A 57,061-nucleotide genomic window follows, 5' to 3' on the forward strand; every position below is an offset into this window, starting at 1 on the left:
CGGATCCGTCACGAGCCAGTTCGAACAGCACCTGCGCGCGGTACTGAACCTCCCGCTAGGCGCCACCGACGCCCTGGGGCCGGTTGTTGTGATGAAGAACTTCCTCGGCGGAGACAACCAGGAACTGTTCTCGGCCTATCCGCTGGCCATGGCCAGCGAGCCGGCCGCGAAAATCCACTGCTACGGCAAAGCCGTCCGGCCCGGACGAAAGATCGGCCACGTCAACTTGGTGGGCGCAGCCGCTTCCGACGTCGATTTCGTCCGGCAGCGTGCCACCACCGTCGCCAACATCATCAGGGACGGCCGTGCTCCGGCCCGAACAGCACCAGGGAATTCCGAGGAAACCGCATGAGCACGCCTGCAGCAGCAATCCACCCGGCTGAAACCGACGCCGCGGCGCCGATCGTTGGCCTCGTGATGGGCTCCGACTCGGACTGGCCCGTCATGGAAGCCGCAGCCGAGGCCCTGGCCGAGTTCGGCATCCCGTTTGAAGCCGATGTGGTCTCGGCCCACAGGATGCCCACCGAAATGATCCGCTACGGCCAGACGGCCCACGAACGGGGGCTGCGCGTCATCATCGCCGGAGCCGGCGGTGCGGCCCACCTGCCCGGCATGCTGGCATCCGTCACCCCGCTGCCCGTCATCGGTGTCCCCGTCCCGCTGAAGACGCTCGACGGCATGGACTCGCTGCTGTCCATCGTCCAGATGCCCGCCGGTGTTCCGGTGGCCACTGTCTCGATCGCGGGCGCACGGAACGCCGGCCTGCTGGCCGTCCGGATGCTGGCCTCGGGCACGGACGACCTGGCCGTCCGCCTGCGCGAGGACCTGGTGGAGTTCGCCCAGGAACTCAACGACGTCGCCACCCGCAAGGGCGCGGCGCTGCGGCACAAAGTCAGCGAAGTGTTCTCCGACGGCAACGTCGTTCTCCGGGGCAGCCGTTAGGAATCAGATGACCACTAGCCACTCCCGTCCCAAGGCACCGCAACCGGCACTGACGGACCCCGTCCGCCATCCGGCGAATGCCCCGGCTCCGGTGAGGACCAAACGCGCGTTCGTCCTCCTGCTGCTGACCCTGCTCGTCCCCGGCAGTGCCCAGATCGTGGCCGGCGACCGCAAATTGGGAAGGATCGCCCTCCGGGTGACGCTCGCCGCCTGGGCACTGGCGATCGCGGGACTGGTGCTGCTGCTGGTGAACCGCACGCTCCTGATCGGCATCCTCACCAACACGGTGGCTTCGCTCCTGATCATCGCCCTCCTCATCGCCCTCGCAATAGGCTGGGCCGCGCTGTTCGTCAATACGCTCAGGCTCATCCGGCCGGTCCTGCTGGCTCCCGGGATGCGGCCCATCGTCGGCGTCGCCCTGGTCCTGGCCATGGTGCTCAGCAGCGGCACCCTGGGCTACGCGGCCTATGTGCTGAATGTGAGCCGGAACGCCATCGGCAGCATCTTCTCCGCCGGACCCGCCATTGATCCCGTGGACGGCCGCTACAACTTCCTGATGATGGGCGGCGACGCCGGAGACGACCGCACGGGCCGCCGTCCGGACAGCCTCTCCGTCCTCAGTGTCGACGCCAAAACCGGCCAGACCGCCATCATTTCGGTGCCTCGCAACCTGCAGAACGCACAGTTCAGCGAAGGCTCGCCGATGCGGCAGATCTACCCGGACGGCTACGACTGCGGCAACGAGTGCCTGATCAACGCCATCAACACCGAGGTGACCAACGAGCACGCGGACCTCTATCCCGGCGTCGCCGATCCCGGCGCCCAGGCAACCCTCGAGGCTGTCTCGGGCACGCTCGGCATCACCGTCCAGGCCTACGTCCTGGTGGATATGGACGGCTTCGCCAAGCTCATCGATGCCATGGGCGGCATCAGGATCAAGGCCGGCGGCTGGGTGCCGCTGAGCGGGGACATGGTGGACGAGGCCAACGGCATCCACGGCATGCCCCTCGGCTGGATCCCGGCCGGCGAGCAGCACCTGAACGGCTACCACGCACTCTGGTACGGACGCTCCCGCGAATTCGTAGACGATTACGCCCGCATCCAGCGTCAGCAGTGTGTCCAGCAGGCCATGCTGAAGCAGCTGGACCCGGCAACGCTGCTCGCCAAGTTCGAGGACATCGCCAACGCGGGCACCAAGGTGGTGGACTCCAACATTTCCGCGAGCCAGCTCGGCAGCTTTGTGGACCTGGCAATGAAGGCCAAGGGCAAGGAAGTCAGCCGGCTGACCATCGGGCCGCCTGATTTCGACGCATCCTTCTCCACCGTGCCGGACTTCGACCAGATCCACCAGAAGGTGGACCAGTTGCTGGCCGCACAGTCCGGGAAGTCGGCCGGGGCAGCCGGGGATCCCGCTGGCGAGGACAGCATCGTGCAGGCCGGAACGGGGGCGGGCCACCTGATGGCAGCCGCACCGGCGGCGCCCCTGACACAGCCGGCACCCTCGCCGTCGTCGTCGGATTTCACACCGGTAACCACCACTCCCGACGGCGAGCCGATCACCGAAGAGATGCTCAACCAGTTCAAGCGTGAGGGCAACGAGCAAGCGATCCGGGACCTTGTGGCCACGAACGGCCAGTGCCGCCCGCTCTGAGCGCCCACGCCCCTTCCGCCCTAACTGCTGTACTGAGATAACTGCTGCACTGAGATAAAGGACACCAGGCTTTGTACGAAATCGAGAATGTCCTCCGGCCCTATGCCTGGGGCTCCACCACGGCGATTGCCGGCCTGCTGGGCAGGCAGGCCTCCGGCGGTCCGGAAGCGGAACTGTGGGTGGGCGCCCACCCGGACTCGCCGTCCGTGGCAGTTGCGGCCGACGGCGGTCCGCTGGCTTTGGATGCGCTGATCAGCTCCGATCCGGACCACCATCTGGGAAGCGCCAGCGTGGCGGAGTTCGGCCCGCGCCTGCCGTTCCTCCTCAAGGTCCTGGCCGCCGAGAGCCCGCTGTCGCTGCAGGTCCACCCGACGCTGGAGCAGGCACGGGCGGGTTTTGCCCGCGAGGAGGCAGCCGGCGTCGACCGTTCCGCGGCCGAACGGAACTACAAGGATGACAACCACAAGCCGGAGATGATCTTCGCCCTGACGCCGTTCGAGGCGCTGTGCGGCTTCCGTCCGGCCGCGTCCACGCGTGCCCTCTTCGAGCACCTGGCGGCGTCCATGCGCGCGATGTCGCTGGAGGTTCCGCACGTGTTCCTCGACGTCGCGGAGGACCTCACCGGCCCCGTGGAACACGATGCCCTGAAAGCCGCCTTCACCCGGCTCATCGGCGGCGGCCACGCCGTCTCGCACGCCGTGCGCGAACTCGTGGCGGCACTCAAGGCCGGGCTGCCGATGTCCCCGTACCAGACCGAACTGTCCACCGTGGTCAGCCTGCACGGCCACTACCCCGGCGACCCCGGCGTGCTGATCTCGCTGCTCCTGAACCGCATCTCGCTGGCGCCCGGCGAGGCTGTGTACCTGCCGGCCGGCAATGTCCACGCCTACCTGCACGGGCTCGGCATCGAGGTCATGGCGTCGTCGGACAACGTGCTCCGCGGAGGCCTGACGCCTAAGTTCGTGGACGTTCCCGAACTCCTGGCAACCGTGGAGTTCGAGTCCGTGGGCGTGCCGATGCTTGCCGCGGAGAGGTCTGAGCTGGGCCAGGAACTCTACCGGCCCCCGTTCCGTGAATTCCAGCTGCAAAGGATCGAACTGGAACCGGACGGCGGCCCCGTCCCGCTGGCACAGTCCGGCGCGGCAGTGATCATCGTGGTCTCCGGCTCGGTGCTGCTCGACTCCCCCAAGGGCGATCTCCATCTGGACCGCGGCGCGAGTGCCTTCCTCCCGGCCGCCGAGGCACCGGTCAACGTCCACCCCGCAGCGGGCTCCGCGGGGACCGCCGTGGCCTTCGCCGTGACCACTGCCGTAGGGGCTTGATCCGGTGGAATATTTCCTGCAGACCCCGCAGTGGGCCGACGTCCAGCGTTCCCTCGGGCGCACGGTGCACGAACAGTCGGGTCCCGGCTGGAGTTTCCTTGCCGTGGAGGAGAAAAATCCGGCAGGCAAGGTCCTTTACGCCCCGTACGGCCCCATTGCTGAATCACTCGAAGCGTTCGACGCCGCGTTGGCCGCCCTGGTGGCACTGGCCCGCAAGTGCGGTGCGGCGTTCGTCCGGATCGAGCCGGTCAGCGCCGGGGTCGACAACGCGGCATCCGAAACAGTGCTGCGCAGCCGCGGCCTGCGGCCGGCTCCCGTCAACCAGCAGCCTGAACTGAGCTGGATCGTGGACCTGGACCGGGACTTCAAGGAGGTCCTGGACGGTATGAAACCCGTGAACCGGAACCTCTACCGGAACATCCACAAGAAGGACGTGACCTTCCGGACGTCGCAGGATCCCGACGAGATCCGCGTGCTGTTGAATTTCCTGCACATGACGGCCAAGCGGAGCGGATTCAAGCCGCAAAGCGATGAGTACCTTAGCCAGGTGGCCCGTTGCCTGATGCCTGCGGGCGCGGCCACGCTGTTCATCGCCGAGCGCCATGGCGGTCCCATCGCCGCGGCCCTGGCCTACGACTCCGCCGACACCCGCACCTATGCGCACGCAGCCCTGGACGACGCGCACCGGAAGCTCAGCGCGGGTATTCCGCTGCTGGTGACGCTCATGGCGGATGCCAAGGAGAAGGGCCTGAAGTACGTGGACCTGTGGGGCGTGGCACCGGAGGACGAGCCGAACCACAAGTGGGCCGGGTTCACGGCGTTCAAGAAGTCCTTCGGCGGGCGCGAAATCGCCTACCCCGGCACCTGGGACCTGCCCGTGAAGAAACTCCGCTACGGGGCCTACCAGCTCGCCCGAAAGGCCCGGGAGAAGCTCCGCGCCCTCCGCAGCTGACCCACCCCCTGAGCGCGAACGGACACTAGAGGCCCACCCCCTGAGCGCGAACGGACACTTGAGGCCCACCGTTTGGGGATCCAACTGTCCGTTCGCGCATCGCCCGGAATCCGGCCTGTGGATAACGTCTTCGTGCGTTACTGGCCGGTGCAGACTGAAGCATGCCCGTCACGCGCCTGCCCCAGGAATTACTCACCGGTTCCTTCACTGACCTTGCTGCCCGGGACCTTGGTGTCACCCGAAAGCGGCAGAGGCAACCCGACGTCGCCATACCTTCACGGGGCATCCGTGTCCCATTTGGCGGCGCTGGCGGGCCGGCTGCAAGCCTCCGTGCCTATACGGAACTGGACAGCAAATCAGTCCTGACCCACCATTCCGGAGGCCGCATCTGGGAGTGCGCCTTGCCGGCCTGGATGCAGGAGGACTGGCGGATCCATATTGCCAGGGAACGGAACGGCAGCAAGCCGCGGCGACGCAACGTCGTGGGTCACCGTCTGACGTTCAAGGCAGGGGAGGTTGTGATGCACGACGGCGTCCGGGTCACCTCGCCGGCGAGGACGTGGCTTGACCTCGCGTCGCTAATAACCGTCGATGACCTCATCGCAGCTGGCGATTCGCTGGTCTGTGCCCATGGCCCTGACTTTCCCCGGCCGAAGGATGGCCTCTGTACGGTGGCCGAACTGCGTCGGATGGTCGGCGCCCATCCGGGAATGCGCGGGATGAAGACCGCAAGACTGGCTCTCACTGAAATACGAGTGGGCGCCGACTCCCCTCAGGAGACCCGGATGCGGCTGGTCCTGGCCCGCTCCGGCTACGGCGAACCTGTTCTCAACTACGTCATCAGGAACACTTGGGGACAGCCGGCGGTGTGGCCGGATGCGGCCTACCCGGAGCAACGGATCGCGTTTCAGTACGACGGGGGCCACCACGCCGAACCGCTCCAGATCAGCAGCGACGTCCGCCGTCAGGCCCTGACTCAACGGCTTGGCTGGCGTGAAATCAGGGTCTACAAAGAGGATCTCGACGGCGACAAACCGTTCCTGCTCGACAAGGTCCGGGCGGCCGCGATGCCCAGCGCCGAACGGCAAACAACAGCGCGAACGTACACTTGAGGCCCCGCTAGGCGGGGGCCTCAAGTGTACGTTCGCGCTGAATGAAGCGGGCGACGCAGAAGGGCTAGCTCTTGCGGGCGTAGCCTTCCCACTTGCTGGCCTGGTGCTCGCCGTCCACGAAGCGGATGGTGCCGGACTTGGACCGCATGACGATCGACTGGGTCAGGACCTTGTCCTTGGAGTAGCGCACGCCCCTGAGCAGGTCGCCGTCGGTGATGCCCGTGGCCGCGAAGTAGCAGTTGTCGCTCGAGACGAGGTCGTTCGTGGACAGGACGCGATCGAGGTCGTGCCCGGCGTCGATGGCCTTCTGCTTCTCGTCATCGCTGGTGGGCCAGAGGCGGCCCTGGATGACGCCGCCGAGGGACTTGATCGCGCACGCGGCGACGATGCCTTCCGGCGTTCCGCCGATGCCCATGAGCGCGTCCACGCCGGTACCGGAGCGGGCTGCGGCAATGGCGCCGGCGACGTCGCCGTCCATGATGAACTTGGTCCGTGCACCGGCTTCGCGGATTTCCTCCACAAGCGGGCGGTGGCGGTCCCGGTCCAGGATCATGACGTTCAGCTGGTTGACCTTCACGCCCTTCGCCTTGGCGATTAAGTGCAGGTTCTGCTTGACCGGGAGGCGCAGGTCGACCATGTCGGCAGCTTCCGGGCCCGTGACGAGCTTCTCCATGTAGAACACGGCGGAGGGGTCGAACATGGAGCCGCGCTCGGCCACGGCGAGGACGGCGAGGGCGTTGTTGATGCCCAGGGCGGTCAGTCGGGTTCCGTCAATGGGGTCGACGGCGACGTCGCACTCGGGGCCGGTGCCGTCACCGACGTGCTCGCCATTGAAAAGCATGGGAGCTTCGTCCTTCTCGCCTTCACCGATAACCACAACGCCGTTGAAGTGGACGGTCTGCAGGAAGGAGCGCATGGCGTCGACTGCTGCGCCGTCAGCCTTGTTCTTGTCGCCGAAGCCAACCCAGTGGCCGCCGGCAATTGCCGCAGCTTCGGTGACGCGCACAAGTTCAAGGGCAAGGTTGCGGTCCGGTTCGTCAATGCCTACGGCAAGCGACGGCGAAATCGTGGAGTACTGCTGGGTCATAGGCGCTGGTGACACGTGAACCTCTTCTTCGAGTGGCGATCATTGAACCCGTGCGGCCGGTACAGTCCGTCACGGTGATTCCTCTGTCACTGATCATAGTCGCGAGAGCATCCGAAGGTCATGGGATGACCGGCCCGTGATACCCGGCGTTTCCTCACCCCTGAATTGCAGGAATGTGAGAACGGCATTCCCATGGGCGACTATAGAAGCGTGAGCGAAACGCAGGACAAGTCCACCCCCGACAACCAAACGGCCAGCACGGGCTTCCCCGCGGCCACCAACGGCACCCCCGATGCACCCGTCGTGAAGCCCGTTATCCGCGCGGCGGCGGCGAAAAGGGCCAATGCCTCAGTCATCGGCATGATCATCGCCCTGGTGGTGAGTGTCGCCGCGTTCCTCCCCATCGTCCTCATGAACCCGTCACCCAAGAGCGACGGCTACCGCCCGAACGTCAATGTCAGCGCCGTGGCCCAGAACGCCGCAGGTGTGGCGGGATTCACACCCGTGGCCCCCGAGACCGGCGACACATTCAGCCCGAATTACGCCCGCTGGGAGTCCGGCACCGGCAGCGGCGTGCCCACGTGGGAGGTCGGATACCTCACACCGAAGGAATCCTTCATCGGACTGGTCCAGACTGCCCAGGCAAATCCGACCTGGCTGCTTCAGCAGACGAACAATGCCCCGGTCACCGGAAGCCGCAACGCCGGCGGCCTGGACTGGGAACTCCGCGACACCGGCAAGGGCGAGCGAAGCATGGTCCTGGTCCACAAGGGCACCACCGTCATCCTGACCGGCACCGCGCAACTCGACGAGTTCGCCGTCCTGGCAGACGCCGTCGTGAAGTCCATGGAGAGTAACGCTGCCGCCACAGTTTCACCCTCGGCCGCACCTTCACCGTAAAGTGGCCCCGTGGCTACTTACTTGACTCCCGCGCTGGCTTGGCGGCGACTGCGCGAAGGAAACGAACGCTTTGTCGCCGGAGAATCCTCCCACCCCAACCAGGACGCATCACGCCGTTCCTCGCTGGTAGAGAACCAGCACCCGTTCGCGGTGATCTTCGGCTGCTCGGATTCGCGCCTCGCCGCTGAGATCATCTTCGACCTCGGCCTGGGCGACGCGTTCGTTGTCCGCACGGCCGGCCAGGTCATCGACGACGCCGTGCTGGGTTCCCTCGAATACAGCATCGGCGTGCTGGGTGTGCCGCTGATCGTGATCCTTGGCCATGACAGCTGTGGCGCCGTGAGTGCCACCAAGGACGCCGTTGAGACAGGCAAAATGCCGGTGGGATTCATCCGCGACCTCGTGGAGCGGATCACGCCGTCCGTACTGACCTCGTTGCGCAACAACGAAACCGAGGTCAACGACATGGTGGTGGAGCACGTCAAGCAGACGTCACACCGCCTCGTGGACAGCTCCCGTGTGATTTCCAGCGCAATTGAGACCGGACGCGCGGCGGTGATCGGCCTCTCCTACAGCCTCAAAGAGGGCCGGGCGGACCTCGTTTCGGGCATCGGCGAACTCTAGGTCGCCGGTGCGCGGGCGGCCGCCCGCCGCCCGACTCAAGCGCTTCACGGTTTCAGCCAACGCCGCCAATCGCCCTAAGCTAGCCCCATGACTTCCACTGAAGAATTCCGCATTGAACATGACACGATGGGCGAAGTCCGCGTCCCCGTGAACGCCCTGTACCGTGCCCAGACGCAGCGTGCAGTTGAAAACTTCCCCATCTCCGGCAAAACCCTGGAACGCGCACACATCGAAGCCCTCGCACGGGTCAAGAAGGCTGCCGCCCAGGCCAACGCAGAACTTGGAGTGCTCGACGGCGAGCTGGCCAAGGCGATCGCGGACGCCGCCGATGAGGTTGCTGCCGGGAAGTACGACGGCGACTTCCCCATCGACGTCTTCCAGACCGGTTCCGGCACGTCCTCCAACATGAACACCAACGAGGTCCTCGCCGAACTTGCCACCCGCGCCCTGAAGGCCGCCGGCAGCGACAAGGTGGTCCACCCGAACGACCACGTCAACGCCTCGCAGTCCTCCAACGACGTGTTCCCCACCTCGGTCCACGTTGCAGCCACCTCGGCCCTGATCAACGACCTCATCCCGGCCCTCGGCTACCTCGCCGAATCGCTGGAGCGCAAGGCCGTGGAGTTCAAGGACGTCGTCAAGTCCGGCCGCACGCACCTCATGGACGCCACCCCGGTGACCCTGGGCCAGGAGTTCGGCGGCTACGCCGCACAGGTCCGCTACGGCATCGAACGCATCAACGCCTCGCTCCCCCGCGTGGCCGAAGTTCCCCTCGGCGGAACCGCTGTGGGCACCGGCATCAACACCCCGGCCGGTTTCCCGGAGCGCGTCATCGAACTGCTGGCAACCGACACCGGCCTGCCCCTGACCGAGGCCCGTGACCACTTCGAGGCCCAGGCCAACCGCGACGGCCTCATCGAAGCCTCCAGCCAGCTGCGCAACATCGCGATCTCCTTCATGAAGATCAACAACGACCTCCGCTGGATGGGTTCCGGCCCCAACACCGGCCTCGGCGAAATCGCCATCCCGGACCTGCAGCCGGGTTCCTCGATCATGCCGGGCAAGGTTAACCCGGTCATCTGCGAGGCGTCCATCATGGTCTGCGCCCAGGTCATCGGCAACGACACCGCCATCGCCTGGTCCGGCACCAACGGCGCCTTCGAACTGAACGTCGGCATCCCCGTGATGGCTGCCAACCTGCTCGAATCCGTCCGCCTGCTGGCCAACACCAGCCGCGTCATGGCCGACAAGATGATCGACGGCATCACCGCCAACGTCGAGCGCGCGCGCTTCCTGGCCGAGGCCTCGCCGTCCATCGTCACCCCGCTGAACAAGTACATCGGTTACGAGAACGCCGCCAAGATCGCCAAGACCGCGGTAGCCGAGGGCCTCACCGTCCGCCAGGCCACCGTGAAGCTTGGCTTCGTCGGCGAGGGCGAAGGCAAGGTCACCGAAGCCGATCTCGACAAGGCGCTGGACGTCACCACCATGACGGCTCCGGCCCACAAGGCATAAGTCCCCACCGCCTCCTGAAGTACGACGGCGGCCGCTCACCTTCATCGCGAAGGTGGGCGGCCGCTGGCGTTTAAGGCAGCCCCTGCCGGGTGGGATCCAACTGTCCGCTCGCGCAAAAATTGCACTAATTCTTGATTGGTGCAAAACTTTACTTTGTGAATAATAGTGCAATAAGCGACGGCGGGCTCCGCGAACGCAAGCGCGCGGCAACGCGTGCGGCGATCACCGCCGTCGCGCGCAAGCTGACCGCCGAACGCGGGCTCAACGGCTACACCGTCGAAGAAGTCTGCGAGCAGACGGACATTTCCCGCCGCACCTTCTTCAATTACTTCCCCACGAAGGAAGACGCCATCCTCGGCCACGTGGACGACGAAATTCCCGGCGACGTCATCGAGGGCTTCATCCGCGGCGGCGAGTCCTCCGCGCCCGGCGAAATCTCCCCCACGCTCTTCCAGGACCTCATCGCACTTTCGTTGAAGCTGTCCGAAAACATGGCCGCCTCCGAAGAGGAGACCCGGCAGCTGATCGGGGTCATCAAGAAGGAACCCCAGCTCATGCTGAGGATCATCGGTGCCACCGAGGAACGTGAGGCGGAGTTCGCCCGGGTCCTGGCCATCCGCGAAGGTGTGGAGCCCGGCCACCCGGTGGTCCAGATGGCCGTCGTCCTGTTAGGCAACATCGCCCGCAAGAGCAGCATGGCCTATTTCTCCGACGGCAACACCCGCACTTACCAGGAACTGTTGCTGATGAACGTCTCAGCCGCCCGCCAGCTCTTTTCCCTTCCCTTTGAAGAACCCGTACCCGCAGAAGGACGCCCATGAGCACCGCCGTCAGTCCCAAGGCAGCCGAGCCGCTGCTGCTGACCCAGAAACGCATCTGGATCATTTTTTCCGCCCTCATCGCCGGCATGCTGCTTTCCAGCCTTGACCAGACCATCGTCTCCACCGCCATGCCCACCATCGTGGGGAAGCTCGGCGGAGTGGAACACCAGGCCTGGATCACCACCGCCTACCTGCTGGCCACCACCATCGTCATGCCCATCTACGGCAAGTTCGGTGACGTGCTGGGCCGCCGCAACCTGTTCCTCGTGGCCATTGCCCTGTTCACCCTCGCTTCCGTCGGCTGCGCCTTCGCGACCGACTTCTGGGGCTTCGTGGTCTTCCGCGCCATTCAGGGCCTGGGCGGCGGCGGACTCATGATCCTCTCGCAGGCCATCATCGCGGACATCGTGCCGGCCAAGGACCGCGGCAAGTACATGGGCCCGCTGGGCGCCATCTTCGGCCTCTCCGCGGTCGCCGGACCGCTGCTGGGCGGCTACTTTGTGGACCACCTCACCTGGGAATGGGCTTTCTACATCAACATCCCCATCGGCGTTGCGGCCTTCACCATTGCCTGGTTCACCCTGACACTGCCGAACAAGAAAGCCGAAAAGCGGATCGACATCCTGGGCGTGCTGCTGCTCTCCGCCGCCACCACCTGCCTGATCTTCTTCACGGACTTCGGCGGCAAGAAGGACGAGGGCTGGGATTCGCCGCTGACCTGGGCCTTCGGCGCCGGGCTGGTACTCGCCGCTGCCGCCTTTGTGATGGTTGAACGCCGCGCCGAGGATCCCATCATCCCGCTGGGCCTGTTCAAGAACCGGATCTTCGTGAACTCGACGGCCATCGGCTTCACCCTTGGCCTGGGCATGTTCGCGGCCATCGCATTCGTCCCCACGTTCCTGCAGATGTCCTCCGGGACCTCCGCCGCGGAATCCGGCCTGCTGATGCTGCCCATGATGGCGGGCCTGATGGGCATGGCCATCTACTCCGGCATCCGGATCTCCAAGACCGGCAAGTACAAAATGTTCCCCATTCTGGGCGCCGCCCTCACCATGGGCGCCATGCTGTGGCTGACCACGCTCACAGCGGACACGCCCATCTGGGTCATCTGCGTCCAGCTGTTCGTCTTCGGCGCCGGGCTGGGCTCCATCATGCAGGTGATCGTCCTGGTGGTGCAGAACTCGGTGCCCGCCGAGCAGATCGGCACGGCCACCAGCACCAACAACTACTTCCGCGAGGTGGGTGCGTCCCTCGGCGTGGCCGTGTTCGGCTCCATCTTCACGTCCCGGCTGGCAGAATCCCTCACCAAGGCGTTCACCGGGGCAGGCGCCTCCGCCGACCAGGCAGCGCAGTCCACCCAGACGCTGGACCCGCAGGCCCTGAGCCAGCTCCCGGAACAGCTCCGGGACGCCATCGTGAACGCCTACGCTGATTCGCTGGCACCGGTGTTCTGGTACCTGCTGCCGTTCCTCGGGATTGCGCTGATCCTCGCGCTGACACTGAAGCAGATCCCGCTCTCCGACACCGCCGGAATGGTGGCCCGGGGCGAGGCTGTGGGTGGCGAGGAAGCAGAACGCCTCGAGGCCGAACGCCAGTCCGCCTCAGTCTAGGAAGCCGCCCTGAGGGGCTCCCGCAGCAGGGAGCCCCTCAGGGTTCGTAGTGGACGGCGTCCTCGGGCAGCAGCGCCCGCCGGATGCACTCGCGGTCACCGGGCCTGATGTCCGGAAGTTCCTCCAACGGAAACCAGCCGACGGCCAGGGACTCGTCGTCGTTCACGCGTGCTTCACCGGACACATGGCGGCAGCGGAACACAATATCCAGGAAGTCGCACACGTCGCCGTTGGGGAAGGTGACCGGACCCACGACGCCGACCGAGACCATGCGCTCCGTTTCGGCCACGACGGCCGTCTCCTCGAAGATCTCCCGCACGAGTCCGGGAGCAGGGTGCTCGCCCGGTTCCAGCATGCCCGAGATCAGCGCCCACCGTCCGTTGTCAGAGCGCTGGCCCAGCAGGACGTGGCCGTCGTCGTTGAAGACCACCCCGCGAACCGCAGGAATCCACAACGGATCATGGCCGATTTTTTCGCGAAGCTTGAGGACGAATTCAGGTGCTGGCATACCTTCAGCCTAGCGGCAGCACCGCTGGCGCAGCCCCTCAGGCCGCAGGCAGCAGCAGCATGGCCGCGGCAGTGCCTGCGAGCATGAACGGGCCGAAAGGGATGTCCGATTTGAGGGTTCCGCGGCGGGCAGCCAGCAGGCCCAGGCTCCAGAGCCCGCCCAGGAGGAAGGCGGCGAAGGTCCCGGCAAAAACATGTCCCCAGCCGAGGTAGCCAAGGTACAGGCCCAGCACGCCTGCGAGTTTTACGTCTCCGAATCCCATCCCGGGCGGATAAACCATCCGCAGGATGAAGTAGAACAGCCACAGCACGGCTCCTCCGGCAAGGATGCGTCCGCCCGGAAGCCCGAAAAGCGGGGCGGCGCCGTCGGGTACTGCCGCGGCGTCCGCACCGGCAGCGAGGACGGCGACAACCGCCGCCAACAGGAGCACGCCGCCTACGGCGTAGGACGGGAAGACAATCCTGTTCGGCAGCAGGTGGTGCCTGACGTCGATGACGGTCAGCCGCACCGCCATCACGCCGTAGTAGGCACAGGCCGCCAGGACCAGCCAGAACCCCAGCGGGGTGGATTCCCAAAGTTCGCCCAGTCGTTGGATCACCCTCGGATGCTACTGGATTTTCGCGTCCCGCCGCTGAGCCCGCGCGTAAACTGTGGATATGTCGACATGGGACGCGAGGCGCCAGGGGGAAGCCGGTCAGCAGTCCAGGCCGCCGGACATGGCCGCAAAGTTCCGGAACCTGTGCCGTTCCTCTCCCTGGAAGTGGCAGAGCCTCCGTTTCGAATATGTGGACCGCCCCGCGCCGGCCCCCGCAACCCCCCACACCGCAGATTCGGGCGCCGAAAACCCGGACCCGGAAAACACCGTGCGTGCTTGGCTGCGGCGGCCCGGCGCCCTCCGCCTTGAATCCGCAGCCGGCGCGGTGCTGCACAGCACCACGGGCATCAACGACTCCAAAGACGGCTTCTACGTCAGCTCCACCAGGAAGTCGTGGCTCCTGCCTCCGCAGCTGGTCACCCCCGTGTATGACGACGGCGGACTGGTCCGGCGCCGCCCGGAGGCCGCCTACGGCGAACCGTGCTTTGGAAACGGCCGCTTTGCCGCGGCCTTGGACCCGGTGGAACTCGCCGGCAATGCCCCCGTACCCATCGAATTCCCGAACACCAACGCCGTGGAGCTCGGCCCGATCACCGCCGTGGACCACCAGGGCCGCCCCGCCCTGGAAGCCGTCGTGACTCCCAATGCCGCATACCGGCCGGCGGACCCGTTGGCGCCGCTGTGCGGACCGGGACGGAACCTGATCCGGATCGATGTCGGCACCGGTGTCTGCGTGTTGAGCCGCTCGCTGGAGAACGAATCGGCGGCCCCTGGCCACTGGCTCAGGATCCTCGGCGTGGACGAGTACATGCTTGATGACCTGTTCCTCGCCGAATCCATGAACCTTACCGACGTCCGCCGCCACATCAGCTGGGATATCTCGCGGGGCGTGTGACTGGCTGCCCGCGGGTCCCCCGGCTAAGCTTCCCTGATGACTGAGCCCGCCACCTTCTGGCCCCCGTTCGCCCTCACCCTGGCCACGCCCCGACTGACCCTCCGGCCCATCCGTGATGAGGACATCCCGGCCGCGGTGCAGGCTGCGCTGAATGGCGTCCACGAACCCGGCCACAGCCCGTTCAGCCGGCCTTGGGCGGAGTCCCCCGCAGAGGAGCTGGGCCCCAACATGGCGCAATGGTACTGGCGCTGCCGGGGGAACATGTCGCCACAGGAGTGGACGCTCCTGCTCGGCATCTGGCACGACGGCGAGTTCATTGGCTGCCAGGACGTCGAGGCCAAGGATTTCGCGGCGCTGAAGACCGTCACCACCGGTTCCTGGCTCACGAAATCGGCACAGGGCAAGGGCTTTGGCAAGGAGATGCGGGCCGCGGTCGTCAGCTATGCCTTCGATCACCTGAAAGCGGACGTCGCGGAATCCGAAGCGGCCGCCTGGAACGAAAAATCCCTCGGCGTGTCCCGGTCCCTCGGCTACGAACTGAACGGCGTCACCCGGGCCTCCTGGGGCGGCAAGGTGGAGGACGTCCAGAAGGTCCGGGTTACCCCGGCCACCTTCAAACGCCCCGAATGGACCCTGAAGGTAGAAGGCCACGAACCCACGGCCCGGTTCCTGGGTATTCAGGGCTAGTGGGGCGACCGACGCACTAGCCCGGTCGCGGTCCTTCGCGTAGGAGCGCATCGCGGCGCATCGGACCCGAAGGTCGCCCAGCGACCGGTGCGGGTCCCTATGCGACGTGTCTAAGCGACGGCGAAGGGCCGTGGCCGGGCGGACCCGGCCACGGCGCAACCACCTGGGAGCCTAGATTTCCGCCCCTTCCAGCAGTTCCGTGACGAGTGCCGCGATCGGCGAGCGCTCCGAGCGGGTGAGGGTGATGTGCCCGAAGAGCGGGTGTCCCTTGAGGGTTTCGACGACGGCGGCAACTCCGTCGTGACGGCCCACCCGGAGGTTGTCGCGCTGGGCGACATCGTGGGTCAGGACGATCTTCGAGTTCTGGCCGATCCGGCTCATCACCGTCAGGAGGACGTTCTTTTCCAGGGACTGCGCCTCATCGACGATCACGAACGCATCGTGGAGCGAGCGGCCGCGGATATGGGTCAGCGGCATGACTTCGAGCATCCCGCGGTCCATGACTTCCTCGACGACCTCCTGGCTGACCAGGGCTCCGAGGGTGTCAAAGACGGCCTGCGCCCAGGGGTTCATTTTCTCCGCTTCGGATCCCGGCAGGTAGCCGAGCTCCTGCCCGCCCACCGCGTAGAGCGGCCGGAAGACGATCACCTTGCGGTGTTCGCGGCGTTCCAGCACGGCTTCGAGGCCAGCGCAGAGTGCCAGCGCCGACTTGCCGGTGCCGGCCCGGCCGCCGATCGACACGATGCCTACGGACGGATCCATCAGCATGTCGATGGCCAGCCGCTGCTCCGCGGAACGTCCGTGGAGTCCGAAGACGTCGCGGTCCCCCTTGACCAGCCGGACCTGCTTGTCCGCACCCACACGTCCCAGGGCTGAGCCCCGGTTTGAGAGCAGCACCAGTCCGGTGTTGACGGGCATCTCTGCCGCGGCCGGAATAAAGACGGGCTCGTGGCCATAGAGAGTGGAGACGTCCTCTTCGCTGGCCTCGACTTCCGCCACGCCGGTCCAGCCGGAGTCCTTCACGAGTTCGTTGCGGTACTCGTCGGCGAGGAGCCCCATGGCGGATGCCTTGACGCGCATCGGCAGGTCCTTGGACACCACCGTGACGTTCCGGCCTTCGTTGGCGAGGTTCTTGGCGACGGCGAGGATGCGGCTGTCGTTGTCCCCGCCACGGAATCCGGCAGGGAGCACCTCCGTGGAGATATGGTTCATTTCCACCATCAGCGTGCCGCCGTCTTCGCCCAGCGGGATGGGCCGGTCAAGTCCGCCGTGCTGGACCCGGAGGTCGTCGAGGAGCCGGAGGGCCTTGCGGGCGAAGTAGCCCAGTTCGGGGTCGTGCCTCTTGCCCTCAAGCTCCGTGATGACCACGATCGGCACAATGACTTCGTGCTCCGCGAACCGCAGCAGGGCGCGGGGGTCCGAGAGCAACACCGAGGTGTCGATGACAAAGCTCCACAAGGTGTCATCCGCCGCAGCACTGCTGCCGGATACAGCAAGACCGGCCGCAGCGTCATAGCTCGCTGCTCCGGTCTGTGAGGTGGCTCGCGCGGTGCGAGAGGTAGCTTTCTCTCCCTGGTCGGAAATGACGTCGGGCAGTTGTTCAGAAATAGCCACATCGACTCCAGCCCCGGGGCGCACGCCCGGATAATTTATAGGTGAGGCGGAGCGGCCACGAGGCCGGTTCCGGCCTCCCATACATCCGGTGCGAAAGTTCGCTCCATGTACTGGCCTCCCCGATTAGCGGGCAGTGTGCCTGCTAATGGATTCAACGTAATTCCCCGCCGCTTTGTTTCCCAAACTATTTCGCGGCGATTCTTGTTGCGATCACGTGAATTCCGCGTGAACCGGCCATGAGCGGGCGCCGTACCGGGCTGCCGGCCGCCAGGCTTCAGGAGCCGGCTTCAGGAGCCGAAGCGCCGCTGCCGGCCGGCGTAGTCGCGCAAGGCCCGGAGGAAGTCCACCTTGCGGAAGGCGGGCCAGAGCGCCTCGCAGAAGTAGAACTCGCTGTAGGCGCTCTGCCACATGAGGAAACCGGACAGCCGCTGCTCCCCCGACGTACGGATCACCAGGTCCGGGTCGGGCTGCCCGCGGGTATACAGGAAGCGCGAAATGTCATCGACCGTGAGGTCGTCCGCCAGCTTGCCGATGTCCTTGCCCCGGGCCACGGCATCGTGGAGGAGCTCCCGGACCGCGTCCACGATCTCACGGCGTCCGCCGTAGCCCACAGCCACGTTGACGTGGAGCTTTTCATGAGCCGGCGTGCGCGCCGTGAGATTGTTGAGCCGTTCGGCCAGGTAATCGGGAAGCAGCTCCGGAGCACCCATGGCGTGCACGGAGATGTCCTCGTCCTCGTCCAGCCGGTCCAGGGTGTTGGCGATGATGCCCATCAGCAGGTCCAGCTCCTCGCCGGAGCGGCTCATGTTGTCGGTGGAGAGCATGTACAGCGTGACCACTTTGACGCCGAGTTCCTGGCACCAGCCGAGGAACTCATGAATTTTGTCCGCGCCCGCCTGGTGCCCCTGGCTGGTGGGCGCGTTGAACTGTTTGGCCCACCGGCGGTTGCCGTCCACCATCACGCCGATGTGTTTGGGGATGCGGTCCTTGTCCAGCGAGCGCAGGAGCTTGCGCTCGTAGAAGCCATAGAGGATCCCGGGCAACTCCATCCGGAGACTCACCTGACTTCCTTGATGTACGACGGCAGTGCATTCCTAGGCTACCCGCCCGCAACAGCAGCGCGGTGCACGAGGGCTTTCCAATCCAGCAGACCCAATAGTTACTCACAAGTAACTTACTGGAACGTAGTTTATTCTTGAGCCATGGAAAGCAAAACTCCCCAACCGGATGCGGGAGCAGGCCGCGGCCGGAAATCGGGGCCGATGGACGAGGCTGCAGTCCGCATCGCGGAGCTCCTGACGATCAAGCCCAAATGGCGCGGCTGGATCCATACCGTCACTGCTCCGCTGGCCTTTGCCGCCGGGCTGGTCCTAATCCTGCTGGCCCCCACCACCGACCTGAAGATTGCTTCCGCCGTCTACGCAGTGACCGGTGTGCTGCTCTTCGGCATCAGCGCCGTGTACCACCGCGGGAACTGGTCACCGGGAGTCAAGATCGTCCTGAAGCGCCTCGACCACACCAACATCATGCTGGTCATCGCCGGCAGTTACACGCCGCTGGCATGGGCGCTGCTGGAACGGCCCAAGGCTGTGCTGCTGCTGTGGGTCATCTGGTCCGGCGCGATCCTGGGGGTGCTCTTCCGGCTGCTCTGGACCGATGCTCCGCGATGGCTCTACGTGCCCATCTACATCGCCCTGGGCTGCGGCTCCCTGTTCTACCTGCCGGACTTTTTCGCAGCCAGTATCGCCTCGGCAGTCCTGATCTGCGTTGGTGGCGCCCTGTACATCGCCGGAGCCGTCTTCTACGCCCTCAAGAAGCCGAACTTCAGCTACCAGCACTTTGGCTTCCATGAGCTGTTCCATGCTTTCACCGTGTTCGCTTTTGCCGCGCACTTCATCGCCATCGCCATCGCGGTGCTCGGCAGGCCTGCCTAGGGCCTGCCCGCGGAGATGAGGTCCGGAAGCTCCCTCATGTGCCGGAACACCGTGGTGCCCGGGCCCGCCAGCCGGGCCGCCGGCGTCACTCCCCCGCCAAAGGCGAAGACGTGCATTCCGGCGGCCCGGGCAGCCTGGACTCCGTAGAGGCTGTCCTCCACCACGGCGCATCCGGCCGGTTCCGCACCGAGCATCCGGGCAGCATGAAGGAACAGATCCGGGGCCGGCTTGCCCCGTTCAACCTCCGAGGCGCTGAAGATCCGTCCTTCAAACGCCGGCAGCAGCCCCGTCTGTCCGAGCGTCCGCTGCATCTTGGCGTGCGTGCCGCTGGAGGCGACGCAGTGCGGGAGCCGCAGCTGTGCCAGGGCGTCCTCGATGCCGTCAACGGCCGCCAGGTCCCGTTCGAAGGCCGTCCGGTACCAGTGCTGGTACTTCTGCTCCCAGTCAGCGTCCAGCCTGATGCCCAGGTGCCGCTCCGTCTCCGCCACGAAGTGTGCCTCGGACCTGCCCACGAAGCGCTCCACGATCTCCTCGAGGCCAAGCTCCCAGCCGAGATCCGCGAGGACGCGCTGGTCCACCCTGATGGCGATGGACTCGGAGTCCACCAGGACACCGTCACAATCGAAAATGACCAGGTCAAAGGGGCGCCGGCTCCCGGGAGCCCCGGACTCCGGGGGCGGCGAAGAAGTCATCGGGTCATCGTCGCCAGTCGCTCCAGCAGTTCGGCCACGGAACCCACCGGTCGTTCGCACACCATCCCGCGGCAGAGGAACGCCTGCGCTGAGCCGTCAGGCGCCGCTGTCCGGCCTTCCAGCAGCGGCACGGCGGGCGCGCCACTACTACCCGCGCCTCCAGCGCCCGCGCCACCAACAGCAGCCGGGATCCCGGCGTCGGACGCCAGCGCTACCACCAGCCCCGGACTGGGCGACAGCAGCAGCGCGTGGTGGAGTTCCGCACGAGCCGGACCGTCAGGCCCGACGACGGCGGCCTCCACTGGTCCGGCCAGCGCAGCCTGCGCCGTGGCCAGCAGCCAGCCTGCCGCCCGGGGCGCCCGGGTTGCCAGCGGGGGCAGCAGCGACAGGATATTGCCGGCCATGATCCGGTGGTCACTGGAACCGGACAGCGCTGCATAGCTCAGCAGGGCGCCTGCGAACGCTGCCGCACCGCTCGGCGTGGCGTTGTCGAAGGGCTCCAGGCCGGCGCGCTGCCCCTGCGCGTTGAACACCTGGGACGATTCACTGGCAGTGTCCACCAGGGTTCCGTCCGCGGCGAACCGCAGGCAGGCAGCCAACAGGATGTCCTGGGCCAGCAGGTACCACCGGGCATCTCCCGTGACGCCGTAGAGGGTCAGGAATCCGTCCACGCAGAAGGCATAGTCTTCGAGCAGGCCGCCGATCCCGCGGGCCTCTTCGGCGTGCGACACCCGCACCAGGGTGCCGTCCGTCCAGTGGATCCGTTCGAGGTAGGCGGCCGTTCGCGTTGCAGCAGCCGTGAAGTCGGGCCGGCCGAGGACTGCCCCCGCTTCAGCGAGCGCGGCGACGGCCAGGCCGTTCCAGCCGGCCACCACTTTGTCGTCCCTGGCGGGCTGGGGGCGGCCCGATCGGGCAGCCAGCAGCCGCGGCCGGGCACGGGCCCACACGAGGTGCTCCGCGCCGTCGAGCCTGCGGCCGGGATGCAGCGGCGAAGCTGCCTTCGTCACGGTGCCCTCGGGTGCGACGTTCATCAGCCGCGCCACAACGGGACCGTCGTCCGGTCCCAGGATCTCCAGCAGTTCCGCCGGGGTCCAGAGGTAGCTGGCGCCTTCGAGGTGTTGGCCGTCCACCACGGTGTCCGCATCCAGCGATGAAGCAAACGCCTCAGCCTGCCCTGAACCCCCTCCAGGGCCGTCTCCAGTACCGGCGAGGCCCAGCGACGCGATCATCCAGTCCGCGGTGCGCGCTGCGGCGTCCGCGGCCTCCTCCGCCGTGTACACCGCGTCGCCTCCGAGCCGGACCCAGTGAACGTAGGCACGCAACAGCTGGGCGTTGTCGTAGAGCATTTTTTCGAAGTGCGGCACGGACCAGTCGCGCGTCACGGAGTAGCGGGCAAAGCCGCCGTCCAGCTGGTCGAACAGGGCGGACCGGGACATCGCTGCCAGCGTCCGGCCCGCCATGTCCCTCGCGGCATCGGCGGTGTCGGACGCCACCGCGGCGTGCCGGACCAGGAATTCCAGCACGGGCGACGGCGGGAATTTCGGGGCGGTGCCGAATCCGCCGTCGTGCGTGTCTTCAGAGCGGGCCAGGACGCGGACCGCCTCGGAGAGCAGCCCGGCGTCCACAGGGTCCGGCGCTCCGGTCAGTTGGACGGCGGCGGCAAGCTGCGTTTCCGCCATTCCCCGGGCCAGCGTCTCGGCGTTCTGTTCGACGGCCTCGCGACGCTCCAGCCAGGCTTCGCGGACCGCCTCGAGGACCTGGCGGAAAGAAGGCCGGCCGGGCATGGGCCGGGGCGGGAAATACGTTCCGGCGTGGAACGCGCGTCCGTCCGGGGTCAGGAAGACGGACATCGGCCAGCCGCCTTCACCGCTGATTGCCTGGGTTGCGGCCATGTAGACGGCGTCCACGTCCGGGCGTTCTTCCCTGTCCACCTTGATGGCCACGAAGTTGGCGTTGAGGAAGTCCGCTGTTTCCTGGTCTTCGAAGGACTCATGGGCCATCACGTGGCACCAGTGGCACGCGGCGTAGCCGATGGACAGGAACACGGGAACGTCTCGTTGGGCGGCAAAGCCGAACGCTTCATCGCCGAAGGGCCGCCAGTGAACAGGATTGCCGGCGTGTTGCCTCAGGTAGGCGGAAGGTTCGCCGGCCAGCGCATTGGCGGCACCGGGCCGGGCGTCGCCGGCCGCGCCGTCAGCGTTGTCCGCGGCCTTCATCACCGTTGTGTTCCGTCCGGAGATCGGCGCCGTCCAGCGGCCCCCCGCGCGTGCCGGCAGCATCGCCCGTGCCGGCGGCGTCGCTTCGCGGTGCGTCCGTTCCAGGAGCCTCAGGCGTGTCCTGCTCTCCGGCGGCCAGTGCAGCCAGGCGCTCCTCCTCCACCTGGGCCCGGTAGCGGACCCGGCGGATGCGCCGCACCATGTCCACGATCAGCAGCGTGGTGGCCAGGACGAAGAACGCGGTCATGATGAAGCCCCACATGCCCGGCGTCACCTGGTCTTCGGAGAGGCCCGGGCGCAGGGACGGCGTGGGGCTGGGCGCCGGAGTTGTCGCGAGGGCGAGGAGCAAGTGATGCACGGTTAGACCTTCTGTGGAGCGTCTTGAGGGCCCTGACTTCTACAGGGCATAGAACATGGCGTGGTTCTATCTTAGTCCGGCGAAGAGATCCTTTTCCGGCAGCTCCACCGGCACCCGCGACTGGATCAGGCTGTAATCCTCCCAGGGCCACGCGCGGCGCTGCATGTCCGGGGATACGGCGAAAAAGAATCCCAGCGGATCAACCTGGGTGCGGTGGGCACGGAGCGCATCGTCCCGGGCTTCGAAATAGTCCCCGCAGTCAACCTGGGTGGTGGTGGGGTGCGTCGGTGCCGGTGGCGTGTGGCCTTCGGCATCAGCCTCGAGCCAGGCCGCCAGCCGCTCGGCATAGGGGGACTGCAGTCCCGCCTCTTCGAGCGCAAAGTGGAGGGCCCGGAACCGGTCCGGGCTGAAGGCACGGTCGTAGTACAGCTTGCTGGCTGACCACGGTTCGCCGATACCCTGGTACCGTTCCGGATCGCCGGCTGCTTCGAAGGCCTCGACAGCCACGCGGTGGGCCATGATGTGGTCCGGATGCGGATAGCCGCCGTTTTCGTCGTAGCTCAGGATCACGTGCGGCTTGAAGTCGCGCACCAGCCTGACCAGCGGGGCCGCCGCGACGTCCAGCGGCTGGAGGGCGAAGCAGCCGGGCGGAAGCGGCGGAAGCGGGTCGCCTTCCGGGAGCCCTGAGTCCACAAAGCCGAGCCAGCGCTGGCGGACTCCCAGCACGCGGGCGGCATTGTCCATTTCGAGGCGGCGGGCGCCTGCCATGTCGCGTTTGGGGTGCGGCTCGTGCTCCATGGCCGGGTTCTGGATGTCGCCCCGGGATCCGTCGGTGCAGGTGGCCACCATGACCTCAACACCGGCCGCTGCGTACATGGCCATGGTGGCTGCGCCCTTGCTCGATTCGTCGTCAGGGTGAGCGTGGACGGCCAGCAGGCGGAGCGGCTTGGACTGGCTTGCGGACGCTGTCATCTGAAACGGCTCACTTTCTTCGAATTTGGGCTTGCGGGTTATGGCTGAGGGACGCGGAAATATCCCGTTCGGATCCACACTAAACTGGAACGGTGACTTCCGAGGATCGGCCGGCCATTTCGACGCCGGCAACTACCACCCTAGCCAATCGTTACGGGGGCCAAAAGCGTGCCCTGTCCCGCAAGGCCAAGCGCAACATCGGAATCGCTGCTCTTGCTGCCGGCATTGGCTTCATGGCGTGGATCTCCACTTCCCTGAACACGGAAACCGTGTCATTCAAGGACATCGGCTACAGCACGACGGACGCCACCCAGGCGGAGATCGATTTCCAGGTCACCAAGGATCCCGGAACCAGTGCCAAATGCGCCGTCAAGGCGCTGGACGCAAAATTTGCCGTGGTCGGCTGGAAAGTGGTCGACATCGGGCCGAACCCGGCCGAAGCCACCCCCGACGGCGGACGAACGACGGTCCACCGTGCCGTGGTGCGCACGGAGTCGCTGTCTGTTTCCGGCGTTGTGGACAGCTGCTGGATTCCCGGCTCGGAGAAGTAGCCGCCCGCGGCCCCAGGCACACTCCCGGCCGGGTCGTGTGACCCACGCCGCAGGCGTTCTTTGGTTTGTCCACCGCATTGACTACAATGGATCAAATACCTTTACCCCGCTGAGCTGGTTACTGAGTCCCACAAGTGGCCACCGTGGCGGGGTCTTTACTTGTTTGACCGCAAACTTGTTTGACCACGAAAAAGGAGAAGTCCGTGTCTACCACCAACAGCGCAACTGCAGCTTGGCTTACCCAGGAAGCTTTTGACCGCCTGAAGGCAGAGCTGGACCACCTCTCCGGCGCCGGCCGGGCGGAAATCGTCCAGAAGATCGAAGCTGCACGCCAGGAAGGCGACCTCAAGGAAAACGGCGGATACCACGCCGCCAAAGAGGAGCAGGGCAAGATCGAGGCCCGCATCCGCCAGCTCACCGTTTTGCTCCGTGACGCCCACGTGGGCGAGTCCCCGGCGGACGACGGAATCGTCGAGCCCGGCATGATCGTCGTCGCCCGGATCGCCGGCGACGAGGAGACGTTCCTGCTCGGCTCCCGCGAGATCGCGGGCGACTCGGACCTCGACGTCTTCAGCGAAAAGTCACCCCTGGGCTCCGCCATTGTGGGCCACAAGGAGGGCGACAAGCTCAGCTACACCGCCCCGAACGGCAAGGACATCACGGTGGAGATCCTCTCCGCCAAGCCGTACGCAGGCTAGGAGCCGCAGCTCCCCAACCACGGCAAAGCCTTAACGCACGACGCCGGCCCTCCCCTCCGCGGGGATGGCCGGCGTCGTGCGTTAACGCTGAGTTCTATGTGCTTTGGTTCTCCGCCACCAGGCGTCCCCGCGTCAGCCGGCGGGGTTTCAGCAGCACAGCGGCGGCAACACCGCCCAGCGCGCCGCCCAGGTGGGCCTGCCAGGAAACGAATCCTGCCACGCCCGGAAGGACCCCGAACAGGATGCCGCCGTAGCTGAGGAACAAAAGCACTGACAGGGCGATCTGCCACCAGCTGCGGTTGAAGAAGCCGCGGACCAGGAGGAAGGCAAACAGGCCAAACACCAGGCCTGAAGCACCCACCGTGATCCCCCAGCCGCCAATCAGCCACACCATCATGCCCGAACCGAGCCAGCTGAACGCCACCGCGGTGACGAAGACCCTGAGTCCGGACATAAAGACGAGGAAGCCGAAGATGATGAGCGGCAGCGCGTTGGAGACCACGTGGCCGAGGTTGGCGTGGAACAGCGGAAAGGTAAGGATGTCCAGGAGTCCGTCGGCGCTGCGCGGGCGGAGGCCGAACGTCCTGTTCAGTGCATGGAACGTGGCAGCGTTGACGAACTCGATCGCAAACAGGAGCACGACGAACAGCCCCGTGACCAGCAGCCCGCCCTGCGCACGTGCGGCAGGGCTGTGCCTTGCAGTCTGCGGCCGTCCCCCCTGTGCGTCCAGCATCATGGCCCCTAGTGGACCACGATCGGCTGGAAACCCTCGGCACGGAGCGCACCCAGGACCTGCTCGCAGTGCTCATGCCCCTTGGTTTCCAGGTTCACGGTGATCGAGACGTCTCCCATGGAGATCGAACCGCCGACCCGGGTGTGGTCCAGGCCCGTGACGTTGGCGTCGTTCTCGGCGATGATCCGGGCGATGGTGGCCAGCGAACCCGGGCGGTCGTCCAGCATCATCCGGACGGTCATGTAGCGGCCGGCGGCGGAAAGACCGCGCTGGATCACCTTGAGCATCAGCATGGGGTCGATGTTGCCGCCGGAGAGGATCACGGCAGTGGTGCCGGGGTTTTCGATCTTGCCGTCCATCAGGGCGGCAACGCCCACGGCGCCGGCCGGCTCCACCACCATCTTGGCGCGTTCCAGCAGGAAGATCAGCGCCCGGGCGAGGGAATCCTCGCTGACCGTCACGACGTCGTCCACGAGCTCCCGGATGATACTGAACGGCAGCTGTCCCGGACGGCCCACGGCAATGCCGTCCGCCATGGTGGAGACCTTTTTCAACGGCACCAGGGCATCGGCGGCGAGAGACGGCGGGTAGGCAGCGGCGTTTTCGGCCTGGACGCCGATGATCCGGATGTCCCGGCCCAGCTCCCGGGCCCTCGCCTTCACGGCCACGGCCACGCCGGCGAGCAACCCTCCGCCGCCCACGCCCATCAGGATGGTGTCCACGTTGGGGATCTGTTCCAGGATTTCCAGCCCCACCGTGCCCTGTCCGGCCACCACGTCCACATTGTCGAAGGGGTGGACAAACACGGCGCCGGTCTCATCGGCGTAGCGCTGGGCCTCGGCGAGTGCTTCGTCCACGTTGTGCCCGTGCAGGACCACTTCGGCGCCGTGGCTGCGGGTGGCTGCCAGCTTGGGAAGTGCCACGCCCAGCGGCATGTAGATGCGCGCCTTGATGCCCAGGCTCTTTGCTGCGACCGCCACGCCCTGGGCGTGGTTCCCTGCCGAAGCAGCCACCACGCCGCGTTTCTTCTCTTCGGCGGACAGCTTGGCCATGCGGACGTAGGCGCCGCGGACCTTGAAGGAGCCGGCACGCTGGAGGTTTTCGCACTTGAAGAAGACCTCGCCGCCCACCATGCTGCCCAATGCCCGGGACGTTTCCACCGGGGTCTTCGTAATAATCCCCTCAAGCAGCTTCTGCGCCTCCAGGACATTGTCCAACGTGACGGGCAGGCTATTGAGGGTTTTCACGAACTAGTCTCCTTTGGGAAATTCGGCTGGGGCGTCCGGGCCGGAATGTCCGGCGGGAGTTCCCGTTGACTGTGCGGCGCCCTTGCCGCGGCCCGGATTCGCACCGGGAAGGTAGACATCCTTGAAGGTGTTGTCTTCGCTGGTTCCGGAGTCCCCGGTTACACCCGGGCCATCCGCCACCAGCACACCTTCATGTTCCCACGTTCTGGCAGCAATATATCGAATCGCCGAGTTTGCTACGGCAAGGATGGGCACCGAGAAGAGCGCGCCGGGGATGCCGGCAAGGTAGGAACCGGCCGCCACGGACAGGATCACGGCCACCGGGTGCAGGGCCACCGCCTTGCCCATCACCAGCGGCTGCAGGATGTGGCTTTCCAGCTGCTGGACCAGCAACACGATTCCCAGCATGATCAGCGCGTTGACCCAGCCGTTGGCCACCAGGGCAAGGAGCACGGCTACGGCGCCGGTCACCAGGGCGCCAACAATGGGAATGAAGGAACCCATAAAGACCAGGACACCCAGCGGAAGCGCCAGCGGAACACCGATGATGGCGGCGCCCACGCCAATTCCCACAGCGTCCACAAAAGCCACGAACATCTGGATGCGGGCGTAGCTGACCATGGACGCCCAGCCCTTCCGGCCTGCACCGAACGTGGCGGCGCGGGCTTTCCTCGGAAGCAGCCGGACCAGGAAGGCCCAGATCCGGTCACCCTCGAGGAGGAAGAAAATCAGGACAAACAACGCAAGGATGAGTCCCGCGGCAAAATGGCCTGCGGTGCTTCCGAAGGAGAGGGCACCGCTCAGGATGCTGCTGCTGTTGTTCTGCAGCGCATCCGTGGCTTCCTTCAGATACTGGTCGATCTGGGCCGCCGTCAGGTGAAGCGGCCCGTCCGCCAGCCAGCCCTGGATCTGCTGGATTCCGGTCAGAGCCTCGCTCCATAGTTCGCTGAAGCCGTTGACCAGCTGCCGGCCCACGAGCGCAAGGGAACCGCCGATCAGGCCGATGAAGCCCAGCACGGTGAGGGCCACCGCACCGCCGTTGGGCACTCGCCGGGCCTTGAGCCAGCGTGTAATGGGACTCAGCAGGCCGGCCAGCAAGGCGGCCACCATCACGGGGATGATCAGGAAGCTGATCTTGCTCAGCAGCCAGATCAGCGCCGCAACAACAAGCAGGATCAACCCCAGCCGCCAGGCCCAGGAGGCGGCGATCCGCACACCGTAGGGAATGTCCTGGTCCAGTTCGCGGTCAGTGACCACTCGCAACGGGGCCGCGGTGGCGGCGGGACCGGTCGCGGCGTCGGTGCTACTGGTCGGTGCGGCGTCCTCAGCTGGCGTCATAGCCTAATACTTCCCCAGCAGCGCTCCGATGGGAAACTGCTGAGGGCTACAGCGCGGCGCTGATGCCCCAGGTCATGGTGAACTGCTCCCCTGCCGGCAGCCAGCGCAGGCCGTCACCGCTGTTGAACGCATTGGCCGGGCCGGTCATGGGTTCGATGGCAACGGCTTTTGCCCTCCCGGGGAACTGGTCCGTGACGAAGACGTGGACGTAGGCGCAGCTCTCGTCCTGCCAGAGGCTCACGCTGCGGCCGTCGGATGCCTGCAGCGTTTGGCGGGCCACGCCGCCGTCGAACTCCAGGTCTGTGTAGGCGACGTCGATATCCAGTTCGGCCACAGTTAGTCCGCCCCGCAAATCCGTGTCACCGCTGACCGGCTCCGAGCTGCGGGGTATGAGCCTGTCATCCGCCACGAGCCGGCGCCCGGCGCCCACCGTCAGGACCAGGTCCCCGGCAGGGACATCCCCCAGCCTGAGGTAGGGGTGGGATCCCAGGACGAAGGGTGCGGATGCCTGGGAATCGTTGAGCAGGGTCTGGCGGACAACAAGCCCAAGGTCCTCGGCCAGGGCGTATTGGACGCGGTGCCGCACCAGGAACGGGTAGCCGTGCTGCGGGAAGATCGGCGCCTCCAGGGTCACCGAAAACTCGGATTCATCCACCAGTTCGTAGGAGGCGTTCCGGAGCAGGCCGTGGCTGGCGTTGTTGCGCGAAACCTCGGTGATGTCCAGCTGCTGCTTCTTGCCGTCCAGGTACCAGACGCCGTCCTCGACCCGGTTGGCCCAGGGAGCCAGCGTGATTCCGGTGGCTCCCGGCGGGATGTCCCCGTCCCCGTACGTTTCCGTCAGCTGGACGCCGTCGCGGGAATACAGCCGCAGGCCAGCGGCCAGCTCGGTGACAACGGCCAGGGCATCGCCGCGGCGGAGCTCGTACTGCCGGCCGGAGGCGTAGCGGCGCGGCGCGCCCTCGCCAGCGCCGGAGGCAGAGGTGGTGTCGGAGGCAGAGGTGGTGCCGGCGGCAGAGGTGGTGCCGGCGGCTGCGGTGCCGCCCTGGCCGGAATGAGGTGCGCTCGGAGTCATGCGCACAACCGTACCTGTTCGGCCGCGCCGCCTCACCTGCCCTGGGGCATCCCCACCCGCCCTTGTTATCTTTTGTTCGAAACTATTTCTTTTTGATCGTTTTGTGGGAGAATTGAAGTGCCTGCTGCCACGCCTTACCCACGGCGGGGCTCCGATGGCCGCCCGCTCGTAAAGGATTAGACGCATGACACACATCTCCAGCACCAACCTTGCCGACGGCCGGGAGCTGCTCTACTTCGACGACGCCACGGCGGATGCTGCCTCGGCTGACGATGCCGCGTTGGATAGTGCTTCGGCAGGAAAGAACACGCGCCGGCCGGAGGAACACCCCGACCTCCGCGAACTGCCGGCAAGGAGCGAGCCGGGCGAAGTCAGGTTTGACGCCCTCACCGGAGAATGGGTTGCGGTGGCTGCGCACCGCCAGGGCCGCACCCACCTTCCCCCGGCGGACCAGTGCCCCATCTGCCCCACCACGTCCGGCAACCCTTCCGAGATCCCGGCGCCCGATTACGACGTCGTGGTGTTCGAGAACCGTTTCCCGTCTCTCGGGCCCGCGCTCGGACCGGTTCCCGGCAACGCCGGCTGGGGAACCACCGGCACGGCATTCGGCCGCTGCGAAGTGGTGTCCTTCACCCCCGAGCACACCGGGTCGTTCAGCGGGCTCAGCGAAGTCCGGGCCCGCACCGTCGTCGAGGCCTGGGCGCACCGCACGGGCGCATTGAACGAGCTGCCCGGCATCAAGCAGGTCTTCCCGTTCGAGAACCGCGGCGCGGACATCGGCGTGACGCTCCACCACCCGCACGGGCAGATCTACGCATACCCGTACGTCACGCCCCGCGCAGCCGTGATGGGGGCGGCAGCCCGGAAGTTCTTCGACGACGCCGACGGCCGGCAGACGCTGACCGGCTCACTGCTGCGGTCCGAACGCGAAGACGGCAGCCGTATGGTCCTGGAAGGCGAGAACTTCAGCGCCTACGTTCCGTTCGCAGCGCGCTGGCCGTTGGAGGTCCACCTGGTCCCCCACCGCCAGGTGCCGGACCTCGCGGCGCTCAGCGGCGAAGAGAAGGACGAACTGGCGCACGTGTACCTGGACCTGCTCAAGCGGTTCGATGCGCTGTATCCGACGCCCACCCCCTACATCTCGGCCTGGCACCAGGCACCGCTCGATGACGTGCTGCGGCCGGCAGGCTACCTCCATCTCCAGCTGACGTCCCCGCGGAGGGCTGCGGATAAGCTCAAGTACCTGGCCGGTTCCGAAGCGGCCATGGGTGCTTTCATTAACGACACCACCCCGGAACTCGTGGCGGAGCGGCTGCGCACCGTCACAGTTCCCGCATCAGCCCTCAAGCCACTCCCGGAAGGCGCACACGCATGACCGCCCCACTCAGCAACGGCGACCTGAGCAGCAACGACCTCGAAGCACGGTTCCGGGATGCCTTCGGCACCGACCCGGACGGCATCTGGCAGGCACCCGGGCGCGTCAACCTGATCGGCGAGCACACCGACTACAACGACGGCTTCGTGCTCCCCTTCGCCATCGACCGGACGGCACGGGTGGCTGTCCGGGTCCGCCCGGACTCGACACTCAGGCTGCTGTCCACCTACGGCGACCAGGGCATGACGACGGCGGACACCTCATCCCTGGCGGGCCCGCAGGCCAAGGGCTGGACCAAGTACCCCCTCGGCGTCATCTGGGCGCTCCAGGAGCGCGGCATCAACGTGCCCGGCCTGGACCTGCTGCTGGACTCCAACGTTCCCCTCGGCGCAGGGCTCTCCTCGTCCCACGCCATTGAGTGCGCCGTCATCTCAGCCCTCAACGAGCTGACCGGCGCCGGGCTGAAGGCAGAGGAAATGGTGCTGGCCACCCAGCGTGCCGAGAACGACTTCGTGGGAGCCCCCACGGGCATCATGGACCAGTCCGCCTCACTGCGCGGCGCCAAGGGCCACGCCGTCTTCCTCGACTGCCGGGACCAGAGCGTCCGCCTCGTCCCGTTCGAGACCGAACCGGCCGGCCTTGTCCTGCTGGTGATCGACACCAAGGTTTCCCATTCACACGCCGACGGCGGCTATGCGTCGCGCCGGGATTCGTGCGAGCTCGGAGCTGAAGTGCTCGGCGTCAAGGCCCTCCGCGATGTTGGCGTCGAGGATTTGGACGAAGCCAGCGGCCTCCTGGATGAGGTCACGTTCCGCCGGGTCCGCCACGTGGTCACTGAAAACGACCGGGTCCTGCAGACCGTGGAACTCCTCGGTTCGGCCGGACCGGGCGCCATCGGTCCCCTCCTCGATGCCAGCCACCGTTCGATGCGGGACGACTTCGAGATTTCCTGCCCGGAACTGGACCTGGCGGTCGACACCTCCCGCGCCAGCGGCGCGATCGGGGCACGCATGACGGGCGGCGGTTTTGGCGGAGCGGCGATTGCCCTGACGCCGGTGGCCGCGGAGCAGCAGGTGCGCACCGCCGTCGAGCAGGCCTTTTCCCGCGCCGGGTACCGGAAGCCGGAGATCTTCACCGTTACCCCGGCGGCCGGGGCGATGCGGCTGGTGTAGCCCGGGCGTAGGCTGGGCGCATGTCAGAAGCAGTCATTGTTTCCACTGCCCGCAGCCCCATCGGACGCGCCTTCAAGGGGTCGTTGAAGGATGAACGGCCGGATGACCTTGCCGCCGCGATGGTGACGGCGGCCCTGGACAAGATCCCGTCCTTCGACCCCCGTGGAGAGACCGGCGCCGGCCTGGACGATCTCTATCTTGGCTGCGCCGAACCCAGCGGCGAAGCGGGTTCCAACATGGCCAGGGTGGTCACCATCCTGGCCGGACTGGACAACGTCCCAGGTGCAACCATCAACAGGTTCTGCGCCTCCAGCCTGCAGACCATCCGCATGGCGTTCCACGCCATCAAGGCGGGCGAGGGGGACGCTTTTGTGGCGGCCGGCGTCGAAGCTGTCTCCCGGTACCCCCACTGGACCGGGGCCGGGGAAACTGATGCGGGCACGCACAATCCGCTCTTCGACGCAGCCCGCCGCCGGACAGAGGCGCGGGCCGCGTCCAACACGCCTTGGACGGACCCGCGGCTCGGCGGCCGGATGCCCGACATCTACATTGCGATGGGACAGACCGCCGAGAACGTGGCCACCACCTACGGCATCAGCCGGGCCGAGCAGGATGAATGGGCGGTCCTCAGCCAGAACCGGGCAGAGGCGGCCATGGCCTCGGGATTCTATTCGCGCGAAATCACGCCGTACACGCGCCGCGACGGCACGGTGGTGGACCGGGACGACTCGCCGCGCGCCGGAGTCACGCTGGAAGGAGTGGCCGCGCTGCAGCCTGTCTTCCGCAGCGGGGGGACGGTAACCGCCGGGAACGCGTGCCCGCTGAACGACGGCGCCGCCGCGGTGGTGGTGATGAGCCATGACCGCGCCCGGGAACTCGGGCTGGAGCCGCTGGCTCGGATTGTGTCCACGGGCGTCAGCGCGCTCTCCCCCGAACTCATGGGCATGGGGCCGGTGGAGGCAACCCGCCGGGCGTTGGCGAGGGCAGGCCTGGGCATCGGCGACATCGACCTTGTGGAACTCAACGAGGCGTTCGCCGTGCAGGTGGTGGCCAGCGCCCGCGAACTCGGCATCGACTACGGGCGGCTCAACGTCCACGGCGGGGCGATCGCCCTGGGGCATCCGTTCGGCATGACCGGCGCGCGCATGACCACAACGCTCCTCAACGGTCTCCGGGAGCGCGATGCAACGCTCGGTCTCGCCACCCTGTGCGTCGGCGGCGGCCAGGGCATGGCGGTTGTTTACGAGCGGCTCAGCTAAGCAGGACCGTTAACTGGAATGAGCCCCGCCGTGTGGCGGGGCTCATTCCAGTTACTGCACGAATCAATGCACGACGGCTGAAGGCACGACGGCGCGTGCCCGGCTAGCGCCCTAGTCGTCGCCGCGGAGGATCGCCAGAAGGCGGATGATCTCCACGTAGAGCCAGACCAGGGTCACGGTCAGGCCGAAGGCGGCGGTCCAGGAGAACCGCTCGGGTGCGCCGTTGCGGACGCCTTCTTCGATGCTGGTGAAGTCCATCACCAGGGAGAACGCAGCCAGGCCGATGGCCAGGACGCCGATAACGACGCCAATGATTCCGCTGCGCAGGCCGAACGGTTCCGTCGTCAGGCCGGTCACCATCATCACGAGGTTCACCACGGAGAACAGGGCGTACCCGACCAGGGCGATCATAAAGAACTTCATGGCCTTGGGCGTTGCGCGGACCTTGCCGCTCTTGAACAGCAGCAGGGTCACCGCGAACACGGACAGCGTGCCGATGACGGCCTGCAGGCCCACGCCCGGGTACATGGTGTCCAGCACGCGGGTCAGGCCGCCAAGGAAGAGTCCTTCCAGCCCGGCGTACGCCAGGATCAGAGCCGGCGAAGGCTGCTTCTTGAACGTGTTGACCATGGCCAGCACAAAGCCGCCCAGTGCGCCGACGATCATCAGCAGCGAGGCCAGCGACATGCCCACGAAGAGCGTCACCGCCGCGCCGGCAACCAGCACACCGAGGCAGGCGGCGGTCTTGATGATGACGTCGTCGAACGTCATCCGTCCGGTTTCAGCCGGACCGGCTGCCGGCTGGTTGTACATCTGCTGCAGCTGGTCATGGGTCATGTTCTGCTGCTGGGCCATCCAGCCGCCCTGCGCATCCATGACCTGGCCGGGGGCGCGTCCCGGAGCCTGGCCGTACGGGTTCTGCCCGTACGGGGCCTGGCCGTAGGGGTTCTGGCCGTACTGAGCCTGCGGAACAGGCGGTGCCTGGGTGGCTCCACGGAAATTCTTTCCGTTGAAGATCGGGTTTCCGCCAAGTGCCATTGCGGGTGTCCTCCAAATAAAGGGGGTGGGTGGTGATCCTTATAGTTCAAGGTATCAATTCCCACGCCCAAGAGGCAGGGATAGTTCCCCCGTCCCGCCAGCCGAAACGCAACCGTGACATGCGCTACTCCAGGCTGTGACGGATCCCACGGGCACGAAGTCGAAGTGACTGTTTAGGAATACTCAGAATCAACAAAAGTTTTCTTTAGCAGAACTGTATTGATTCGAAGGTTTGGCTTCACGGTCGTTATCCGATCGCTATCTTAGGCGCCCCTGCACGAGGCTCCATTGATGCCCGCTGGCTGTAACATAAGCCCAAGCAGGGTGACTGACATCACAAGGTATTCGGTTTAACTACCGCATATTTGGCGCCACGACTACGTCCCCCGCACCGTTCGCAGTGGTTGTAAAGGCGCAACCCAGTCCACCCCCATGTGGAGGTTTTCATTTTGAGAAGCACACCGAGAGGCCTGTCGCACAGACGGCGCGGCGGATTGCTGAAGACGATGGGGGCTGTATTTGCCGCCGTCGTGGCAATTCTCCTCGTCGTTGCCCCGGCATCGCAGGCCACCACACCCTCACCGACACCATCCCCGTCGAACCAGCAGTTCCAGAACAGCATCAGCGGCTTCCTTCGGGACGATGCACGTGCACCTATCGCTGACGTGACGATCACCGCCAAGAGCGGCGATTTCACCGGGACCGCAAAATCAGGCGCCAACGGCTCGTGGACCATCGGAGTTCCGGTCCAGGGCACCTACGAAGTGGAACTCGACGAATCCACCCTCCCCGAAGGCATCAAGCTCGCCGACGGCCAGGAAAATCCACGAAAAGTCACGTTCAGCCAGACGTCCAACCTGTCAGTGATCTTCGCCTTCGGAAAAGGCATCGTGGTCCAGCAACAGGACTTCGGCCAGAACCTGCTCAACCGGCTCGTAGCAGGGCTTAGCTTCGGCCTGCTGCTGGCACTGGCCTCGGTCGGACTCTCGCTGATCTTCGGAACCACCGGCCTTACCAACTTTGCCCATGGCGAAATGGTGACGTTCGGGGCCGTGCTGGTCTTCGCCTTCAATGCCATGAGCCTGCCGTTCTGGCTGGCTGTGGTCCTTGCCCTGCTGGGCGGCGGCCTGTTCGGCTACGTCCAGGATGCCGGGCTGTGGAAGCCGCTGCGCCGCCGCGGGACCGGCCTGGTCCCCATGATGATCGTCAGCATCGGCCTCGCGCTGGCAGTCCGCTACGTCATTCAGTTCTACTTCGGCGGATCCACCCAGCAGCTGCCGTACGCCCAGAGCTCCGAAATCCAGATCGGGCCGGTGTCCATCTCGCCCAACAACCTGTGGTCCCTGGTCATCAGTGCCGTCGTGATCGCGCTGATCGGCTTCATCCTGCTCAAGACCCGCCTGGGCAAGGCCACCCGTGCAGTAGCCGACAACCCCGCCCTCGCGGCAGCGTCCGGCATCGACGTGGACAACGTGATCCGGATTGTCTGGGTGGCCGGCGGCATGCTCGCCTCCCTCGGCGGCATCCTCTGGGCCTACTACCGGCCCGGCGTCACGTTCGACATGGGCTCACAGATCCTGCTGCTTATCTTCGCGGGTGTGACCCTGGGCGGCCTCGGCACCGTTTTCGGTGCACTGATCGGATCCATCATCGTCGGCATCTTCGTGGAGCTGACCACCGTGTTCGGCCTAGCCGCCGACCTCAAATATGTGGGAGCACTGTTCATCATGATTGTTGTCCTCTTGTTCCGGCCGCAGGGCATCCTTGGCCGTCGCGAGCGCGTGGGTTAGGAGACAGCCATGGACTTGGGATTCATATTTTCCAGCGCTGCCGGTGAACTGTTCAGCCCGACGACGGCGGCGTACGCGCTTGCCGCCCTCGGCCTCGCCGTTCACTTCGGCTACTCGGGCCTGCTGAACTTCGGGCAGGCCGGCTTCATGGCCGTCGGCGCCTACGGCTTCGCCATCTCCACCCTGACGTTCGGCGTGCCGTTCTTCGTCGGCCTGCTGATCGCCGTGATCTGCTCGGCGATCTTCGCCCTGCTCCTGGGTATTCCGACCCTGCGCCTGCGTGCCGACTACCTTGCCATCGTGACCATCGCGGCGGCGGAAATCGTCCGCTACATCGTCACCACCAACCAGCTGACGTCCGTCACGGGATCGGCCAACGGCCTCGCCGCCTTCGAAGGCGGGTTCTATGCCATGAACCCGTTCCCGGAAGGTTCCTATTTCGGTATGAACAACAGGGACTTCTTTATCCGCGTTGTGGGCTGGGGGCTTGTGATCATCTGCTGCACCCTGGTGTGGCTCCTGATGCGGAGCCCGTGGGGACGCGTCCTCAAGGGCATCCGCGAAGACGAGAACGCCGTCCGCTCGCTGGGTAAGAACGTCTACGCCTACAAGATGCAGGCCCTGGTCATCGGCGGCGTGCTCGGCGCCCTCGCCGGCATGATCTTCACCCTTCCCCGCGGCGCAGTCCAGCCGGCCAACTACGGCACTGAACTGACGTTCTTCCTGTACACGTGCCTGCTGCTGGGCGGCCTCGGAACGGTACTCGGCCCCGTGGTCGGCGCCATGATCTTCTGGGTGGTGCTTTCGCTCACCCAGGGCATTCTCTACGGCCTGATTGAATCCGGCGCCGTGACATGGCTGAACACGGTCCAGGCCGGGCAGCTGCGGTACATCCTGGTGGGTGTGGCCCTGATGCTGCTAATGATCTTCCGGCCCCAGGGCGTCTTCGGCAACAAGAAGGAGTTGGCGTTCGCATGAGTGAGCAACGCAATGTGCCAACAGCAAACGGCACGGGAAGCACCGGAAACACCGGGACCACCGGGACCACCGACAAGATTGACTACATGACGGACACCCGTCCGATCGCGGCCGGCGAGACAGCCCCCGGCTGCAAGAAGCGGGACCCGATCGTCGTCGCAGAAAACGTCACCCGCAGCTTTGGCGGCATCAACGCCGTCGACGTTGAATACCTGGAGATCCCCCGGCACAAGATCACGGCGCTGATCGGGCCCAACGGTGCCGGCAAGACCACCCTGTTCAACCTGCTGACCGGCTTTGACACGCCGAACTCCGGCAAGTGGCAGTTCGAAGGCAACAGCCTCGCGGGTGTCTCCCCCTACAAGGTGGCCCGGATGGGCATGGTCCGCACGTTCCAGCTGACCAAGGTGATGGGCAAGCTGACCGTCATGGAGAACATGCGGCTGGGCGGTTCGGAACAGCCCGGTGAACGGCTCTCCAAGGCGCTGTTCAAGGGCATGTGGGGCGGACGGGAAAAGGAGATCACGGCCCAGGCCAACGTCCTGCTGGAGAAGTTCAAACTGGACGCGAAGAAGGACGACTACGCGGCATCGTTGTCCGGCGGCCAGCGCAAGCTGCTCGAGATGGCGCGGTCGCTCATGGTCAGGCCCAAGCTTGTGATGCTGGACGAGCCCATGGCCGGCGTCAACCCGGCGCTGACCCAGTCCCTCCTGGACCACATCAAGAACCTCAAGGCCGAAGGCATGACCGTGCTCTTCGTCGAGCACGACATGAACATGGTGCGCCACATTGCCGACTGGGTTGTGGTGATGGCCGAGGGCAAGATCGTCGCCGAAGGCCCGCCTGTTGAGGTCATGAAAAACCCGGCCGTGATCGATGCCTACCTGGGCGCCCACCACGACGTGGACCTGGGCGACGCCGAAGGCATCAAGGAACTGGCCGCCGAGCTCGTGGCCGACGAAGAGTCCATCGTGGGCACCGAGAACGCCGGCATCATCGCCGTCGACGTCATTGCCCCCGAAACGGACGCTGACACGGTGACGCCCGACACCAGGAAGAAGGACACCGAATGAGCGCCACCAGTGCGGCCGCGGCCGCCACACCAGCCGCAGCGGATGAATCCGTCGTCAAGGTCACCAACCTGGTGGCGGGCTACATCCCCGGCGTGAACATCCTCAACGGCTGCAGCATCGAGGCCCGCAAGGGTGAACTGATCGGCATCATCGGACCCAACGGCGCCGGCAAGTCCACGCTCCTGAAGGCCATGTTTGGCCTGGTGAAAGTGCACTCGGGGTCAGTGGTGGTCCGGGGCCAGGACATCACCGGGCTCAAAGCCAACAAACTCGTGTCCAAGGGCGTGGGCTTCGTCCCGCAGAACAACAACGTGTTTGCCACGCTGACCATCGAGGAGAACATGCAGATGGGCATGTTCCAGCGGCCCAAGGATTTCGCCGAACGGTTCGACTTCGTCACCAGCCTCTTCCCCGAACTCGGCAAGCGCCGCGCCCAACGGGCCGGCTCGCTCTCCGGCGGTGAACGCCAGATGGTGGCCATGGGACGAGCCCTGATGATGGAACCCGCCGTCCTGCTGCTCGATGAGCCGTCGGCCGGCCTCTCCCCCGTCAAGCAGGATGAAACCTTCCTGCGGGTCCACGAGATCAACCGGGCCGGTGTGTCAGTCATCATGGTGGAGCAGAACGCCCGCCGCTGCCTGCAGATCTGCGACCGCGCCTATGTGCTGGACCAGGGCAAGGACGCGTACACGGGCACCGGACGGGAACTCATGAAGGACCCCAAGGTGATCCAGCTATACCTCGGCACCCTGGCGGACGAGGTCTAAGCCCCGCCCCTCCGGGAGCCATTCCAGGAACCCCGCAAGGGCCGTCACCGTCCGGTGGCGGCCCTTCTGCGTGCCCCGCGGCGCGTCCCCCGCCCCCGGGCAACAGAAAGCCCCCGTCCGGCCGGACGGGGGCTTTCCTGCTATCCAGGGTGGGTCGGCTTTACAGCTTGCCGAATTCTTCCTTGGACGGCTTGTAGGTGTTGTCATCCTGGTACTCGTAGATGCCGATGTAGGCTTCCGTGGGGTCGCCAGCATCGGAGAAGGTCACCGGACCGGACTGGCCGTCGTAGTCGATGTCCTTGCCGTTGCGGAGCAGCGTCACGCAGGATGCGAAGTCGTTGCACTTCTCGCCGGCCTCAGAGACAGCCTTGAGCTGCTTGGCGATGTCGGTGCCCTTCGTGCTCTTCGCGGCCTCGGCTGCCAGTGCAATCAGGTTGACGGCATCGTAGGACTCGCCAGCGTAGCTGTAGTCCTTCAGGGCCGGGTCAATGGCCAGCAGCTTCTTCTTGAAGTCGTCCTTGGCGAACGTGCCCGGGATGGTGCCCTGGGCGCCCTTCAGGGTGCCCGCCTGGAAGTCCTTGCTGTAGTCCGACGTGTTGCCGTCCACCAGGAACATCTGGGTTGCCTTGATGCCCTTGCCGGTCATCAGGGGGACGATGCTCTTGGCCTGGTCGAAGGTGATCAGGGCAATCGCGTCAGGCTTGGCTGCGATGACCTTGTCCACCTGGCTGCTGAACTGCGAGTCGCCTTCGTTGAAGAGCTCCTCGGCAACGACCTTGCCGCCGGCGGCTTCGAACGCAGACTTGACGTTCTTTGCCAGGCCGGTGCCGTAGGCGTCGTTCAGGACGATCATGCCGACGGTCTGGGCACCACAGGTAGCCATGTAGTTGCCGAGCACCTTGCCCTGCAGCACATCCGAAGGTGCCGTGCGCCAGTAGAGGCCCTTGTCATCCCAGGTGGTGAAGTCAGGAGACGTGTTCGCAGGCGAGAACTGGATGACGCCGGCGCCCGTGATCTGGTTGATAACGGTTTTGGAAACGCCCGAGGAAGCAGCACCGATAATGGCGCTGACGCCGCTGCCGAGCAGTGCGGTGGTGGACTGCGTGGCGATGTCCGTCTTGGTGTCACCGGAGTCGCGGTGGATCACCTCGACGGGCTTGCCCAGTACGCCGCCTGCGTCATTGACTTCCTTGATGCCAAGGTTGACACCCGCAATTTCGGGCGGGCCGAGGAACGCCAGCGACCCCGTTGTCGGCAGGAGCGATCCAATCTTGAGCGGTGTGTCGGTTGTGGTGGTCGAGGCCGGAACCGACCCGCCTGCGCCTGCTCCGGTAGTGGCACTGCCGGTAGCGCTCGGCGCCGGGCAGGCAATACCTGACGCTGCGGGAGTGGTTGAGCCTGTCGAACTCGGGGTGGACGAGCCGCCACAAGCCGTAGCCAGAAGGGCGACGCCGATGCTAAGCGCTGTCAGCTTAGCGACACGCGGCGCCGCCTGGGGGAGTGAAATCATAGAGAGTCTCCTCGATCGAAAGGTGCGAACGGCCTTTGATGCGAATTACCAGGTGTACCTGATTTAGATTCAAGCTAGTGCAATTTCCCCGCGAACATAAGTGACTATGGTCACATCCTTATAACAGTCGTTGCATATGGGAAATCACGGGGCATGGAGGAGAAAAGTAGTACCCCAGGTGGGACTCGAACCCACAACACGCGGATTTTAAGTCCGCTGCCTCTGCCAATTGGGCTACTGGGGCGCCCGGTCAATGGTATCCCGTCAGAGCCGCTCAAAGGGTGCGGCGTACCGGAACGTCCCGTGGATGCCACCTGGCCAGACGGCGAGCGGGAGCACCTGGAACGAGTCTCCCCACTCGGCAGTCGGAGGGTCGATGCCCAGCGAGACCGACGGCACAAATCCGAAACGGGAGTAGTACTCGGGGCCGCCCAGCAGGGCGATGCCCCGCTCCCCCGCGTCGTTCGCGCGGGCCACGGTTTCCTGGATGAGGGCCGAACCGATGCCGTGCCGCTGCAACCGCGGCACCACGCCGATGGGGCCAAGTCCCAGCAGCTCCAGGTCCCCCACCCAGCCCCTGGTGCTGATCACGTGGCCCACCACTTCGCCGTCCTGTTCCGCAACGATGCTGAACTCGGGCAGGTACTCGTCACAGTCGAACAGCTGCTTCAGCAGCCCCACTTCCACCGGTTCGCCGTCCACGGGCAGCCCGGTTGCGGGCGAGACCGAGAAAGCCGCCGCCGTCAGCTCCAGGATCGCCGGCCGGTCCGCCGGCTGTTCGGTACGCAGGACGAGCGCGGGAGCAGACGCGGGCTGGTCGGAGCTCCGGGCGGCCAGTTCATGCAGTATTTCCAGGGCGCGGTCGGCGTCGGCCACCGGAACCAGGAGATGGTCGTGATGGAACCCGGCGAGGACGTTGCAGCTGATGCGGGCCTCGGTAAGCGCCGCACTGACGGCGGCTGTCAGTCCGACGGCTTCAAGCGACGAATGCACCTGAAGCGTGATCCAGGCGGCAACGAAGTCGTAGCGAAGCTCCAGCCTGTCCGCTTCAGCCCGGGGCAGCACCACCGTGAGCCCTTCAGCTTCCCGGACGGCGGCTTCGATGCCCGGCACGAGCGGCCGGCCGTACGGCCACAGGACATAGACGTATTCCCCCTCGCGCAGCACGGGATGGATGGATGCCAGCAGGGTCCGGATGTCCTTTTCACCAGTCATTGAGCCATTAAACAACAGCGGCGGCCGTTCCCCGGGGGGACGGCCGCCGCTGACGGAGTTGCGCAGCTACTTGGTGTCAGCCGATACGGTCTGCTTCTGACCGCTGGTGCTGCCGGATTCGGCCGGTTTCTCAGCCGCCGGTGCGGCCGGAGCCGCAGCCGGCTTGGGAGCAGGAGTGGCGGCGGAGACGAAGGCTCCGCGCGGGTTCTCCAGGTCGATCAGCTGTGTGGTGTCGCGGCCAACAAAGAAGCTCAGGATCCAGTTGAAAATAACGCGGAACTTGCGCTCGAACGTAGGCATGGCCATGCCGTGGTACCCGCGGTGCGCCAGCCAGGCCAGCGGACCCTTGAGCCCGATGCGGCCCAGGAGGTTGATGTTGGCAACGCCCTTCCATTCGCCGAAGCCGGCAACGGCGCCCAGGTTCTTGTGCTTGTAGTCCTTGAGCTCCTTGTCCCAGCGGGAGGCCCACAGGTTCTTCGCGAGGCGCTTGGCCTGGCGAAGGGCGTGCTGCGCGTTGGGCACGCAGGTGCCGTCGGGCAGGCCGCTGCCGGTGAGGTCCGGCACGGCGGCGACATCGCCGGCGGCCCAGGCGTTCTCAACAATGCCTTCGTCGCCTGCGATGCGCAGGTCCGGAAGAACGCGGACGCGTCCGCGCGGCTCCAGCGGGAAGTCGGTGGAGCGGACCATCGGGTTCGCCTGCACACCGGCAGTCCAGACAAGGGTGTCCGCTTCGAATTCCTGGGCGGGGGTCTTGTCCGGAAGGTTGATGAGCTTCAGGGAGCCCTCGGCGTTGTCCAGCGAGGTGTTCAGCAGGACTTCGATGCCGCGGCTGCGCAGGTGCTCCACAACCCAGTCGGCCTGCTTGGCCGTGACCTCGGGCATGATGCGGCCCATGGCTTCAACCAGGACGAAGCGGACTTCCTCCTGCTTGACGCGGGGGTTGTTTTTGACCGCCGCACGGGCGAGGTCTTCCATCTCGGTGATGCACTCGATGCCGGCGAAGCCGCCGCCAACCACCACGAAGGTGAGGGCACGTGCGCGCTCCGCGGGATCGGTGATGGTGGAACCGGCTTCAATCCGCTCGAGGACCTTGTTGCGCAGCGCAACGGCTTCCTCGATGGTCTTCAGGCCGATGCCCTTATCCGCCAGGCCCTTGATGGGGAACGTGCGGGTGATGGCGCCTGCGGCCAGGACGACGTCGAAGTAAGGAACCTCAAAGTTCGGTCCGCCGTCGGACGGGGCAACCACGGCGGTCCGGTTGGCATGGTCGATCGAGGTGACGCGGCCCTGGATAAGTTCCGTCTGCTTCAGGTGCTGACGGTGTGAGACGACAGCGTGGCGCGCCTCAATGTTTCCGCCGGCAACTTCCGGCAGGAAGGGCTGGTAAGTCATATAGGGCAGCGGATCAACGACGGTGACGATGCCACCGGCATTCGCGATCTTGTTCTGCAGTTTGAGGGCTACGTACAGGCCGACGTACCCGCCGCCGACGACGAGTACCCTGGGACGGTCCTGGAGCTGTGGGGTTGTTGCCATGACTCAAGAATACAGTAGTTTGTGAAAATCTTCACTAACTAAATCGTCGCCGTTACGTTCCGTTCGAGTCCACCTTGTCAAGGACTCCGGTCTCCGGCTCCTCGGGCACATTTCCGGGGTTCCTGGTGGCCCGCCGCAGCTGGAAGGCGGCGCCCCCGATGATGCCCACGAACAGCAGCCCGAAGCCGATGACCACCACGGCCGGCACGGCACTGTCCAGCTGGGACGGCGCCTCAGCCACCGGCACCGTGGCCACCGGCAGTGTGGGCGGCGCACTGGTGGGGCTGTCGCTGGGCTCAGCGGCGGGGGCGGTTGCGGCTGCCTCGCCCCGGCGGTGGATCCTGATCCAGTCGGCGACGGTGCCCAGCGGATTCACCTTCGTTTCGGGCACGTCCGCCTTTAGCGCAGCTTCCGCGTTCAGCACGCCGTACCCGTAGATGGGGTCCTTCCCCGGCGCCCCGGCATCCTTGGCCGTGGTGACAATCCTGTTGATGACCTGGCTGGCCGTCATCTCCGGCCATTTGGACCGGATCAGGGCCGCCACGCCGGACACAATCGGTGTGGCGCCGGACGTGCCGGCCCATTCCGCATAGCCGTCCCCGGGCATCCCGCCGATCAGGTTTTCGGCCGGTGCCGCCACGCCAATGCTGATGCCCTGGGAGGAGGAATCGATGCTGGCGGCACCCTCCCGGTTCAGGCCCGCCACAGTCAGGACGCCCGGGATGGTTGCCGGCGCTCCGACCTGGACGTTGCCGCCCACCCGGTTGCCCGCTGCGGCCACAATGACCACATCCTTTTGCTCGGCGTAGAGGAACGCTGCATCCCAGCTCTGCGGCCATTCGGGTGAGGTGCTGCCCAGCGAAATGTTGATCACGCGCGCGCCGTTGTCCACGGCCCAGCGGACGGCCGCCGGAATCTGTTCCTGGTCCGTCTTCCCGCCGGGGTTCTGGGAACCAAGCCAGGTGGACACTGACAGGATCTGCGCTTCGGGAGCCACGCCCACGATTCCGTCGGGGCCCGGGGCCGGAGTGGCGCCGGGACTCGTCGTGGACTTCGGCGGCTGGTGTCCGCGGCCGGCCAGCATCGTAGCCACCAGGGTGCCGTGCTCGGGCTTCGAGCCGATGCTTTTCTGCCCGTCCGCGCTGCCCGCCCCGGAAGCATCGCTGCCGCCGACGACGGCACCCTTGAGGTCGGGGTGCTTGGCATCCACGCCGCTGTCGATGACGGCCACTTTGACGTTGGCGCCCTTGGACACTTCCCACGCCTTGGTGATGCCGGACTCGGCCAGCCAGTACTGCTTGTCCCGCCATGAATCGGCACGGGCTTCCGGTGCAGCGACCAGCGACGTCGCCAGGCCGCCTGTGGCCAGGGCAATTGCCGTCACGGCGGAGGCCATCCGGCCCCAGCGGGTTGTTGCTCTGGTCATTCGGGTCCAATCGGCTGTACGTGCGAAGTCATGAGCTGATGCCACGTCCTAGCTGATGCTCAGGGCAATTCCGTCGAGAATATCGTGTTCGCTGGCGACAGCCGAAGTGATCCTTCCCTCCGTTACCTCGGCGAGGCGTTCCAAAACACGCCGCCAGACCAGTCCGCCGGCACCGATGACGTCTACCCTGCCCGGATGCATGTAGGGAAGTCCGGCCCGTTCGGCCTTGGTCATCCCGAGCAGATCCGTGCACGCCTCGCCAAAAGTTTCCAGCGGAAGCTCCGCGCCGTGGATCGCCGCAGGCGAGTATTCCGGCAGCCGGAGCGCGTGGGCCGTGATCGTGGTGACGGAGCCCGCCACGCCGACGACGACGGTGGTGCGGTCCAGCGGAACGGCCAGTCCCGCCTCGCTGATGGCGGCGTCGACGTCGGCCTCCGCGGCAGTAACCTGCTCCGGCGACGGCGGGTCGTTGCGGAGATGGCGTTCGGTCATCCGGACGCAGCCGACGTCAACGGACTTGGCGGCGATGACGCCGTTGGCGTCGCCGAGAACGAATTCGGTGCTTCCCCCGCCGAGATCCACCACGAGCACGGGATCGGTGCCGCGGGACGGAAGAACGCTGCTGGCACCGGCGAAGGACAGGGCGGCTTCTTCGTCGCCGGTAATCACTTCAGGTTCCACGCCGAGGATTTCGCGGATGCCGTCCACGAATACCTTCCGGTTGCTGGCGTCGCGCGTGGCCGACGTAGCAACGAAACGGACCTTTCCAGCCCCATGCTCGCGGATCAGCGCGGCGTAGTCGGTCGTGGCGGCGAAGGTCCGGTCCAGGGCTTCCTGGGCCAGTTCTCCGGTTGCGTCCACGCCCTGGCCCAGCCGGACCACACGCATTTCGCGGACGACGTCCGTCAGCTTCGGGCTGCTCCCGTTCCCGGCCACGTCGGCGATCAAAAGCCGGATGGAATTGGTTCCGCAGTCGATGGCGGCAACTCGGGTCACTGGGCGGCCTCCGTGGAGTCGGTTTTCTCGTCAGCGTGATTCTCTTCAGCGTGCTTCTGCGTGTTGCGCACGGGTGCCGGACGGCCCACGATCTCGGGCAGGCCCTGCGGCCCGTGCCGGCTGAGGTCCTGCGAGGGCGCTTCTCCGCCGGTGTCCCACGCACCGTCGCAGTAGCAACGGTCCGCCGTCCACCATTCACTGATGGCCTCGAGGGCTTCATCGCCCAGCGGATTGACACCGGGACCGGCAGCAAGGGAATGGCCCACCAGGACGTGAAGGCACTTGACGCGGGTGGGCATGCCGCCGGCAGAGATCCCGTCAATCTCGGGCACGGCGCCAATGCCGGACCGCTCCCCGATCTCCGCCCGCGAAACCAGATACGCATCGTGGGCGGCGCGGTAGCTCGCTGCGAGTCCGGAGTCTTCGGCCAGGCGTTCGTTCATCCGGTTCATCAGGCCGGCGGCCTCAAGGCGCGACACGGCGGAGGTGATGACCGGGTGGGTCAAGTAGAACGTGGTGGGGAACGGGGTTCCGTTGCTGAGCCGGGGGGACGTCGCCGCCACGAGGGGGTTGCCGCAGACACAGCGGGCGGGGATTTCGACGACGTCGCGCACTGGACGCCCCAACTGGCGGCTCAGGACGTCCAGGTCGCGGGCGGAGGGGTGGCTGTACCCGGGCACGGTCGGGGCCTCGTTTTTTGCGGGGTGTCCGCCCGGGGCGTTGTCGCCTACTGCATGCTGGTCCACTGGCGCGGCCGCCTTCCTGCCCTTGGAGGCTGACCCGTGGGAAAGCCGGCGGAGGGCACCGCCTCTAGTCTGTTGCCGAGCGCCTGATGGACTCCCAAAGCGAGTCCACCCATGGCAGGTTGGCCGGGTCCTGGGCTGATCCTGTGCCGCCCTGGCCACTGGCGGTCCCGGCCGGCAGATCGCTGCCAAACACCCAGTAGCCGGTCTCTCCCGGCATAACCATGTTAATGCGGTCGCGGGCCTGCTGTTTCACGTAGTTCGGGTCCTGCCACCTGGATACCTGGAGTTTCAGCCCCTCCTGCTCCGCCTGACGTGCGGCGATATCCGCCTCCAGCGCCGCGATCTCCGCCCTTTTGTCGATGAAGATCTTGACGGTGGGGGCCAGCATGATGGTGATGGCAATCATGACGACGGCCAGCGCCAGCATCCGGCCGGAAAAGGCCTTGGCGGGCACCGGATCCTGGTTATCCGCCCCGTGCCTGGCGTCACTCCCTGAGGATTGGCCGGGCGGCTTGTTGCCGTCCGGGCTGCCGGCAGGCCGGCGGGCCGCCTGTTTGCCGGCGGCAACCCCGGCCTTGACCGACGCCCCCAGCCGTCCGGCGGTGGTGGACTTTCCTTGCGCAGCGGGTGCCCGCCCAGCGGGTGTATCCGCGGCGGGCGTTTTCCCCTCCCCGGCCGCGGGCAGGTGCCGCGTCGCGCCGAAATCGGCGCGGATGACGTCAGCGCCGTCGTCGGCGTCCTTTGACTGACGCGCCGCGGGCGTAGCCCGGGGAACCTTGGGACGGCGGGTGGCCATGACACTCCTTCAAAAGCGGACCACAAACAAAAACCGGTGGCCATGGTCTTTCAACCATAGCCACCGGTCAGCTGTTTTTTTGGATGCTAGCCCTTGAAACGCGGGAAAGCGCTGCGTCCGGCGTAGCGTGCGGCGTCGTCGAGTTCCTCTTCGATGCGCAGCAGCTGGTTGTACTTGGCGACGCGCTCGGAGCGGGCCGGGGCACCGGTCTTGATCTGTCCCGCGTTGGTGGCAACGGAGATGTCAGCAATGGTGGTGTCCTCGGTTTCGCCGGAGCGGTGCGAGGTGATGGTGGTGTAACCGGCACGCTGGGCCAGTGACACTGCGTCCAGGGTCTCGGTCAGGGAACCGATCTGGTTGACCTTGACGAGCAGCGAGTTCGCGGTCTTGGTGTCGATGCCGCGCTGCAGGATGGCCGGGTTGGTGACGAAGAGGTCGTCACCCACGAGCTGGACCTTGTCGCCGATGGTGTCGGTGAGGGTCTTCCAGCCTTCCCAGTCGTTCTCGTCCAGCGGGTCCTCGATGGACACCAGCGGGTAGTCGGCCACGAGCTCGGCGTAGTAGGCGCTCATCTCGGTGGCGGAAAGTGCCTTGCCCTCGAACTGGTAGGCGCCGTCCTTGAAGAACTCGGAGGAGGCGACGTCCAGGGCCAGGGCGATGTCCTTGCCCGGGGTGTAGCCGGCGTTCTTGATGGCTTCCTGGATCAGGTCCAGTGCGGCACGGTTGGACGGCAGGTTCGGCGCGAAACCGCCCTCGTCGCCCAGGCCGGTGGAGAGGCCCTTGGCCTGCAGGACGGACTTGAGGTTGTGGTAGACCTCGACGCCCCAGCGCAGGCCCTCGGAGAAGGTTTCGGCGCCGATCGGGACGATCATGAATTCCTGGATGTCCACGTCGGAGTCGGCGTGCGAGCCGCCGTTGAGGATGTTCATCAGCGGAACGGGCAGGACGTGCGCGTTGGGGCCGCCCAGGTACTTGTACAGCGGCAGGTCAGCGGATGCTGCGGCGGCGTTGGCCACGGCCAGGGAAACACCCAGGATGGCGTTGGCGCCGAGCTTGCCCTTGTTGGGGGTGCCGTCCAGGTCAATCATGGCCTGGTCGATGCTGCGCTGGTCCGTGGCGTCGAAACCGGTCAGTGCCGGTGCGATCTGGTCGATGACGGCGTCGACGGCCTTCTGGACGCCCTTGCCAAGGTAGCGGCCCTTGTCTCCATCGCGGAGTTCCACGGCCTCGTGTTCGCCGGTGGAGGCGCCGGAGGGCACTGCTGCGCGGCCGATCTGGCCATCGGAAAGCAGGACTTCAACTTCTACGGTCGGGTTGCCACGGGAATCGAGGATCTCGCGGGCGTGAATGGCATCGATAAGCGCCATGAATATGCTCCTTATGGTGAAGCGATTTACTGGGAAACTAGCGGAAAAACTCGACGTCCTCGTCAGGGACTAGCGTAGTCGAGAGTGTTGCAGGTTACGGAAACCTATCCAGCACCCGGACGTCATGATCCCGTCCGGGGCGTGGAAGGGTGAAGGGGGCGGTGGCTGTCCTGATACCGCCGGACTGCCCCGCGGAGGGCGCGTTCGGCGTCGAAACCCCTGGTCCGGGCAGCGGACACGACGGCGAGCAGCAGCTCGCCGAGCTGCTCCTCGGAGTCCAGGTTCCTGACGAAGTCAGCTGCCGCGGTGAGAGGCGGGGCCGGCGTGACGCCCGCCCTCGCCGCCCGGTCCAGTGACTTCTGGGCCCGGGCCAGGGCCGGAAGGCCCTGCGGAATTCCCTCGAAAGGATCACCGCGTTCCGGCTTCTCGGCCCGCTTGATGGAGTCCCACGTGCGGACAATTTCCTCCACACTGGCCGGGAAAGTGTCCTGGAGCGAGCCGTCGGGCCGGAACACGTGCGGGTTCCGGCGGATCATCTTGGCGCTGAGGCCACGGACGACGTCGTCGAAACCGAAAGTGCCGCGTTCCTCGGCAAGGCGGGCGTGGAGGACCACCTGGAGCAGGACGTCGCCCAGCTCCCCCCGGAGCTCTGCCTCGTCGGCGCCGGTTTCGATTGTTTCGGCTACTTCAAAGGCCTCCTCGAGGAGGTACTCCACCAGTGATTCGTGGGTCAGCGCCCCCATCCAGGGGCAGTGCTCCCGGAGGCCGGCGATCACGGCAACCAGGGAGGCCACCGGGCCGGAATCGTCCTTAGGCAAGATTGGCGTAGGCGTCGTTGATGTACTCAACGAGTGCTTCCTTTTCCTCCAGCGGCAGGAAAGCGGCCTCGGCGGCGTTGAGGGTCAGCTCAAGGATGTCGTCGAGGTCGTAGTCGAACGTCTCCACCAGCAGTTCGAACTCATCGGTGAGGGTCACGCCGCTCATCAGTCGGTTGTCGGTGTTGATGGTGACGTTGAAGCCGAGCTGGTAGAGCATGTCCAGCGGGTGGCTTTCGATGCCTTCGCCGAACCCGGCGATGGCACCGGTCTGCAGGTTGGAGGACGGGCAGATTTCCAGGGCGATGCCGCGGTCGCGGATCCAGCTGGAGAGCTCGCCGAGGGTGACCATCCCGATGTTGGCGTCGGCTTCTTCGCTCTCTGCGTCAGCGTCCTCGTCGTCGAACTCAACGGTGATGTCCTCGGCGATGCGCACGCCGTGGCCGAGGCGCAGGGCGCGGCCGTCAACGAGGGCGGACTGGATGCTTTCCAGGCCTGCTGCCTCGCCGGCGTGGACCGTGGCGGGGAAATTGTGCTGGGCGAGGTATGTGAATGCATCACGGAAGCGGGACGGCAGGAACCCGTCCTCGGCGCCGGCGATGTCGAAGCCCACGGCCCCGTTGTTGCGGTGGCGGACGGCCAGTTCGGCAATTTCCTGGCCGCGGTCGGCGTGGCGCATGGCGGTGATGAGCTGGCCCACCTGGATGTCCCGGCCGGTTTCGGCGACGGCGTCCACGCCGGCGTCGAGCCCTTCCTGGATGGCCTCGACCACTTCATCCAGCGTCAGGCCCTTCTGCAGGTGCTGCTCCGGTGCCCAGCGGACTTCGCCGTACACGACGCCGTCGTCGGCAAGGTCTTCCACGAATTCCTTGGCCACCCGGAAGAGGCCCTCTTTGGTCTGCATCACGGCGATGGTGTGGTCGAAGGTTTCGAGGTAGCGGACCAGGGAGCCGGAGTCTGCGGATTCGCGGAACCACTCCCCCAGCGCCACCGGATCGGTGGAAGGCAGGGTGTGCCCCACGGCCTCCGCAAGTTCGATGATGGTGGCCGGGCGCAGGCCGCCGTCCAGGTGGTCGTGCAGGGATACCTTGGGGAGGCTCTTGAGGTCGAAGTCGATGGCAGGGGCAGCGTCAAGAATAGGCTCAGTCACGTACCAACCTTAGGGTCGGACGGCGTCCGGCGCCACCCGGAAAGCGGCAGCTTTGGCGGCGGCGCCGGTTCAGCGGCGCGTTTCCACATCGACGACGGCGGGAACGGCCAACGGCGCGATCTCCACCACCGCCTCCCGCTCGGCACGCGCATCCTGTTCTGCCGCTGATTCCTTGCTGGATTCCTGGCCGGATTCCACATGATCGTGGCGGCCCAGACGCTTGTGCCACCAGCGAAGCAGGTGGTCGATGATGACGCCGAGGATGATGGCGAACACCACGGCAATGCCGGCCCCGAGCAGCGGGTTGTCATGCAGCAGCGGGAAGGAGCTGGCCAGCAGGCCGATCCCGATCGAGTAACCGACCCACGTGACGCAGGCAAAGGCATCGAGGACGAAGAACCTGCGGTGCGGGAACGCGGTGGTGCCGGCAACGTAGTTGACCGCCACACGGCCCCAGGGGATGTACCGGGCTGTGAAGATCAGGACGGCGCCGCGCTTCTCCAGCTCGTAGTGGGCCCAGGCAAAGACCTTTTGAACCTTGGGCTTCCGCATCCAGCGCCAGCGTTCAAGCCCGATCTTCCGGCCGAGCATGTAGGCCATGTTGTCTCCGGCGATGGCACCCACCAGGGCGGTGGCGCCGAGGATCCAGAGGTTGGGTTCACCGCTTTGGCGTGAAAACGCCGACAGTGCCACGATGAGTGTTTCGCTGGGGACGACCATCGCAAAACCGTCCACAAAAAAGAACACCAGCAGGATGGGATAAATCCACCATTGGCCTGCGGCATGGAGCACTGCCTCATTGATAAATTCCACGCGGGGCCCTGCTCCTATAAAGTGACGGAAATCGCTATTTAGTGTCCCATGGCGGCGGCATAATCCGCTACGCTAAAGCCGCGAAAGCTCACCCGCCGTCATGTGTCTCCCGGCGGCGCCCAGGGCGGCCCGCGCAGCGGATCAGGGGCCCGCCGCTGTCCCCTCTGCGGGTTCCTCCGGCAGCCGGCCGCGGAGGCGGCTAATCAGGATGTCCACGATGATGCCGAGCAGAATCGCGCAGACGATGGCGATGGTGGCGCCCAGCAGGTGGTTGTCTTCGAACCACTGCCCGAAAAACAGCCCGATGGATACTGAATACGAGGACCACAGGGCTGCGGACAATACCGTCAGGCCCACGAAACGCAGGTGCGCGAAATGGGTGGCACCGGCCGTCAGGTTGACGGCAACCCGTCCGATCGGAACAAAGCGGGCCACGAGCACCAGGGACGCCGGCCGTTTCCTCAGTTCATTCCCGGCCCAGTGGAAGGCGGTCTGCATTCGCGGCCCGCGCATCCACCGCCACCGGCGCGTACCCACCTTGCGGCCGATGAGGTAGGCGATGTTGTCGCCGCCGAACGCACCCAGCGCGGCCACGAGCATCAGCAGCCACGGATTGGGGACGTCTGCGGTCGCTGCCACGGCCGCCAGGCCAACGACCACGGACTCGCTGGGGATCGGCGGGAAGAACCCGTCGATCACGCAGCAAGCCAGCACCAGGAAGAGTACCCAGGGCTGCCCCGCCGCCGCGAGAATGAAGTCGTTGATAGCCTGCACAGTTTCCTAACGGCCGGGGCCGCCCGTTTTCTCCCCGGCCGGTCTGCGGGCGGGCCGTGGCGCTCCCGAAGGGAGCCGGCCGGGGAGGGTCACGGGATCAGGCGATGCGGTCGATGATGAGCTTCTGCGCCGGCCGGGAGCCATCCGGCGCAACTACAACAGCCCCTTCCAGGGCCTCCTTGGCGCGGCCGAATTTCTCCGGTGTGTCGGTCAGCAGCGTCATCAGGGGTTCTCCGGCACGGACCATGGCACCGGGCTTGGCGTGCAGCCTGACGCCTGCACCGGCCTGGACCTGGTCCTCCTTGCGGGCGCGGCCTGCACCCAGCCGCCAGGCGGCAACGCCCACCGCCAGGGCATCCAGCTCCACGAGGACACCGTCGGCCGGAGCGTAGATGACCTCGGATTCCCTGGCAACGGGCAGCTTGGCGCGGGGATCCCCGCCCTGCGCTTCGATCATGCGGTTCCACACATCCATGGCCCGGCCGTCCTTGAGCGCGGCGCGTGGATCTGCATCGTGGACTCCGGCGCAGGCCAGCATTTCCTCGGCCAGCCGGACCGTCAGTTCGACGACGTCTTCCGGGCCGCCGCCGGCCAGCACCTCCACTGATTCCTCCACCTCGATGGCGTTGCCGGCGGTGAGGCCCAGTGGCGTGTTCATGTTCGTCAGCAGCGCCACCGTGTTGACGCCGGCGTCCTTGCCCAGGGCCACCATGGTCTCGGCCAGTTCCCGGGCGCGGGCCTCGTCCTTCATGAAGGCACCGCTTCCCACCTTGACGTCGAGGACCAGCGAGCCGGTGCCTTCGGCGATTTTCTTGCTCATGATGGACGACGCAATCAGCGGGATGGCTTCCACCGTTCCCGTGACGTCACGCAGGGCATAGAGCTTCTTGTCCGCGGGTGCCAGACCCGCACCGGCGGCGCAGATCACGGCTCCGACGTCCTGCAGCTGGGCCATCATTTCGTCGTTGCTCAGTGCCGCACGCCAACCCGGGATCGATTCCAGCTTGTCCAGGGTGCCGCCCGTGTGGCCGAGTCCGCGGCCGGAGAGCTGCGGAACGGCCACGCCGAAGACGGCTACCAGCGGTGCGAGCGGGAGCGTGATCTTATCCCCCACTCCCCCGGTGGAATGCTTGTCCGACGTCGGCTTCACGCCGCCGTCGGGACGCCGCAGGGCGGAGAAGTCCATCCGTTCGCCGGAGGCGATCATCGCAGCGGTCCACCGCGAGATTTCCGCGCGGTCCATGCCGTTGAGCAGGATGGCCATGTTCAAGGCAGCCATCTGCTCGTCGGCAATGGCGCCCCGGGTGTAGGCGTCGATGGTCCAGTCGATCTGGGCCGGGCTCAGGACGCCCTTGTCCCGCTTGATGCGGATGATGTCGACGGTGTCGAACGCTTCAGTGTTGCTGTTGTTGGTCTTAGTACTCTGTGTCACCGGGGTTCCTCCAGGTGTTGGGGACCAAAGGCATCGGGTAGCACCTGGTCCATTGTCTTGATTCCCTGCGTGGTCATGAGTTCCATGTCGGGCGCGCGGAATTCGTACAGCAGCTGGCGGCAGCGCCCGCACGGCATCAGGATGTTGCCGCCGGCGTCCACGCAGTAGAAGGCGCGCAGCTGGCCGCCTCCGGTCATGTGCAGGTTGCCCACCAGGGCGCATTCGGCACAAAGGGTCAGGCCGTAGCTTGCGTTTTCCACGTTGCAGCCGCTGACGATCCGGCCGTCCGCGGTGAGGGCAGCCGCCCCCACCGCAAACTTCGAATACGGCGCGTACGCGTTCTTCATGGCGGAAACGGCGGCCGCTTCGAGCGCCGCCCAGTCCACCGTGTTGAGTTCCACCGGCGTCAACCCTTGACGTACGGTATGCCGCTGGCGGCCGGCGGCCTGGAACGGCCCACGAGGCCGGCCACGGCAAGCACCGTCACCAGGTACGGAAGCATGGCCATGAACTGGCTCGGAACAGGCGTGCCGATGATGGTCACGATGCTCTGCAGGTTGTCCGCGAAGCCGAACAGCAGCGCGGCGAAGAAGGCACCGATCGGGTTCCAGCGGCCGAAGATCAGCGCGGCCAGGGCGATGAAGCCGCGTCCGCCTGAAATCTCCTTGGTGAAACTGTCGATGGCCACCAGGGTGAAGAAGGAACCGCCGATGCCTGCAACGGCGCCGCCGAGGGTGACGTTCCAGAAGCGGGTGGCGTTGACCTTGATGCCCATGGTGTCCGCGGCCTGGGGGTGTTCCCCGACGGCACGGACACGCAGGCCCCATTTGGTCTTGAAGAGGCCGATCCACACCACGATGACCGCAATGTACATCAGGTATCCCACCACGGACTGCTTAAAGAGGATGGGGCCGATCACAGGGATGCTCGAGAGCACAGGGATGTCGATGATGGGCAGCCGGCCCGGTGAGTTGAACTGGGCCTTGTTGGCCTGCATCACCGTGCTGAACAGGAAGCCCGTCAGGCCGGAGACCAGGACGTTGAGCACCACGCCCACGATGATCTGGTTGACCAGGTATTTGATGCTGAAGACTGCCAGCACCATGGAGACAATGGCGCCGGCCACGGCCGCTGCCAGCAGCCCGATAAAGGGGCTCTTGGTCAGGGTGGCCACCATCGCAGCGGTGAATGCACCGCCGAGCAGCTGGCCCTCAATGGCGATATTGACAACGCCGACGCGTTCGCAGAGAACACCGGAAAGGGAACCGAACACCAGAGGGACTGCCAGGGTCACGGAACCGGCGATGAGCCCGGCAAGCGAAATGCTCGGCGTGCGGGCGCCGCCCACCACCCAGATCAGGAACGCTGCCACGAACAGCACGATAAAGACGATCGGCAGCCAGCCGGGAGAGGCTTCGTTCCTCGTCTTGAGGTACACGGCATAGCCGGCCAGGCCCAGCATCAGGACCGACAGGACGATTCCGCCCAGGAAGGCGGGCACTTCGATGGCCGGAAGCTGGAAGAAATCGCCGCTCGAGGAGATCCCGAACTTGGCCGTCTGGTTGGGTCCCATGATGCCGAAGAAGATGAAGGCGACGACGCCGAGCACGGCAAGGAGGACCGGCACCTTCCAGGTCACGGGCTTTGCCGAAATCGCGGGGGCTTTCTCCCTGGCCGACTCCGGTGTTCCCGGCTGCGGTTTGCCTTGCTGCGGCTTTCCCGGAACGGGCGATGTTGCTGTTGTGCTCATGCTGCACCTCCGGTGATGGCTGCCTTCTTGGACTTACCGGCCGTTGCGGCCTTCTTCTTGCGGGGATTGAGCCCGAAGAGGGCGCGCACCAGCGGCGGCGCCGCGATGAACAGGACGATCAGTGACTGGACCACGAGCACAATGTCGATCGGGGTTCCTGTCTGGATCTGCATCTGCACAGCCCCGGCGCGGAAGGCGCCGAACAGCAGACCGGCAGCGAAGGTGCCCCACGGCGTCGAACGCCCCAGGAGCGCAACGGTGATGGCATCGAAACCGTAGGTTGCCGCAACGCCGTCGGTCAGGACCTTTTCGGTTCCCGCGACCTGCGCCACGCCTGACATGCCCGCAAGGGCACCGGCGATCGCCATGACCAGGACCGTGGCCCGGGGAACGTTGATGCCCGCGGTCAGAGCCGCTTTGGGGTTGGCCCCGACGGCGCGGAATTCAAAGCCGACCGTGGAGCGGTTGAGCAGCCACCAGACAAAAACGGTGGCGGCGATGGCCAGGAGGAAGCCCAGGTGGAGCCTGTACTGCGTACCAAGGATCTGCGGATACACGGCGCTCGGATCCAGGATCGGCGAGATGGGGTTGGACTCCCCGGGCCGCTGGAACGCCGGGGTGTTCAACAGGTAGCGCAGGAAGTACAGGGCGATGTAGTTGAACATGATGGTCAGGATGACCTCATGGGCGCCGGTGCGGGCCTTCAGCAGGCCCACGAGTCCGCCCCAGAGGGCACCGCCCACGATGCCGGCAATGAGGACCAGCAGCAGGTGCAGTCCCAGCGGCAGGTGCAGGGCAAAGCCGACCCAGGCGGCGAGGATGCCGGCCATGATGATCTGCCCCTGCGCACCGATGTTGAACAGGCCTGCGCGGAATGCCAGTGCGACGCCGAGGCCGGCCGTGATCAGCGGGGTTGCGATGGTGAGGGTTTCCATCAGCGGAGCAAACTGCACCGCGACGCTGGAGCCGCGGGGATTGAACACCGAGCCCTGGAACAGTGCGACATACGAACGGGTCGCAGCGTTCCAGACAGCCGAGAAGAAGTCCGAGGGCCGGGCAAAGAGGTAGCTCGCGGTGGCACCCACCTGTTTGTCCGTGCTGGCGATGAGAAGTCCGCCGAGGATCAGGGCAAGCAGGACGGCGAGCACCGACACGATGCCGCTGCCGGTGAAGATCCGCCGGACCAGCGTGTCCGCACCGCCCGGAACAATGCCGCTCTGGGCCGAGACGGGAACGGCCGAGGGCTGCATCGCGCCGCCGGCTGTGTCCAGCGCGGTGGCGGCGGCTGCGTCTTCGCCCGGCGTCTTGGGGCCGGGCGCTGCGGTTTCCGGTGCTGGGGTTGCCGGTGCTGGGTTCTCCGGTGAGCGGGTAGCCGGGGTTTCCGTTTTGTTTTCGTCAGCCACGTGTTTGGGCTGGTCCTGTTCACTCATGGTCGCCTCCTTCGGCACCGGAGGTGGAAGTCTGTACGGGCGTGTGGGCGCTGCCGGGGTGGGCGCTGCCGGCGCTGGCGCTGCCGGGGTGGGCGCTGCCGGGGTGGGCCGTGTCCGCGTGGGCGCTTTCGGGGGAAAGTCCCGCCATCATCAGGCCCAGGACATCGCGGCCGGTGCCTGCGGGCACGATGCCCACCAGCTTGCCTTTGTAGAGCACTGCGATCCGGTCCGCGAGTTCGATGACTTCGTCGAGTTCGGTGGACACGATCATCACCGGAGTGCCCTGGTCCCGTTCAGCCACGATGCGTTTGTGCAGGAACTCGATGGATCCCACATCCACGCCGCGGGTGGGCTGGGAGGCGATGAACAGTCGCAGCGGCCGGGACAGCTCCCGGGCCATGACCACTTTCTGCTGGTTTCCGCCGGAAAGGGTTCCCGCGGCCAGCGCCCCGGACGGTGTCCTGACGTCAAACTCGTCGATCCTGGACTTGGCGTTCTCCAGGATCCTGGCCGGGCTCATGCTGATGCCCTTGGCGTAGGGCGCCTGGTCGTAGAGGTCCAGGACCAGGTTCTCCGCGATGGAGAAGGTGCCAATGAGCCCGTCAACGGTCCGGTCTTCCGGAACGAAGCCGACGCCGGCCCGGAGTACTTCCTTGACGCTGTGGCCCAGGAGCTCCTCGCCGTCCAGCAGGATCGATCCGTGGCAGCGTTCCTGCAGGCCAAGGATGGCTTCGGTGAGTTCTGTCTGGCCGTTGCCCTGCACACCAGCCACGGCGAGGATTTCGCCGCGGGCGATGTCGAAGCTGATGCCGTCCACCACATGCTGGCCGGTGGGCGCGATCACGGTGAGGTCCTTGACCTGGAACGTGGTTTCCTGCGGCTTCGCCGGGGCCTTGTCCAGGGTCAGGTTCACTGCGCGGCCCACCATCATGGAGGCCAGCTCGGTGGTGGACGCGCCGGGATCCGCCGTGCCCACCACTTTGCCGCGGCGGATGACCGTGATGGTGTCGGAAACAGCCTTCACTTCGCGAAGTTTGTGCGAGATGAAAACGATCGAGGTGCCGTTGCTTTTCAGCTGGCGCATGATGTCCAGGAGCTCGTCGGTGTCCTGCGGTGTCAGCACGGCAGTGGGTTCATCGAGGATGAGCACCTTTGCGTCGCGGACCAGTGCCTTGATGATTTCCACACGCTGCTGGACGCCCACGGG

54 protein-coding genes and 1 tRNA gene (2 of these 55 only partly in view) are annotated in these 57,061 nt (G+C 66.0%); 23 read left to right on the forward strand and 32 right to left on the reverse strand.

The genetic code is table 11. The features are described 5' to 3' along the window. From BS38_RS0108645 to BS38_RS24765, 6 genes are all read left to right on the forward strand, one after another. Positions 1–352 carry the end of a 5-(carboxyamino)imidazole ribonucleotide synthase gene (locus tag BS38_RS0108645; protein WP_043438135.1) on the forward strand. Its footprint begins 797 nt before the window's first position, so 352 of the gene's 1,149 nt are visible here — the last part of the coding sequence; its start codon lies off the left edge, out of view; it ends in the stop codon at positions 350–352. Beyond that, positions 349–942 (forward strand): 5-(carboxyamino)imidazole ribonucleotide mutase, encoded by a 594-nt coding sequence (purE, locus tag BS38_RS0108650; RefSeq protein WP_051628797.1) that lies wholly within the window; start codon positions 349–351, stop codon positions 940–942. Before BS38_RS0108645 ends, purE begins: the two co-directional genes overlap by 4 nt. A gap of 7 nt (positions 943–949) precedes the next feature. Then, entirely contained in the window at positions 950–2,593 is a 1,644-nt protein-coding gene (locus BS38_RS0108655) for an LCP family protein (protein ID WP_028270436.1), read from the forward strand. 71 nt (positions 2,594–2,664) lie between these two features. Next, positions 2,665–3,915, forward strand: coding sequence for a mannose-6-phosphate isomerase, class I (gene manA, locus BS38_RS0108660; protein ID WP_028270437.1), 1,251 nt, complete (start codon positions 2,665–2,667; stop codon positions 3,913–3,915). Between the two features lie 4 nt (positions 3,916–3,919). Continuing rightward, entirely contained in the window at positions 3,920–4,867 is a 948-nt protein-coding gene (locus BS38_RS0108665) for a lipid II:glycine glycyltransferase FemX (RefSeq protein ID WP_028270438.1), read from the forward strand. A 161-nt stretch (positions 4,868–5,028) separates the two neighbouring features. Continuing rightward, complete coding sequence (locus BS38_RS24765; protein ID WP_051628798.1) at positions 5,029–5,979, forward strand: endonuclease domain-containing protein; 951 nt, start codon at positions 5,029–5,031, stop codon at positions 5,977–5,979. Positions 5,980–6,043: 64 nt separating this feature from the next. On the opposite strand, the gene glpX is transcribed toward BS38_RS24765, so the two are convergent. Continuing rightward, positions 6,044–7,066: a class II fructose-bisphosphatase gene (gene glpX, locus BS38_RS0108675; protein WP_028270439.1), complete on the reverse strand. Its 1,023-nt coding sequence runs from the start codon at positions 7,064–7,066 to the stop codon at positions 6,044–6,046. Between the two features lie 192 nt (positions 7,067–7,258). Between glpX and BS38_RS0108680 the strand changes: the two genes are divergently transcribed. From BS38_RS0108680 to BS38_RS24770, 5 genes are all read left to right on the forward strand, one after another. Beyond that, positions 7,259–7,966: a DUF4245 domain-containing protein gene (locus BS38_RS0108680; RefSeq protein ID WP_043438140.1), complete on the forward strand. Its 708-nt coding sequence runs from the start codon at positions 7,259–7,261 to the stop codon at positions 7,964–7,966. Between the two features lie 9 nt (positions 7,967–7,975). Further along, entirely contained in the window at positions 7,976–8,590 is a 615-nt protein-coding gene (locus BS38_RS0108685; protein ID WP_028270441.1) for a carbonic anhydrase, read from the forward strand. 87 nt (positions 8,591–8,677) lie between these two features. Further along, on the forward strand, positions 8,678–10,105 hold the full coding sequence (locus tag BS38_RS0108690; protein ID WP_028270442.1) for a class II fumarate hydratase: 1,428 nt from the start codon (positions 8,678–8,680) through the stop codon (positions 10,103–10,105). A gap of 155 nt (positions 10,106–10,260) precedes the next feature. Further along, positions 10,261–10,926 (forward strand): TetR/AcrR family transcriptional regulator, encoded by a 666-nt coding sequence (locus tag BS38_RS0108695; protein ID WP_028270443.1) that lies wholly within the window; start codon positions 10,261–10,263, stop codon positions 10,924–10,926. Then, complete coding sequence (locus tag BS38_RS24770; RefSeq protein WP_043438142.1) at positions 10,923–12,536, forward strand: MDR family MFS transporter; 1,614 nt, start codon at positions 10,923–10,925, stop codon at positions 12,534–12,536. The genes BS38_RS0108695 and BS38_RS24770 overlap by 4 nt, the downstream gene beginning before the upstream one ends. A 37-nt stretch (positions 12,537–12,573) precedes the next feature. Here BS38_RS24770 and BS38_RS0108705 read toward each other — a convergent pair whose 3' ends face one another. Both BS38_RS0108705 and BS38_RS0108710 read right to left on the reverse strand, forming a co-directional pair. Then, the gene (locus BS38_RS0108705) at positions 12,574–13,044 is read right to left on the reverse strand and encodes an NUDIX hydrolase (RefSeq protein WP_028270444.1); all 471 of its coding nucleotides are present in this window, start codon (positions 13,042–13,044) and stop codon (positions 12,574–12,576) included. A gap of 37 nt (positions 13,045–13,081) precedes the next feature. Further along, positions 13,082–13,642, reverse strand: coding sequence for a prepilin peptidase (locus BS38_RS0108710; protein WP_028270445.1), 561 nt, complete (start codon positions 13,640–13,642; stop codon positions 13,082–13,084). Positions 13,643–13,700: 58 nt separating this feature from the next. Between BS38_RS0108710 and BS38_RS0108715 the strand changes: the two genes are divergently transcribed. Together BS38_RS0108715 and BS38_RS0108720 are read left to right on the forward strand one after the other, a co-directional pair. Next, on the forward strand, positions 13,701–14,534 hold the full coding sequence (locus tag BS38_RS0108715; RefSeq protein WP_028270446.1) for a hypothetical protein: 834 nt from the start codon (positions 13,701–13,703) through the stop codon (positions 14,532–14,534). Positions 14,535–14,570: 36 nt separating this feature from the next. Then, entirely contained in the window at positions 14,571–15,221 is a 651-nt protein-coding gene (locus tag BS38_RS0108720; protein WP_028270447.1) for a GNAT family N-acetyltransferase, read from the forward strand. A 171-nt stretch (positions 15,222–15,392) separates the two neighbouring features. Here BS38_RS0108720 and BS38_RS0108725 read toward each other — a convergent pair whose 3' ends face one another. Both BS38_RS0108725 and BS38_RS0108730 read right to left on the reverse strand, forming a co-directional pair. Further along, positions 15,393–16,835, reverse strand: coding sequence for a PhoH family protein (locus BS38_RS0108725; protein ID WP_028270448.1), 1,443 nt, complete (start codon positions 16,833–16,835; stop codon positions 15,393–15,395). Positions 16,836–17,122: 287 nt separating this feature from the next. Continuing rightward, complete coding sequence (locus tag BS38_RS0108730) at positions 17,123–17,884, reverse strand: isoprenyl transferase (RefSeq protein WP_043438146.1); 762 nt, start codon at positions 17,882–17,884, stop codon at positions 17,123–17,125. A gap of 213 nt (positions 17,885–18,097) precedes the next feature. Between BS38_RS0108730 and trhA the strand changes: the two genes are divergently transcribed. Next, positions 18,098–18,769, forward strand: a complete 672-nt coding sequence (gene trhA, locus BS38_RS0108735) for a PAQR family membrane homeostasis protein TrhA (RefSeq protein WP_197024919.1) — start codon at positions 18,098–18,100, stop codon at positions 18,767–18,769. Here the strand turns inward: trhA and BS38_RS0108740 are convergent. From BS38_RS0108740 to mca, 4 genes are all read right to left on the reverse strand, one after another. Next, positions 18,766–19,461, reverse strand: a complete 696-nt coding sequence (locus tag BS38_RS0108740) for an HAD family hydrolase (protein ID WP_051628799.1) — start codon at positions 19,459–19,461, stop codon at positions 18,766–18,768. The genes trhA and BS38_RS0108740 overlap by 4 nt on opposite strands. Next, a complete protein-coding gene (locus BS38_RS0108745) occupies positions 19,458–21,677 on the reverse strand; it encodes a thioredoxin domain-containing protein (protein WP_028270452.1) in 2,220 nt (739 codons plus the stop codon). The genes BS38_RS0108740 and BS38_RS0108745 overlap by 4 nt, the downstream gene beginning before the upstream one ends. Continuing rightward, a complete protein-coding gene (locus BS38_RS0108750; protein WP_028270453.1) occupies positions 21,655–22,035 on the reverse strand; it encodes a hypothetical protein in 381 nt (126 codons plus the stop codon). Before BS38_RS0108750 ends, BS38_RS0108745 begins: the two co-directional genes overlap by 23 nt. 66 nt (positions 22,036–22,101) lie before the next feature. Further along, positions 22,102–23,007 (reverse strand): mycothiol conjugate amidase Mca, encoded by a 906-nt coding sequence (gene mca / locus BS38_RS0108755; protein WP_028270454.1) that lies wholly within the window; start codon positions 23,005–23,007, stop codon positions 22,102–22,104. 92 nt (positions 23,008–23,099) lie between these two features. Here mca and BS38_RS0108760 point away from each other — a divergent pair, with 92 nt between their 5' ends. Beyond that, the gene (locus BS38_RS0108760; RefSeq protein WP_028270455.1) at positions 23,100–23,558 is read left to right on the forward strand and encodes a DUF4307 domain-containing protein; all 459 of its coding nucleotides are present in this window, start codon (positions 23,100–23,102) and stop codon (positions 23,556–23,558) included. 203 nt (positions 23,559–23,761) lie between these two features. Continuing rightward, complete coding sequence (gene greA, locus BS38_RS0108765; protein ID WP_011691028.1) at positions 23,762–24,256, forward strand: transcription elongation factor GreA; 495 nt, start codon at positions 23,762–23,764, stop codon at positions 24,254–24,256. A 94-nt stretch (positions 24,257–24,350) separates the two neighbouring features. Here greA and BS38_RS0108770 read toward each other — a convergent pair whose 3' ends face one another. Genes BS38_RS0108770 through BS38_RS0108785 form a run of 4 tightly spaced genes read right to left on the reverse strand, consistent with a single transcriptional unit; the run spans position 24,351 to position 28,646 of the window. After that, positions 24,351–24,992: a rhomboid family intramembrane serine protease gene (locus BS38_RS0108770; protein ID WP_043438148.1), complete on the reverse strand. Its 642-nt coding sequence runs from the start codon at positions 24,990–24,992 to the stop codon at positions 24,351–24,353. A 5-nt stretch (positions 24,993–24,997) separates the two neighbouring features. Next, a complete protein-coding gene (gene ilvA, locus BS38_RS0108775; protein ID WP_028270457.1) occupies positions 24,998–26,236 on the reverse strand; it encodes a threonine ammonia-lyase in 1,239 nt (412 codons plus the stop codon). A 3-nt stretch (positions 26,237–26,239) separates the two neighbouring features. After that, positions 26,240–27,574 carry an AI-2E family transporter gene (locus BS38_RS0108780; RefSeq protein WP_028270458.1) on the reverse strand — a complete coding sequence of 445 codons (1,335 nt, stop codon included), beginning with the start codon at positions 27,572–27,574 and terminating at the stop codon, positions 26,240–26,242. Positions 27,575–27,620: 46 nt separating this feature from the next. Next, on the reverse strand, positions 27,621–28,646 hold the full coding sequence (locus BS38_RS0108785) for an aldose 1-epimerase family protein (protein WP_043438151.1): 1,026 nt from the start codon (positions 28,644–28,646) through the stop codon (positions 27,621–27,623). A 184-nt stretch (positions 28,647–28,830) separates the two neighbouring features. Here BS38_RS0108785 and galT point away from each other — a divergent pair, with 184 nt between their 5' ends. The 3 genes from galT to BS38_RS0108800 are packed head-to-tail and all read left to right on the forward strand — an operon-like array spanning position 28,831 to position 32,452. Then, the gene (gene galT / locus BS38_RS0108790; protein WP_028270460.1) at positions 28,831–30,021 is read left to right on the forward strand and encodes a galactose-1-phosphate uridylyltransferase; all 1,191 of its coding nucleotides are present in this window, start codon (positions 28,831–28,833) and stop codon (positions 30,019–30,021) included. Further along, on the forward strand, positions 30,018–31,193 hold the full coding sequence (gene galK / locus BS38_RS0108795; RefSeq protein WP_028270461.1) for a galactokinase: 1,176 nt from the start codon (positions 30,018–30,020) through the stop codon (positions 31,191–31,193). The genes galT and galK overlap by 4 nt, the downstream gene beginning before the upstream one ends. A 20-nt stretch (positions 31,194–31,213) precedes the next feature. Then, positions 31,214–32,452 carry an acetyl-CoA C-acetyltransferase gene (locus tag BS38_RS0108800; RefSeq protein WP_028270462.1) on the forward strand — a complete coding sequence of 413 codons (1,239 nt, stop codon included), beginning with the start codon at positions 31,214–31,216 and terminating at the stop codon, positions 32,450–32,452. 111 nt (positions 32,453–32,563) lie between these two features. Here the strand turns inward: BS38_RS0108800 and BS38_RS0108805 are convergent, their stop codons facing one another. Further along, positions 32,564–33,490 (reverse strand): Bax inhibitor-1/YccA family protein, encoded by a 927-nt coding sequence (locus tag BS38_RS0108805; RefSeq protein ID WP_028270463.1) that lies wholly within the window; start codon positions 33,488–33,490, stop codon positions 32,564–32,566. 506 nt (positions 33,491–33,996) lie between these two features. Here BS38_RS0108805 and BS38_RS0108810 point away from each other — a divergent pair. From BS38_RS0108810 to BS38_RS0108825, 4 genes are all read left to right on the forward strand, one after another. Next, on the forward strand, positions 33,997–35,280 hold the full coding sequence (locus tag BS38_RS0108810) for a branched-chain amino acid ABC transporter permease (protein WP_028270464.1): 1,284 nt from the start codon (positions 33,997–33,999) through the stop codon (positions 35,278–35,280). Positions 35,281–35,289: 9 nt separating this feature from the next. After that, entirely contained in the window at positions 35,290–36,258 is a 969-nt protein-coding gene (locus tag BS38_RS0108815) for a branched-chain amino acid ABC transporter permease (protein WP_028270465.1), read from the forward strand. A gap of 86 nt (positions 36,259–36,344) precedes the next feature. Beyond that, complete coding sequence (locus tag BS38_RS0108820) at positions 36,345–37,331, forward strand: ABC transporter ATP-binding protein (RefSeq protein ID WP_051628811.1); 987 nt, start codon at positions 36,345–36,347, stop codon at positions 37,329–37,331. Next, a complete protein-coding gene (locus tag BS38_RS0108825) occupies positions 37,328–38,098 on the forward strand; it encodes an ABC transporter ATP-binding protein (RefSeq protein ID WP_028270467.1) in 771 nt (256 codons plus the stop codon). Before BS38_RS0108820 ends, BS38_RS0108825 begins: the two co-directional genes overlap by 4 nt. Positions 38,099–38,258: 160 nt before the next feature. Here the strand turns inward: BS38_RS0108825 and BS38_RS0108830 are convergent, their stop codons facing one another. The 18 genes from BS38_RS0108830 to BS38_RS0108915 all read right to left on the reverse strand — a co-directional run. Beyond that, positions 38,259–39,608 carry an ABC transporter substrate-binding protein gene (locus BS38_RS0108830; protein WP_028270468.1) on the reverse strand — a complete coding sequence of 450 codons (1,350 nt, stop codon included), beginning with the start codon at positions 39,606–39,608 and terminating at the stop codon, positions 38,259–38,261. Between the two features lie 170 nt (positions 39,609–39,778). Next, a tRNA-Leu gene (locus BS38_RS0108835) sits at positions 39,779–39,852 on the reverse strand. Between the two features lie 20 nt (positions 39,853–39,872). After that, entirely contained in the window at positions 39,873–40,823 is a 951-nt protein-coding gene (locus BS38_RS0108840; protein WP_028270469.1) for an N-acetyltransferase, read from the reverse strand. A gap of 66 nt (positions 40,824–40,889) precedes the next feature. Then, positions 40,890–42,359: an NAD(P)/FAD-dependent oxidoreductase gene (locus BS38_RS0108845; protein ID WP_028270470.1), complete on the reverse strand. Its 1,470-nt coding sequence runs from the start codon at positions 42,357–42,359 to the stop codon at positions 40,890–40,892. 52 nt (positions 42,360–42,411) lie between these two features. Further along, positions 42,412–43,755, reverse strand: coding sequence for a S8 family serine peptidase (locus BS38_RS0108850; protein ID WP_028270471.1), 1,344 nt, complete (start codon positions 43,753–43,755; stop codon positions 42,412–42,414). A gap of 78 nt (positions 43,756–43,833) precedes the next feature. Beyond that, positions 43,834–44,781 carry a Ppx/GppA phosphatase family protein gene (locus BS38_RS0108855; RefSeq protein ID WP_028270472.1) on the reverse strand — a complete coding sequence of 316 codons (948 nt, stop codon included), beginning with the start codon at positions 44,779–44,781 and terminating at the stop codon, positions 43,834–43,836. Further along, positions 44,778–45,461, reverse strand: coding sequence for a DUF501 domain-containing protein (locus BS38_RS0108860; RefSeq protein WP_028270473.1), 684 nt, complete (start codon positions 45,459–45,461; stop codon positions 44,778–44,780). Before BS38_RS0108860 ends, BS38_RS0108855 begins: the two co-directional genes overlap by 4 nt. 130 nt (positions 45,462–45,591) lie before the next feature. Beyond that, positions 45,592–46,323: an FtsB family cell division protein gene (locus BS38_RS0108865; protein WP_028270474.1), complete on the reverse strand. Its 732-nt coding sequence runs from the start codon at positions 46,321–46,323 to the stop codon at positions 45,592–45,594. Between the two features lie 86 nt (positions 46,324–46,409). Continuing rightward, entirely contained in the window at positions 46,410–47,690 is a 1,281-nt protein-coding gene (eno, locus tag BS38_RS0108870; protein ID WP_018774732.1) for a phosphopyruvate hydratase, read from the reverse strand. A gap of 122 nt (positions 47,691–47,812) precedes the next feature. Then, on the reverse strand, positions 47,813–48,433 hold the full coding sequence (locus BS38_RS0108875; protein WP_043438209.1) for a MazG nucleotide pyrophosphohydrolase domain-containing protein: 621 nt from the start codon (positions 48,431–48,433) through the stop codon (positions 47,813–47,815). Between the two features lie 67 nt (positions 48,434–48,500). Then, positions 48,501–49,655 carry an adenosine deaminase gene (locus BS38_RS0108880; protein ID WP_028270476.1) on the reverse strand — a complete coding sequence of 385 codons (1,155 nt, stop codon included), beginning with the start codon at positions 49,653–49,655 and terminating at the stop codon, positions 48,501–48,503. Positions 49,656–49,724: 69 nt separating this feature from the next. Next, a complete protein-coding gene (locus tag BS38_RS0108885) occupies positions 49,725–50,468 on the reverse strand; it encodes a DedA family protein (RefSeq protein WP_028270477.1) in 744 nt (247 codons plus the stop codon). Between the two features lie 141 nt (positions 50,469–50,609). Next, positions 50,610–51,242: a DedA family protein gene (locus tag BS38_RS0108890; RefSeq protein WP_028270478.1), complete on the reverse strand. Its 633-nt coding sequence runs from the start codon at positions 51,240–51,242 to the stop codon at positions 50,610–50,612. A 97-nt stretch (positions 51,243–51,339) separates the two neighbouring features. Beyond that, positions 51,340–52,674 (reverse strand): thymidine phosphorylase, encoded by a 1,335-nt coding sequence (locus tag BS38_RS0108895; protein ID WP_028270479.1) that lies wholly within the window; start codon positions 52,672–52,674, stop codon positions 51,340–51,342. Then, positions 52,671–53,075 carry a cytidine deaminase gene (locus tag BS38_RS0108900; RefSeq protein ID WP_028270480.1) on the reverse strand — a complete coding sequence of 135 codons (405 nt, stop codon included), beginning with the start codon at positions 53,073–53,075 and terminating at the stop codon, positions 52,671–52,673. Before BS38_RS0108900 ends, BS38_RS0108895 begins: the two co-directional genes overlap by 4 nt. A 5-nt stretch (positions 53,076–53,080) precedes the next feature. After that, on the reverse strand, positions 53,081–54,424 hold the full coding sequence (locus BS38_RS0108905; protein ID WP_028270481.1) for an ABC transporter permease: 1,344 nt from the start codon (positions 54,422–54,424) through the stop codon (positions 53,081–53,083). Further along, entirely contained in the window at positions 54,421–55,854 is a 1,434-nt protein-coding gene (locus BS38_RS0108910; RefSeq protein WP_028270482.1) for an ABC transporter permease, read from the reverse strand. The genes BS38_RS0108905 and BS38_RS0108910 overlap by 4 nt, the downstream gene beginning before the upstream one ends. Continuing rightward, positions 55,847–57,061, reverse strand: the 3' portion of a protein-coding gene (locus tag BS38_RS0108915; protein ID WP_043438155.1) for an ABC transporter ATP-binding protein. 420 nt of this gene lie beyond the right edge of the window; the window shows 1,215 of its 1,635 coding nt (coding positions 421–1,635); the start codon falls outside the window, past its right edge; it ends in the stop codon at positions 55,847–55,849. The genes BS38_RS0108910 and BS38_RS0108915 overlap by 8 nt, the downstream gene beginning before the upstream one ends.

The sequence above is a fragment of the Arthrobacter sp. UNC362MFTsu5.1 genome (genome assembly GCF_000685965.1).
Classification (GTDB): Bacteria; Actinomycetota; Actinomycetes; order Actinomycetales; family Micrococcaceae; genus Arthrobacter.

Bases quoted from the DNA above. Each gene is read 5' to 3' on its own strand.
- purE (WP_051628797.1), top strand. From the start codon at position 349: ATGAGCACGCCTGCAGCAGCAATCCACCCGGCTGAAACCGACGCCGCG.
- BS38_RS0108655 (WP_028270436.1), top strand. From the start codon at position 950: ATGACCACTAGCCACTCCCGTCCCAAGGCACCGCAACCGGCACTGACG.
- BS38_RS24765 (WP_051628798.1), top strand. From the start codon at position 5,029: ATGCCCGTCACGCGCCTGCCCCAGGAATTACTCACCGGTTCCTTCACT.
- glpX (WP_028270439.1), bottom strand. From the start codon at position 7,066: ATGACCCAGCAGTACTCCACGATTTCGCCGTCGCTTGCCGTAGGCATT.
- BS38_RS0108680 (WP_043438140.1), top strand. From the start codon at position 7,259: ATGGGCGACTATAGAAGCGTGAGCGAAACGCAGGACAAGTCCACCCCC.
- BS38_RS0108690 (WP_028270442.1), top strand. From the start codon at position 8,678: ATGACTTCCACTGAAGAATTCCGCATTGAACATGACACGATGGGCGAA.
- BS38_RS24770 (WP_043438142.1), top strand. From the start codon at position 10,923: ATGAGCACCGCCGTCAGTCCCAAGGCAGCCGAGCCGCTGCTGCTGACC.
- BS38_RS0108705 (WP_028270444.1), bottom strand. From the start codon at position 13,044: ATGCCAGCACCTGAATTCGTCCTCAAGCTTCGCGAAAAAATCGGCCAT.
- BS38_RS0108715 (WP_028270446.1), top strand. From the start codon at position 13,701: ATGTCGACATGGGACGCGAGGCGCCAGGGGGAAGCCGGTCAGCAGTCC.
- BS38_RS0108720 (WP_028270447.1), top strand. From the start codon at position 14,571: ATGACTGAGCCCGCCACCTTCTGGCCCCCGTTCGCCCTCACCCTGGCC.
- BS38_RS0108730 (WP_043438146.1), bottom strand. From the start codon at position 17,884: ATGGAGTTGCCCGGGATCCTCTATGGCTTCTACGAGCGCAAGCTCCTG.
- trhA (WP_197024919.1), top strand. From the start codon at position 18,098: ATGGACGAGGCTGCAGTCCGCATCGCGGAGCTCCTGACGATCAAGCCC.
- BS38_RS0108740 (WP_051628799.1), bottom strand. From the start codon at position 19,461: ATGACTTCTTCGCCGCCCCCGGAGTCCGGGGCTCCCGGGAGCCGGCGC.
- BS38_RS0108745 (WP_028270452.1), bottom strand. From the start codon at position 21,677: ATGAAGGCCGCGGACAACGCTGACGGCGCGGCCGGCGACGCCCGGCCC.
- mca (WP_028270454.1), bottom strand. From the start codon at position 23,007: ATGACAGCGTCCGCAAGCCAGTCCAAGCCGCTCCGCCTGCTGGCCGTC.
- BS38_RS0108770 (WP_043438148.1), bottom strand. From the start codon at position 24,992: ATGATGCTGGACGCACAGGGGGGACGGCCGCAGACTGCAAGGCACAGC.
- BS38_RS0108780 (WP_028270458.1), bottom strand. From the start codon at position 27,574: ATGACGCCAGCTGAGGACGCCGCACCGACCAGTAGCACCGACGCCGCG.
- BS38_RS0108785 (WP_043438151.1), bottom strand. From the start codon at position 28,646: ATGACTCCGAGCGCACCTCATTCCGGCCAGGGCGGCACCGCAGCCGCC.
- galT (WP_028270460.1), top strand. From the start codon at position 28,831: ATGACACACATCTCCAGCACCAACCTTGCCGACGGCCGGGAGCTGCTC.
- galK (WP_028270461.1), top strand. From the start codon at position 30,018: ATGACCGCCCCACTCAGCAACGGCGACCTGAGCAGCAACGACCTCGAA.
- BS38_RS0108800 (WP_028270462.1), top strand. From the start codon at position 31,214: ATGTCAGAAGCAGTCATTGTTTCCACTGCCCGCAGCCCCATCGGACGC.
- BS38_RS0108805 (WP_028270463.1), bottom strand. From the start codon at position 33,490: ATGGCACTTGGCGGAAACCCGATCTTCAACGGAAAGAATTTCCGTGGA.
- BS38_RS0108810 (WP_028270464.1), top strand. From the start codon at position 33,997: ATGGGGGCTGTATTTGCCGCCGTCGTGGCAATTCTCCTCGTCGTTGCC.
- BS38_RS0108815 (WP_028270465.1), top strand. From the start codon at position 35,290: ATGGACTTGGGATTCATATTTTCCAGCGCTGCCGGTGAACTGTTCAGC.
- BS38_RS0108820 (WP_051628811.1), top strand. From the start codon at position 36,345: ATGACGGACACCCGTCCGATCGCGGCCGGCGAGACAGCCCCCGGCTGC.
- BS38_RS0108825 (WP_028270467.1), top strand. From the start codon at position 37,328: ATGAGCGCCACCAGTGCGGCCGCGGCCGCCACACCAGCCGCAGCGGAT.
- BS38_RS0108830 (WP_028270468.1), bottom strand. From the start codon at position 39,608: ATGATTTCACTCCCCCAGGCGGCGCCGCGTGTCGCTAAGCTGACAGCG.
- BS38_RS0108840 (WP_028270469.1), bottom strand. From the start codon at position 40,823: ATGACTGGTGAAAAGGACATCCGGACCCTGCTGGCATCCATCCATCCC.
- BS38_RS0108845 (WP_028270470.1), bottom strand. From the start codon at position 42,359: ATGGCAACAACCCCACAGCTCCAGGACCGTCCCAGGGTACTCGTCGTC.
- BS38_RS0108850 (WP_028270471.1), bottom strand. From the start codon at position 43,755: ATGGCCTCCGCCGTGACGGCAATTGCCCTGGCCACAGGCGGCCTGGCG.
- BS38_RS0108865 (WP_028270474.1), bottom strand. From the start codon at position 46,323: ATGGCCACCCGCCGTCCCAAGGTTCCCCGGGCTACGCCCGCGGCGCGT.
- eno (WP_018774732.1), bottom strand. From the start codon at position 47,690: ATGGCGCTTATCGATGCCATTCACGCCCGCGAGATCCTCGATTCCCGT.
- BS38_RS0108875 (WP_043438209.1), bottom strand. From the start codon at position 48,433: ATGGGGGCGCTGACCCACGAATCACTGGTGGAGTACCTCCTCGAGGAG.
- BS38_RS0108905 (WP_028270481.1), bottom strand. From the start codon at position 54,424: ATGAGCACAACAGCAACATCGCCCGTTCCGGGAAAGCCGCAGCAAGGC.
- BS38_RS0108910 (WP_028270482.1), bottom strand. From the start codon at position 55,854: ATGAGTGAACAGGACCAGCCCAAACACGTGGCTGACGAAAACAAAACG.